General features: G+C 69.5%; 57 protein-coding genes (2 of these 57 only partly in view). 43 read left to right on the top strand and 14 right to left on the bottom strand.

All coding sequences use genetic code 11. The features are described 5' to 3' along the window. Positions 1–534 carry the 3' end of a mannose-1-phosphate guanylyltransferase gene (gene manB / locus AC5Y7V_RS07610; RefSeq protein ID WP_499879397.1) on the top strand. 543 nt of this gene lie to the left of the window's left edge, so 534 of the gene's 1077 nt are visible here — the last part of the coding sequence; its start codon lies off the left edge, out of view; it ends in the stop codon at positions 532–534. Between the two features lie 90 nt (positions 535–624). Here the strand turns inward: manB and AC5Y7V_RS07615 are convergent, their stop codons facing one another. The 5 genes from AC5Y7V_RS07615 to cofD form a co-directional block, all read right to left on the bottom strand. Then, positions 625–2598 carry a PE family protein gene (locus tag AC5Y7V_RS07615; protein WP_499879398.1) on the bottom strand — a complete coding sequence of 658 codons (1974 nt, stop codon included), beginning with the start codon at positions 2596–2598 and terminating at the stop codon, positions 625–627. 197 nt (positions 2599–2795) lie between these two features. Then, a complete protein-coding gene (locus AC5Y7V_RS07620) occupies positions 2796–3395 on the bottom strand; it encodes an NUDIX hydrolase (RefSeq protein WP_499879399.1) in 600 nt (199 codons plus the stop codon). Then, entirely contained in the window at positions 3338–4912 is a 1575-nt protein-coding gene (locus tag AC5Y7V_RS07625; protein ID WP_499879400.1) for an Eco57I restriction-modification methylase domain-containing protein, read from the bottom strand. Before AC5Y7V_RS07625 ends, AC5Y7V_RS07620 begins: the two co-directional genes overlap by 58 nt. An 11-nt stretch (positions 4913–4923) precedes the next feature. Then, complete coding sequence (locus tag AC5Y7V_RS07630; protein ID WP_499879401.1) at positions 4924–6288, bottom strand: coenzyme F420-0:L-glutamate ligase; 1365 nt, start codon at positions 6286–6288, stop codon at positions 4924–4926. After that, a complete protein-coding gene (cofD, locus tag AC5Y7V_RS07635) occupies positions 6285–7277 on the bottom strand; it encodes a 2-phospho-L-lactate transferase (protein WP_499879402.1) in 993 nt (330 codons plus the stop codon). The genes AC5Y7V_RS07630 and cofD overlap by 4 nt, the downstream gene beginning before the upstream one ends. 320 nt (positions 7278–7597) lie before the next feature. On the opposite strand from cofD, the gene AC5Y7V_RS07640 reads away from it, so the two are divergent. After that, entirely contained in the window at positions 7598–7936 is a 339-nt protein-coding gene (locus tag AC5Y7V_RS07640) for a WhiB family transcriptional regulator (RefSeq protein WP_499879403.1), read from the top strand. Positions 7937–7957: 21 nt separating this feature from the next. Here AC5Y7V_RS07640 and AC5Y7V_RS07645 read toward each other — a convergent pair whose 3' ends face one another. Further along, positions 7958–8380: a metallopeptidase family protein gene (locus AC5Y7V_RS07645; RefSeq protein WP_499879650.1), complete on the bottom strand. Its 423-nt coding sequence runs from the start codon at positions 8378–8380 to the stop codon at positions 7958–7960. Positions 8381–8566: 186 nt separating this feature from the next. On the opposite strand from AC5Y7V_RS07645, the gene AC5Y7V_RS07650 reads away from it, so the two are divergent. From AC5Y7V_RS07650 to manA, 4 genes are all read left to right on the top strand, one after another. Then, a complete protein-coding gene (locus AC5Y7V_RS07650) occupies positions 8567–9016 on the top strand; it encodes a DUF3499 domain-containing protein (RefSeq protein ID WP_499879404.1) in 450 nt (149 codons plus the stop codon). An 81-nt stretch (positions 9017–9097) separates the two neighbouring features. After that, on the top strand, positions 9098–10483 hold the full coding sequence (locus AC5Y7V_RS07655; protein WP_499879405.1) for a phosphomannomutase/phosphoglucomutase: 1386 nt from the start codon (positions 9098–9100) through the stop codon (positions 10481–10483). Beyond that, on the top strand, positions 10480–11589 hold the full coding sequence (locus tag AC5Y7V_RS07660; protein WP_499879406.1) for a TobH protein: 1110 nt from the start codon (positions 10480–10482) through the stop codon (positions 11587–11589). Before AC5Y7V_RS07655 ends, AC5Y7V_RS07660 begins: the two co-directional genes overlap by 4 nt. 8 nt (positions 11590–11597) lie before the next feature. Then, a complete protein-coding gene (manA, locus tag AC5Y7V_RS07665) occupies positions 11598–12824 on the top strand; it encodes a mannose-6-phosphate isomerase, class I (protein WP_499879407.1) in 1227 nt (408 codons plus the stop codon). On the opposite strand, the gene AC5Y7V_RS07670 is transcribed toward manA, so the two are convergent. Further along, complete coding sequence (locus tag AC5Y7V_RS07670; protein ID WP_499879651.1) at positions 12802–14172, bottom strand: FAD-dependent oxidoreductase; 1371 nt, start codon at positions 14170–14172, stop codon at positions 12802–12804. The two genes, manA and AC5Y7V_RS07670, sit on opposite strands and share 23 nt — an antisense overlap. Positions 14173–14271: 99 nt before the next feature. Between AC5Y7V_RS07670 and AC5Y7V_RS07675 the strand changes: the two genes are divergently transcribed. The 15 genes from AC5Y7V_RS07675 to secA all read left to right on the top strand — a co-directional run bounded on the left by AC5Y7V_RS07675 (position 14272) and on the right by secA (position 31795). Further along, a complete protein-coding gene (locus tag AC5Y7V_RS07675; RefSeq protein WP_499879408.1) occupies positions 14272–15780 on the top strand; it encodes an amino acid permease in 1509 nt (502 codons plus the stop codon). Positions 15781–15881: 101 nt separating this feature from the next. Next, complete coding sequence (locus AC5Y7V_RS07680; RefSeq protein WP_499879409.1) at positions 15882–17117, top strand: alkane 1-monooxygenase; 1236 nt, start codon at positions 15882–15884, stop codon at positions 17115–17117. After that, positions 17114–17287, top strand: coding sequence for a rubredoxin (locus AC5Y7V_RS07685; RefSeq protein ID WP_499879410.1), 174 nt, complete (start codon positions 17114–17116; stop codon positions 17285–17287). Before AC5Y7V_RS07680 ends, AC5Y7V_RS07685 begins: the two co-directional genes overlap by 4 nt. Then, positions 17284–17466 (top strand): rubredoxin RubB, encoded by a 183-nt coding sequence (rubB, locus tag AC5Y7V_RS07690; RefSeq protein WP_068100530.1) that lies wholly within the window; start codon positions 17284–17286, stop codon positions 17464–17466. The genes AC5Y7V_RS07685 and rubB overlap by 4 nt, the downstream gene beginning before the upstream one ends. Positions 17467–17501: 35 nt before the next feature. Further along, positions 17502–18113, top strand: a complete 612-nt coding sequence (alkX, locus tag AC5Y7V_RS07695; RefSeq protein ID WP_499879652.1) for a TetR family transcriptional regulator AlkX — start codon at positions 17502–17504, stop codon at positions 18111–18113. Positions 18114–18165: 52 nt separating this feature from the next. Next, positions 18166–19638, top strand: coding sequence for an adenosylhomocysteinase (gene ahcY / locus AC5Y7V_RS07700; RefSeq protein WP_499879411.1), 1473 nt, complete (start codon positions 18166–18168; stop codon positions 19636–19638). Positions 19639–19729: 91 nt separating this feature from the next. Continuing rightward, a complete protein-coding gene (locus AC5Y7V_RS07705) occupies positions 19730–20362 on the top strand; it encodes a dTMP kinase (RefSeq protein WP_499879412.1) in 633 nt (210 codons plus the stop codon). Positions 20363–20442: 80 nt separating this feature from the next. Continuing rightward, positions 20443–21129, top strand: a complete 687-nt coding sequence (mtrA, locus tag AC5Y7V_RS07710; RefSeq protein ID WP_055576516.1) for a two-component system response regulator MtrA — start codon at positions 20443–20445, stop codon at positions 21127–21129. Positions 21130–21142: 13 nt separating this feature from the next. Then, the gene (mtrB, locus tag AC5Y7V_RS07715; protein ID WP_499879413.1) at positions 21143–22810 is read left to right on the top strand and encodes an MtrAB system histidine kinase MtrB; all 1668 of its coding nucleotides are present in this window, start codon (positions 21143–21145) and stop codon (positions 22808–22810) included. Then, a complete protein-coding gene (gene lpqB, locus AC5Y7V_RS07720; protein WP_499879414.1) occupies positions 22810–24567 on the top strand; it encodes an MtrAB system accessory lipoprotein LpqB in 1758 nt (585 codons plus the stop codon). The genes mtrB and lpqB overlap by 1 nt, the downstream gene beginning before the upstream one ends. A 63-nt stretch (positions 24568–24630) precedes the next feature. Further along, the gene (locus AC5Y7V_RS07725) at positions 24631–25455 is read left to right on the top strand and encodes a hypothetical protein (protein WP_499879415.1); all 825 of its coding nucleotides are present in this window, start codon (positions 24631–24633) and stop codon (positions 25453–25455) included. A 450-nt stretch (positions 25456–25905) separates the two neighbouring features. After that, positions 25906–27186 (top strand): oxalate/formate MFS antiporter, encoded by a 1281-nt coding sequence (gene oxlT, locus AC5Y7V_RS07730; protein WP_499879416.1) that lies wholly within the window; start codon positions 25906–25908, stop codon positions 27184–27186. A 31-nt stretch (positions 27187–27217) separates the two neighbouring features. After that, positions 27218–27850, top strand: a complete 633-nt coding sequence (locus tag AC5Y7V_RS07735) for a ComF family protein (RefSeq protein ID WP_499879417.1) — start codon at positions 27218–27220, stop codon at positions 27848–27850. Positions 27851–28170: 320 nt separating this feature from the next. Beyond that, complete coding sequence (gene hpf, locus AC5Y7V_RS07740) at positions 28171–28869, top strand: ribosome hibernation-promoting factor, HPF/YfiA family (RefSeq protein WP_499879418.1); 699 nt, start codon at positions 28171–28173, stop codon at positions 28867–28869. Positions 28870–28954: 85 nt separating this feature from the next. Further along, positions 28955–31795 (top strand): preprotein translocase subunit SecA, encoded by a 2841-nt coding sequence (gene secA / locus AC5Y7V_RS07745; RefSeq protein ID WP_499879419.1) that lies wholly within the window; start codon positions 28955–28957, stop codon positions 31793–31795. Here the strand turns inward: secA and AC5Y7V_RS07750 are convergent, their stop codons facing one another. Next, complete coding sequence (locus tag AC5Y7V_RS07750; protein WP_499879420.1) at positions 31796–32413, bottom strand: TetR/AcrR family transcriptional regulator C-terminal domain-containing protein; 618 nt, start codon at positions 32411–32413, stop codon at positions 31796–31798. 51 nt (positions 32414–32464) lie between these two features. On the opposite strand from AC5Y7V_RS07750, the gene AC5Y7V_RS07755 reads away from it, so the two are divergent. From AC5Y7V_RS07755 to AC5Y7V_RS07780, 6 genes are all read left to right on the top strand, one after another. After that, entirely contained in the window at positions 32465–33388 is a 924-nt protein-coding gene (locus AC5Y7V_RS07755) for an alpha/beta fold hydrolase (RefSeq protein WP_499879421.1), read from the top strand. A 69-nt stretch (positions 33389–33457) separates the two neighbouring features. Continuing rightward, complete coding sequence (gene mddA / locus AC5Y7V_RS07760; protein WP_499879422.1) at positions 33458–34222, top strand: methanethiol S-methyltransferase; 765 nt, start codon at positions 33458–33460, stop codon at positions 34220–34222. A gap of 82 nt (positions 34223–34304) precedes the next feature. Next, entirely contained in the window at positions 34305–34778 is a 474-nt protein-coding gene (locus AC5Y7V_RS07765) for a GtrA family protein (RefSeq protein WP_499879423.1), read from the top strand. A gap of 48 nt (positions 34779–34826) precedes the next feature. Then, positions 34827–36767, top strand: a complete 1941-nt coding sequence (locus AC5Y7V_RS07770) for a potassium transporter Kup (RefSeq protein WP_499879424.1) — start codon at positions 34827–34829, stop codon at positions 36765–36767. Between the two features lie 42 nt (positions 36768–36809). Next, positions 36810–37292, top strand: coding sequence for a cation:proton antiporter regulatory subunit (locus AC5Y7V_RS07775; protein WP_499879425.1), 483 nt, complete (start codon positions 36810–36812; stop codon positions 37290–37292). 4 nt (positions 37293–37296) lie between these two features. Continuing rightward, a complete protein-coding gene (locus AC5Y7V_RS07780) occupies positions 37297–38436 on the top strand; it encodes a cation:proton antiporter (RefSeq protein ID WP_499879426.1) in 1140 nt (379 codons plus the stop codon). Here the strand turns inward: AC5Y7V_RS07780 and AC5Y7V_RS07785 are convergent. Continuing rightward, the gene (locus AC5Y7V_RS07785; protein ID WP_499879427.1) at positions 38433–38936 is read right to left on the bottom strand and encodes an Rv3235 family protein; all 504 of its coding nucleotides are present in this window, start codon (positions 38934–38936) and stop codon (positions 38433–38435) included. The genes AC5Y7V_RS07780 and AC5Y7V_RS07785 overlap by 4 nt on opposite strands. Before the next feature lie 164 nt (positions 38937–39100). Here AC5Y7V_RS07785 and AC5Y7V_RS07790 point away from each other — a divergent pair, with 164 nt between their 5' ends. The 10 genes from AC5Y7V_RS07790 (at position 39101) to AC5Y7V_RS07835 (ending at position 47760) form a co-directional block, all read left to right on the top strand. After that, positions 39101–40519: a WS/DGAT/MGAT family O-acyltransferase gene (locus AC5Y7V_RS07790; RefSeq protein ID WP_499879428.1), complete on the top strand. Its 1419-nt coding sequence runs from the start codon at positions 39101–39103 to the stop codon at positions 40517–40519. Positions 40520–40563: 44 nt separating this feature from the next. Next, positions 40564–41433, top strand: a complete 870-nt coding sequence (gene ppk2 / locus AC5Y7V_RS07795) for a polyphosphate kinase 2 (RefSeq protein ID WP_499879429.1) — start codon at positions 40564–40566, stop codon at positions 41431–41433. Further along, entirely contained in the window at positions 41430–41942 is a 513-nt protein-coding gene (locus tag AC5Y7V_RS07800) for a DUF6912 family protein (protein ID WP_499879430.1), read from the top strand. The genes ppk2 and AC5Y7V_RS07800 overlap by 4 nt, the downstream gene beginning before the upstream one ends. Positions 41943–42030: 88 nt before the next feature. Next, positions 42031–43218 carry a ferredoxin reductase gene (locus AC5Y7V_RS07805; RefSeq protein WP_499879653.1) on the top strand — a complete coding sequence of 396 codons (1188 nt, stop codon included), beginning with the start codon at positions 42031–42033 and terminating at the stop codon, positions 43216–43218. A gap of 87 nt (positions 43219–43305) precedes the next feature. Continuing rightward, on the top strand, positions 43306–44586 hold the full coding sequence (locus AC5Y7V_RS07810) for a fatty acid desaturase family protein (protein WP_499879431.1): 1281 nt from the start codon (positions 43306–43308) through the stop codon (positions 44584–44586). Between the two features lie 30 nt (positions 44587–44616). Continuing rightward, positions 44617–44997 carry a nuclear transport factor 2 family protein gene (locus AC5Y7V_RS07815; protein ID WP_499879432.1) on the top strand — a complete coding sequence of 127 codons (381 nt, stop codon included), beginning with the start codon at positions 44617–44619 and terminating at the stop codon, positions 44995–44997. Positions 44998–45036: 39 nt separating this feature from the next. Then, positions 45037–45573, top strand: a complete 537-nt coding sequence (locus AC5Y7V_RS07820) for a hypothetical protein (protein ID WP_499879433.1) — start codon at positions 45037–45039, stop codon at positions 45571–45573. An 83-nt stretch (positions 45574–45656) separates the two neighbouring features. Continuing rightward, positions 45657–45989 (top strand): DUF732 domain-containing protein, encoded by a 333-nt coding sequence (locus tag AC5Y7V_RS07825; protein ID WP_499879434.1) that lies wholly within the window; start codon positions 45657–45659, stop codon positions 45987–45989. 49 nt (positions 45990–46038) lie between these two features. Further along, positions 46039–46425 carry a hypothetical protein gene (locus tag AC5Y7V_RS07830; RefSeq protein ID WP_499879435.1) on the top strand — a complete coding sequence of 129 codons (387 nt, stop codon included), beginning with the start codon at positions 46039–46041 and terminating at the stop codon, positions 46423–46425. Between the two features lie 105 nt (positions 46426–46530). Next, positions 46531–47760: a carboxylesterase family protein gene (locus AC5Y7V_RS07835; protein ID WP_499879654.1), complete on the top strand. Its 1230-nt coding sequence runs from the start codon at positions 46531–46533 to the stop codon at positions 47758–47760. Positions 47761–47767: 7 nt separating this feature from the next. On the opposite strand, the gene AC5Y7V_RS07840 is transcribed toward AC5Y7V_RS07835, so the two are convergent. After that, on the bottom strand, positions 47768–47992 hold the full coding sequence (locus AC5Y7V_RS07840) for a hypothetical protein (RefSeq protein ID WP_499879436.1): 225 nt from the start codon (positions 47990–47992) through the stop codon (positions 47768–47770). A gap of 47 nt (positions 47993–48039) precedes the next feature. On the opposite strand from AC5Y7V_RS07840, the gene AC5Y7V_RS07845 reads away from it, so the two are divergent. Next, positions 48040–49014 carry a carbon-nitrogen hydrolase family protein gene (locus tag AC5Y7V_RS07845; protein WP_499879437.1) on the top strand — a complete coding sequence of 325 codons (975 nt, stop codon included), beginning with the start codon at positions 48040–48042 and terminating at the stop codon, positions 49012–49014. Between the two features lie 22 nt (positions 49015–49036). Here AC5Y7V_RS07845 and AC5Y7V_RS07850 read toward each other — a convergent pair whose 3' ends face one another. Both AC5Y7V_RS07850 and AC5Y7V_RS07855 read right to left on the bottom strand, forming a co-directional pair. Beyond that, complete coding sequence (locus AC5Y7V_RS07850; RefSeq protein WP_499879438.1) at positions 49037–49522, bottom strand: DUF302 domain-containing protein; 486 nt, start codon at positions 49520–49522, stop codon at positions 49037–49039. 4 nt (positions 49523–49526) lie between these two features. Next, positions 49527–50708, bottom strand: coding sequence for a thiolase family protein (locus AC5Y7V_RS07855; RefSeq protein ID WP_499879439.1), 1182 nt, complete (start codon positions 50706–50708; stop codon positions 49527–49529). Positions 50709–50801: 93 nt separating this feature from the next. Between AC5Y7V_RS07855 and AC5Y7V_RS07860 the strand changes: the two genes are divergently transcribed. Genes AC5Y7V_RS07860 through AC5Y7V_RS07870 form a run of 3 tightly spaced genes read left to right on the top strand, consistent with a single transcriptional unit; the run spans position 50802 to position 51895 of the window. Further along, a complete protein-coding gene (locus AC5Y7V_RS07860) occupies positions 50802–51275 on the top strand; it encodes a winged helix-turn-helix transcriptional regulator (RefSeq protein ID WP_499879440.1) in 474 nt (157 codons plus the stop codon). Between the two features lie 33 nt (positions 51276–51308). Next, the gene (locus AC5Y7V_RS07865) at positions 51309–51515 is read left to right on the top strand and encodes a CopG family transcriptional regulator (protein WP_499879441.1); all 207 of its coding nucleotides are present in this window, start codon (positions 51309–51311) and stop codon (positions 51513–51515) included. Further along, positions 51512–51895 (top strand): type II toxin-antitoxin system death-on-curing family toxin, encoded by a 384-nt coding sequence (locus AC5Y7V_RS07870; RefSeq protein WP_499879442.1) that lies wholly within the window; start codon positions 51512–51514, stop codon positions 51893–51895. The genes AC5Y7V_RS07865 and AC5Y7V_RS07870 overlap by 4 nt, the downstream gene beginning before the upstream one ends. On the opposite strand, the gene rsgA is transcribed toward AC5Y7V_RS07870, so the two are convergent. Beyond that, a complete protein-coding gene (gene rsgA, locus AC5Y7V_RS07875) occupies positions 51880–52881 on the bottom strand; it encodes a ribosome small subunit-dependent GTPase A (RefSeq protein ID WP_499879443.1) in 1002 nt (333 codons plus the stop codon). The two genes, AC5Y7V_RS07870 and rsgA, sit on opposite strands and share 16 nt — an antisense overlap. Next, positions 52878–54161, bottom strand: coding sequence for a 3-phosphoshikimate 1-carboxyvinyltransferase (aroA, locus tag AC5Y7V_RS07880; RefSeq protein ID WP_499879444.1), 1284 nt, complete (start codon positions 54159–54161; stop codon positions 52878–52880). The genes rsgA and aroA overlap by 4 nt, the downstream gene beginning before the upstream one ends. A 44-nt stretch (positions 54162–54205) precedes the next feature. Between aroA and AC5Y7V_RS07885 the strand changes: the two genes are divergently transcribed. Both AC5Y7V_RS07885 and AC5Y7V_RS07890 read left to right on the top strand, forming a co-directional pair. Next, on the top strand, positions 54206–54973 hold the full coding sequence (locus AC5Y7V_RS07885) for an SOS response-associated peptidase (protein WP_499879445.1): 768 nt from the start codon (positions 54206–54208) through the stop codon (positions 54971–54973). Between the two features lie 54 nt (positions 54974–55027). Continuing rightward, positions 55028–56357 carry the 5' portion of a PE domain-containing protein gene (locus AC5Y7V_RS07890; protein ID WP_499879446.1) on the top strand. 77 nt of this gene lie beyond the right edge of the window, so only the first 1330 of its 1407 coding nucleotides appear in the window; its start codon is at positions 55028–55030; its stop codon lies beyond the right edge, outside the window.

The raw sequence follows: 56357 nt of genomic DNA on the forward strand, positions 1-56357 counted from the left end.
ATCATCGACCGGATCCCTCGGGGCCGCGAGGTCTCGGTGGAGCGCGAGGTGTTCCCGGCCCTGCTGTCGGACCCCGGCGTCAAGGTCTGCGGCTACGTCGACGCCACCTACTGGCGGGACATGGGCACCCCGGAGGACTTCGTGCGCGGGTCGGCGGACCTGGTCCGCGGGATCGCCCCCTCGCCGGCCCTGCACGGTCACCGCGGCGAGCAGTTGGTGCACGACGGCGCGGCGGTGTCCCCGGGCGCGGTGCTGATCGGCGGCACGGTCGTCGGGCGCGGCGCCGAGATCGGCCCGGGTGTGCGGCTCGACGGGGCGGTGATCTTCGACGGCGTCAAGGTCGAGGCCGGCAGCGTGATCGAGCGCTCGATCATCGGCTTCGGTGCGCGCATCGGCCCGCGGGCGCTGATCCGCGACGGGGTGATCGGCGACGGCGCCGACATCGGTGCCCGCTGCGAGCTGCTGCGCGGCGCCCGGGTGTGGCCCGGGATCTCCATTCCCGACGGCGGGATCCGCTACTCGTCCGACGTGTAGGCGGTTGTTTGCGCCGAACGTGCGGCTGGCCGCACGCTCGGCGTCGAATGTGCGGCAGGCCGCAGGCTCGAGAAGCGGTGGTCGGTTCAGCTAGCCGCCGTTGCCGCCCTGACCGCCATTGGCGGTACCGCTACCGTTGAGAAATGGTGCGACGAAGGCGGCACCGCCGCCACCGCCGCCACCCAAGCCGGCGCCGGCGCCCGTGCCGAAGCCGCCGCCCGTGGTGCCGGGTCCGCTGGCAATGCCGCTGGAGCCGTTGCCGCCGTTCGTGCTGCCGAGGCCGCCGAGGGGGGAGCCCCCGCTGAAGCCCGAAACGATGTTGCCGCCGGCGCCCCCGGCGCCGCCGATGCCGCCGGAGATGCCGCCGCCGCCGCCACCACCACCGCCGGCCCCGCTGATAGCACCGGTGCCGGAACCGGTGCCGGCACCGCCGAGGCCGCCGAGGCCGCCGCCGGTGCCCGCACCGGCGGCTCCGTTGCCACCGGTTGCGCTAAAGACACCCTCGACGAATACAGCACCGCCACCACCAGCACCCCCGTAATTGCCGGTCACGCCAGGGCTGCCAGTGCCGCCGCCACCACCAGCGCCACCGAGGGCGCTGCTGTTGTTCACTTGACTGAAGGTCTGAGTGCTGACCACGGCCTGGCCTCCGGCGCCGCCATTGCCGCCATCTCCGCCGAAACCACCGCCGCTGCTATTGCCGCCGAGGCCGCCGCCACCACCGCCGCCGCCGGCGGCGGCTCCTGTCGCGTTGGGGTTTACGGAGTTGACGGTGGCGTTGCCGCCATGGCCGCCAGTGCCGCCGGTGCCGCCGGTGGGGCCGATGCCGCCGGTGCCGCCGTTGCCGCCGTTACCAGCGGCCAAATTTGCCCCGTTGAGACGGCTGGTGTTGACGGTGCCGCCGTTGCCGCCGGCGCCGCCGTGCCCGCCGGTGCCGGCGATGCTGATGCCGCCGTTGCCGCCGTTGCCACCGCTGCCGGAGCCGTGGGTGTCGCTGCCGTCGCCGCCATCACCGCCGGTACCGCCGGCCCCACCGGTCATGCCGTTGCCGCCGGTGCCGCCGTTGCCGCCGTGGCCGCCGACGCTGGTGGTGCCGGCGGTGCCGCCCACACCGCCGCCCCCGCCGGCGCCGGCGGTGTTGCCGTCGCCGCCGGTGCCGCCGTTGCCGCCGTTGCCCGCTGCGGTGCCGGCGGTGTTGTTGGCACCGGCACCGCCCAGGCCACCCTGGCCGCCGTCGCCGGCGACGCCGCTGCTGCCGTCGGCGTGGCCGAACAGGCCGACGCCCTGACCGCCGACCCCGCCGGCCCCGCCGCTACCACCCGTGCCACCGTTGGTGCCGTTCAGGGCGGCGGCGTTGCCGGCGACGCCGGTCCCGCCCGCCCCGCCGACTCCGCCGGTTCCGCCTGCCCCGCCTGCACCGCCGGTGCCGAAGAAGATCCCGCCGTTGCCGCCGGCGCCGCCGGCCCCGCCGTTGCCACCGATGCCGCCGGTGATCCCCCCGGTTGCGGAGCCCGTGGTGCCGGTGGTGCCAGTGCCGCCGGCGCCGCCCTGGCCGCCGTTGCCGAAGAACCACGCGTGACCGCCGCGCCCGCCGGCCTGACCGGGCCCGCCCGACCCGCCGTTACCGCCGTTGCCCCACAACAATCCGCCCGGTCCGCCTGGCTGCCCGGTCCCCGGCGCACCGTTGGTGCCGTTGCCGATCAACGGGGTCCCCAACAGCAAGTTGGTGGGCGTATTGATCACCGTCTTGACGTCGCTCCACGCGGTCTGCAGCGGCGAAGCGTTCGCCGCCTCGGCGGCCGCATACGCACCCCCGGCGGCATTCAACGCCTGCACGAACTGCTCGTGGAACGCTGCCGCCTGCGCGCTGAGCCCCTGAAAGGCCTGCGCGTGGCCTGAAAACAGCGACGCGATCGCCGCCGACACCTCGTCCTCGGCGGCGGCCAGCACCTGGGTGGTCGGGGCCGCCGCCGATGCGGTGGCCGCATTCAGCGATGAGCCGATGCCCGCCGCGTCCGACGCCGCCGACGTCAAAAATTCTGGGGCCGCGACCAGGTACGACATTCCATGCCTCCATCAGAGCGTTGAATGCTGATTGTCAGGCATCGGAGCGCCCGTTCGATCCGGGACGGCACTACTGCAATTTACGGGTGGGCCCGCGGGTGACTACTGCAAATACTGCAAGTCTCGCTTGTGCCGATGTGCGGCTGGCCGCACGCTCGAGCGTCACGCCAGCGCGACGCTCGACGCCGACAGCCGCGCTAGCGTGACGCTCGGCCAGTCGCGCGCGCGACCAAGTACGCCAGCGCGTGATCGGTGCCCTCGGGCAGGGCGTCGGCGGCCCACCACCGCAAATCGTCGGACTCGTCGCTGATGGCGATCCGCGCGCCGGCCGGGGCGTGCGCGACGAATTGCAGGTCCAGGTGGCGGGTGGGCACGCCCAGCGAGCAGGTGACCGGGTGCACGTGCACGGCGGCCAGCTCGGGCTCGATGCGCAGGCCGTCGATGCCGGATTCCTCCGTGGCCTCGCGCAGCGCGGCGGCGACGACGTCGGGGTCGTCCTCGTCGCAGTGTCCGCCCAGTTGCACCCAGCGGCCCAGGCGGGGGTGCAGCGTCAGCAGCACCCGGGCGCCGGCGTGGTCGAGGACCAGCGCCGACGCGGTGACGTGCCCGGGTACGCACTCGCGGCGGCAGGCGTCGGGACGGCCGTGCACGAAGGCCAGCACCGCGTGCCGCAACGAGTCCTGCGCCGGGTCGGGGGCGCGCCAGTCGCCGAGGATCGAGATCGCCGACTCCCGAAGGGTCAACGGGATCCCCGCCTCGTTCGGCGATCCCGCAGCGAGGCCCAGGCCGCGCGGCATCGCGTCACGGCGTCGGGGGACAGGCCGAGCCCGTCGATCAGCACGCGCCGGTCGACGAGGTCGAGCGCCTTGTCGACCTCGCCGGCCTTCAGCAACAGGTCGACGTCGCAGGCGAGTCCGTCGCCGGCATAGGCGGGCGGGGGAATGGGCAGCTGCTCGGCCTCTCTGGGTTCCAGCTCCAAGATGCCCCCACCGTAGCTGCGACCCACGATCTCGGCGAAGGCGAACGTCACGCTGTTGTGAAACACCGCGGCCAGCGCGGTCGCGTCGGCGCCGGGCGCGAGCCGGACCCGGTGCACGGTGTCGGTGCTCGTCGCGGCGGCGGCGTTGACGGTCAGCCGCGGAGACCGGTGGATCTGGCGCAGCAGGAAGAGATCGGGGACCCACAGCGACGGGGTCGTCCACCACGGCTTGCGGATCGAGCACTTGTAGCCGCGGTGCACGCCGGCCGACTCACCGGCTTCGATGTGGCCAAGCAGGGCGGCGTCGGTGGGTTCGGGCGGCGCGTTGAGCAGCCAGGTCCGGTGCGATGACGCGACATCGCTTGCGCGGCAATCGGTGTCGTAGATCAGGCCGCTCAGCTGCGCGCTGCGCGAGACGAGCGGGACGCAGTGCGGCCGCAGCGCCAATGCCCGGGCCTGCTCGTCGGTGAAGGTGAAGAAGCTGTTGCGGCCCGTCACGATGCCGACGTCCACATCGGCGACCGACCCGAGTCGGGTCATGGCCGGCGACGCCTTGAGCGCGCGCAGCAGCCGGATCGCATCGGGGTCCAGGAAGTACTTGGTCCACTTCTCCTTTTCGTGCAGCAGCGCGGGAGCCCACGCGGCATCGAGTTCCGCGCCCGCCAACGCGTCGGCGTCGGTGAGATGAACCGTGCGCATCCGCGCCGGGCCGGGCCCGGCCACGCCGCAGAACAACACGACCTCCTGCAGGACGCCGTCGAACACCAACCGCTCGAACGTCACCAGCGTGATCTCGCGGAACCGGCCCAGCAGGAACTCGCGCAGCGGCGCGGCGTAGCCGACCTGGAGCAGCTCGGCCGGAAGGACCAGGCCCACCCGTCCGTCGTCGCGCGCCAGGACCGCGCTCGCGACGACGAACGGGACCCAGGCGTTGGTCAGCCGGCTGGGCCGCAGCCCCTCGCGGCGCATCAGCTCCAGCGCCGGGTCGCGCTGCTCGGGCGCCCAGTTGCCGAAGCGGATGTAGGGCGGGTTGCCGGCGACGCCGTCCCAGCCGCCGGGCTCGGCGTGGGCCAGCCAGGTGAACAGGCTCTCGGCGTCGACGGGCGCGAACCGCCGGGCCCGGGCCGCTTCCCCGGGGATCAGCTCGACGCCGCGCACGGACTCGCTGAGCCCGGCCAGCTCCCGCAGGATGCGGCCGTCGCCGCAGGACGGATCGACGATGCGCGGCCCGGCCTCGCGAACCCAGCAGGCCAGGAACCGCGCCACCGGTTGCGGGGTGTAGTAGCCGCCGCGGACCTTGTCGGCCGACGCCGCCGCCTTGCCCGCGAAACGCATGGGCTCAAGTATCACTTGCGGAGCAGTAAATCCCCCGCATCGACGGGCTCGCGCGGCCCGGGCGGCACCCCGGCGGCGTCAGAGGCGTAGCCGATCGCGATGGCGCCCAAGGGCTCCCACTCGGCGGGCAGCTCGAGCTCGGCGCGGACGAGTTCGGCGGCGAAGATCGTCGAGCCGATCCAGCAGCTGCTCACACCGCGCACCGCGAGCGCCACCAGCAGCGCCTGCACGGCCGCCCCGACCGCGACCGTGAACATGGTGCGTTCGGCGGCGGTGCGGGCGGCGTCGGGATAGGCGTGGGCGCCCTCGGGCACCAGGAACGGGATGATGACCTCGGGCGCGTCGTAGAGGATCTGGCCGCGCGCCACCCGCCGCTCCACCGAGTCGGCGGGCCGGCCGTCCCCGGCGAGGTCGCTGCGCCACTTGTCCTTCATGCGGTCCAGCAGCCGGGTCCGGGTGGCCGGGGTTCGCAGCCACACGAACCGGACCGGCCGGGTGTGGTGGGGGGCCGGCGCGGTGAGCGCCTCCGCGACGGCGGCCTCGATCAGCTCGGGTGGCACCGGCTCGGCGCTGAACTGGCGCACCGACCGGCGCAACAGTTGGGCCTGGCGGCGGCCCAGGTCGATCGCCTCGGCGGTGCCGAGCCAGAACAGGTCTTCCTCGCCGGGCCGCAGCAGCTGCCGCGCGGTCGACCCGTCGTCGGAAACGGCGAGCCCGCGCACCACGGCCACCGGCATCGCCGTCAGCTTGCCCTTGACCAGATCGGCGGCGGCCGCGACCTCGTCGGCGATCGCGATCTCGGTGACCAGCAGCTCGTTCCCGTGCCGGTCGACGGCGCCCGAATAGCCGTGCAGCACACGAAGACCCGCCGCGCCGACGGCCGCGTCGGTCTGGCCGTTGCGCCAGGCGCGGCCCATCGTGTCGGTGATGACCACGGCCACGTCGACGCCGAGGCGCTCGCGCAGCCCGGCGCGCAGCGCGGCGGCGCTGGCGTCGGGGTCGACCGGCAGCAGCGCCAGCTCGTCGGTGCCGACGTTGGACCCGTCCACCCCGGCGGCGGCCTGCACCAGGCCGAGCCGGTTCTCGGTGATCAGCGTCTGGCCCTTGCGCGCCAGCACGCGCACGGCCTCGTCGTCGACCAGCTTGCGGCGCAGCCGGTCGCGTTCCTCGGCGTCCCGCGGCGCCGGCACCAGGCGGCCCTCGCATTTGGACACCACCTTGCTGGTCACCACCACGACGTCGCCGTCGCGCAGCCACGGCGCCGCGGCGGCGACGGCGGCGCCCAGGTCGTCGCCGGGCCGGAACTCGGGGAGCCCGGCGCCGGGGGGGGTCTCGATCGCTGCGCCGGTGCCGTGCTCGGTCGAACGGTCGGTCACGCCGTCACTCCCGCCAGCTCCAGCCCCGCGGCGACCATCTCGGCCGTCGCCTTGGGGTCGCGCATGATCAGCGGCACCGCGCGCACCGCCACCCCCTCGATGTCGGCCCCATCGCCCTCGTGGACCAGCCAGCAATCCAGTATCCCGGTGGACCGCCGCGCCCCGTAGTGCCGGCCGACCGCCTCCGCGGTGGACTCGACCCCGATCACCGAAAGGCACGCATCGGCCATGCCGCGCAACGGTTTTCCGCCGATGATCGGCGAGTAGCCGACGACCGGGGCCTTGGCCGCGCGCAGGGCCCCGCGGATGCCGGGGACCGCCAGGATGGCGCCGACGCTGACCACCGGGTTGGACGGCGCGAGCAGGATCACGTCGGCCTCGCCGATCGCCGCCACCGCTTCGGCTGTGGCGGTGGCCTTTTCGGCGCCGACGAACGCGAAGCTGTGCGTGGGCACCTGGGCCCGGTGGCGCACCCACCACTCCTGGAAGTGGATCGCCCGACGGCCGTCGTCGGCGGGATCGGTGATCACCACGTGCGTCTCGCAGCGGTCGTCGGTGGCCGGCAGCAGGCGCGCGCCCGGTTGCCAGCGGTCGCACAGCGCCGTGGTGATCTGCGACAGCGGGTAGCCCGCGTTGAGCATCTGGGTGCGCACCAGGTGGGTGCCCAGGTCGCGGTCGCCGAGTCCGAACCAGTCCGGCTGCACGCCGTAGCGCGCCAATTCCTCTTTGGCGTGCCAGGTTTCGTCGCGATGACCCCACCCTCGCTCCGGGTCGACACCTCCACCTAAGGTGTACATGCAGGTGTCCAAATCCGGACAGACGCGCACCCCGTGGATCCACGCATCGTCGCCGACGTTGACGACCGCGGCCAGTTCGTGTTCGCCGGCATCGGGGCCCTGTTGCGAAAACTGACCGAGCCCGAGCAGCTGTTGAACCCCCAGCAGGAACCGGGCGCCGCCCACGCCGCCGACCAAAACCGTGACCTTCACTTGACCTTCACAGGGCTCGACAGTACTGCCCGCGTGGGGACTGTGATCGACACGCCGAAGGCCGCAAAACAACGGAAACGCCGGAATTTGGTCACGAGATGATATGGAAATTCGCCATTACGCTTGACCAGGCAGGTCAACAAGTGTCTAATCACATCAGTGTCATTTCCCGGTTGGCCGGCCGATTCCGGTGTCGCAGACCGAGATTCGATCACATGTTCGAATTGTCTGTACATCAGAACAGTGGGAACTCACTCACTCTCTCAAATCAAACCTGAGGAGGCGGACGAAGCATGTCTTATGAGCACCTTCGGGGCGTTATGACAAGCACACCGCACAGCACCATCGGCGCGATGCCGGCGGCACCCGTCCGCCCGCACCTGACTGTGGTTCCCGACGCCCCAGTCGCTTTCGAGCCCGAGCCCGAGCCGCTGCCGACCCCGGATCAGTGGCAGGACCGCGCGCTCTGCGCGCAAACCGACCCCGAGGCCTTCTTCCCGGAGAAGGGCGGCTCCACCCGCGAGGCCAAGAAGATCTGCCTCGGTTGCGAGGTGCGCCACGAGTGCCTCGAGTACGCCCTGGCCCATGACGAGCGCTTCGGCATCTGGGGCGGCCTCTCCGAGCGCGAGCGCCGCCGCCTCAAGCGCGGCATCATCTGACCTTCTAGCGCGCCCGCAACGTCATTCGTCGTCGATCGAGGGATCGATGACCGAGGGCTCGACGTCCAGGTAGATGGCCACCTGGGCCACCAGGATTTCGTGCAGCAACTCGCCAAGTTCTTCCGTGTCCTTGGCCCGTCTCTCAATCGGCTTGCGGAACAAGACAATTCGTGCCCGCGTGGAGTTGCCGCGGACGTCGACGCCGGCCGGGATCAAGCGGGCGAGCGCGATCGGCCCGTCGGCGATCACCTCGGGCGGCCACTGCACGGCATCGGGGTCCTTGGCGGCGATGCGGGGGATCTCGTCGACCGCCACGTCGAGCTCGGACACCCGGTCTTGCCAGCGCCGCTCGATCGGTTCGTAGGCCTCCAGCACCGCCATGTCGAACCGCTCGGCCCGGCTGCGCCACCCCGGCACCGTCGGCGGCAGCAGCGGGCCCCGCATGTCGCGGCCCCGGCGCGACGCGCGGTAGGAAGCCGAACGGCGCCGCGACCGATCGCTTTGCGGGGAGCCGCGGGAATCACGGCCCGAATCACTCATCGCGCCGATGGTAACGGTTGGGAATCGCGGGTCGCGCGGATGCGCGTGTCCGGCGCTTCCACGGCGTTTGCGCACGATAGCCTTTCGATCGTGAACGTTCCCCGTCGCTGTTGCCGGCCCGGGTGTCCGCACTATGCCGTGGCGACCTTGACGTTCGTCTACTCGGACTCGACGGCAGTGGTTGGCCCCCTGGCCACCGCGCGGGAACCCCACTCGTGGGACCTGTGCGTCGGCCACGCCGGCCGGATCACCGCGCCCCGCGGGTGGGAGCTGGTGCGGCACGCCGGACCCCTCCTTTCCGAGCCCGCCCACCCCGACGAGGACGACCTGGTCGCCCTGGCCGACGCGGTGCGCGAGGGTCGCCCGGGCGACGCGGCCATGCCCTACGGGGCCACGCCGGTCAACGGCTTTGCCGATCCCCACATTCAGCACGCGGGGGCCCATGCCACCGCGCCGAGCAGCGGGCTGCTCGCGCCTCCCGAACACCGTTCCGGTCGGCGCCGGGGCCATCTGCGGGTGTTGCCCGACCCGGCTGACTAGCCGCGGCTAACGCACCCGGGGTTTTTCCCGGGCGGATAGGCTGGCGCCAAGGGTCCCATTCAGAAGCGTCAGGAGTTTCGCATGTCTCGGTCCGCCGCGACCGTTCGTCGTGTCGTCAAGGCGTACGACGTGCGCGGGCTGGTCGGCGAGGAGCTCGACGAGCCGCTGGTCACCGACCTGGGCGCCGCGTTCGCCAGGCTGATGCGCGCAGAGGGGGCCAGCCGGGTGGCCATCGGTCACGACATGCGGGACAGTTCGCCGGGGCTGGCCGCCGCGTTCGCGGGCGGGGTGACCGGCCAGGGCCTCGACGTGGTGCGCATCGGCCTGGCGTCCACCGACCAGCTCTATTTCGCCTCGGGGTTGCTGGACTGCCCCGGCGCGATGTTCACCGCGAGCCACAACCCGGCCGCCTACAACGGCATCAAGCTGTGCCGGGCCGGCGCCAAACCGGTGGGCGCCGACACCGGGCTGGGCGTCATCACCGAGGACGTGATCGCCGGGGTCGCGGCGTACGACGGGCAACCCGGGACGGTCACCGATCAGGACGTGCTCGCGGACTACGGGACGTTCCTGCGGTCGCTGGTGAACACCTCCGGGCTGCGCCCGCTGCGGGTGGCCGTGGACGCCGGCAACGGCATGGCCGGCCATACCGCCCCGGCGGTGCTCGGCGCGATCGACTCGATCACGCTGTTGCCGTTGTACTTCGAGCTCGACGGCTCCTTCCCCAACCACGAGGCCAACCCGCTCGACCCGGCCAACCTGGTGGACCTGCAGAAGTTCGTCCGCGACAGCGGCGCCGATATCGGGCTGGCCTTCGACGGCGACGCCGACCGGTGCTTCGTGGTCGACGAGGGCGGCCACCTGGTTTCGCCGTCGACGGTGACCAGCCTGGTGGCCGCGCGCGAACTGGGCCGCGAGATCGGCGCCACGATCATCCACAACGTGATCACCTCCCGCGCGGTGCCCGAGCTGGTCACCGAACGCGGCGGCACACCGCTGCGCTCGCGGGTCGGCCACTCCTATATCAAGGGCCTGATGGCCGACACCGGCGCGATCTTCGGCGGCGAGCATTCCGCGCACTACTACTTCCGCGACTTCTGGGGCGCCGACTCGGGGATGCTGGCGGCGCTGTACGTGCTGGCCGCGCTCGGCGAGCAGGACCGGCCGCTGTCGGAACTGACCGCCGACTACCAGCGCTACGAGTCCTCCGGCGAGATCAACTTCAAGGTGGCCGACGCGTCGTATTGTGTGGACGCGGTCCTGAAGTCGTTCGGCACCCGGATTCAGTCCATCGATCATCTGGACGGGGTGACGGTCGATTTGGGCGACGGCAGCTGGTTCAACCTGCGCAGCTCCAACACCGAGCCGCTGCTGCGGCTCAACGTGGAGGGCCGCACGACCGAGGACGTCGACGAGCTGGTCGCCGCGATCAGCACCCAGATCGCGGCCCAGGAGGCCGCCCCGTGAGCACCACCCGGTTGATCGACCTGGAGGACACCGGCGGCCTGCTGGAAGCCGACCGGGAGGGCCTGCTGCGGGCGGCGTCGTCGGCGGGCGCGCAGGTGCGCGCGATCGGCGCCGCGGCCGACGAAGGCGCGCTCGAGGGGCTGCGGGCCGACGACCGCGCGCGCAGCGTGATCTGGGTGGCCGGCCGCGGGACCGCCGAGACCGCCGGTGCCCTGCTGGCCGCGACGCTGGGCGGGTCGGCCTCCCAGCCGATCACCGTCGTCGGCGAGGTGCCGCCGTGGGTCGGCCCGCTGGACGTGCTGATCGTCGCCGGCGACGACCCCGGCGATCCCGCGCTGGTCAGCTCCGCCGCGACCGGGGTGCGCCGGGGCGCGCGGGTCGTCGTGGCGGCGCCGTACGAGGGTCCGCTGCGCGACTCGACGGCGGGGCGGGTCGCGGTGCTCGAGCCGCGGGTCTTGGTTCCCGCCGAGTTCGGGTTGTGCCGGTACCTGGCCGCCGGCCTGGCCGTGCTGCGAACCGTCGACCCGCGACCCGGTGTCGACCTCGGGTCGCTGGCCGACGAACTGGACGCCGAGGCGCTGCGCAACAGCGCCGGCCGTGAGCTGTTCACCAACCCGGCCAAGACGATCGCCGAGCGGCTGGTCAATCGCCGCGCCGCGCTGGCAGGCGACTGCGCCGCGACGCTCGCGCTGGCCCGGCACGGCAGTTCGGTGCTGCTGCGGGTCGCCCACGAGGTGGTCGCCGCCACCGGGCTAGCCGACGCGGTGGCGGCGCTGCGGGCGGCGGCCCAGTGGGGCTCCGGGGGCGCCGCGTCCTCGGTCGAGGACCTCTTCCACGACGAGGAGATCGACGGGCCGCGGCCCGACCTGCTCCGCGTGCTGGCGCTGACGCTGCGCGACGAGCAGACGGTGGTGGCCGCCCGCACCGCCGGGCTCGACAACGTCTACCTGCTCGCCGCCGAGGATGTGCCCGACGGGCCCGGCGGCGCGGCCGGCTCCACGGTCGCGCCGGCGTTGGGGGGCGCCATCAGCGCCGAGCAGCAACTGGCAGTATTGGCCGTTCGGCTGGAGATGGCCGCGGTTTATATGCGACTGGTACGGGGATAAAGAGACAAGTGGAACTGCTTCGCGGGGCCTTACGGACGTACGCGTGGGGATCGCGCACCGCCCTGGCGGAATTCACCGGGCGGGCGGTCCCGGCGGCCCACCCGGAGGCCGAGCTGTGGTTCGGCGCGCACCCGGGCGACCCGGCCTGGCTGGAGACGGGTAAGGGCGAGGTCTCGTTGCTGGAGGCGCTGGTCGCCGACCCGGAGGGGCAGCTCGGCCCGGGGTCGCGCGCCCGCTTCGGGGACGTGTTGCCGTTCCTGGTCAAGGTGCTGGCCGCCGATGAGCCGCTGTCCCTGCAGGCCCACCCGAGCGCCGAGCAGGCGGTCGAGGGTTACCTGCGCGAGGAGCGGCTGGGCATCCCGGTGACCTCGCCGGTCCGCAACTACCGCGACACCTCCCACAAGCCGGAGTTGTTGGTGGCGCTGCAGTCGTTCGAGGCGCTGGCCGGCTTTCGTCAGGCGTCGCGGACCGTCGAGCTGCTGCGCGCGCTGGCCGTCTCCGACCTCGACCCCTACATCGACCTGCTGAACGACCAGTCCGACGCCGACGGCCTGCGCGCGCTGTTCACCACCTGGATCACCGCACCCCAGCCCGACATCGACGTGCTGGTGCCCGCCGTGCTGGACGGCGCGATCCACTACGTCAGTTCCGGGGCAACGGAATTCGCGGCCGAGGCCAAGACGGTGCTGGAACTGGGCGAACGCTATCCCGGTGACGCCGGCGTGCTGGCGGCGTTGTTGCTCAACCGCATCATCCTGGCCCCGGGGGAGGCCATCTTCGTGGCGGCCGGCAACCTGCACACCTATCTGCGCGGTTTCGCCGTCGAGGTCATGGCCAACTCGGACAACGTCTTACGCGGCGGGCTCACCCCCAAGCACGTCGACGTGCCCGAGCTGCTGCGGGTGCTGGACTTCACGCCCACCACGGAGGCGCAGCTGCGCCCGCCCGTCCGCCGCGAGGGGTTCGGCCAGATCTACCAGACCCCGACCGACGAGTTCGCGGTCGCGCTGCTGGCGCTCGACGGCGAGTACCTCGGGCACGAGGTCGACGCGGGGTGCGCCCACGAGGGCCCGCAGATCCTGTTGGCCACCCAGGGCTGCACGACGGTGCACGCCAAGTCCGGATCGCTCACGCTCGAGCGGGGAATGGCGGCGTGGGTGGCGGCCGACGACGGGCCGATCCGCCTCGTCGCGCGCGAGCCCTCCAAGCTGTTCAGGGCGACCGTAGGGCTGTGAGCGGCCGGCGGTCTTTGGCCGCCGCCCGGCGCTCGCGCAGCCACAGCCGCATGTTGTGCGCCATCGTGCGGCCGACGATGCGCGGCGGCGGGACCATGTACAGGCTGTCCAGCAGCGAGAAGCGGCGCAAAAACCATTCGGCCAGAACGGGTTCCGTCTCGGCGGCCCCGAGGAACTGGTCGAACAGCGCGCCGGACGGTCGCCACCACCACGGCGCCGGCCCCTTGGGCCGGGCGTGGTGGAAGGTGACGTCGCCGATGGCGTTCATGATCCACACCGGGTAGGTCGTCTTAGCCGTCGCCCGATTCAGTTCGCGGGCAAGGTCATTCGATGCCAGCGCCCGCCGCAGGTGACCGGCCTGTAGCACCGTCATCGTCATGCCCTGCCCGAAGGTGGGGTTGAAGCTCGCGACGGCGTCACCGAGCGGGACGATGCCGGCCGGGAAGCGGTCCAGCTTGTGGTAGCGGCGCCACCGGCTGGCCGGAAACGCGTGATAGGCCGGCTCGCCGACCGGTTCGGCCTGCGCCAGTGCGGCATTGAAGTGCGCGGGCAGCAGCTTGCCGGCCAGCGCCAGCATCTCGGGGAACGTCGCGGGCGGCTTGACGCCGCCCACGCCGAACGTCGTCAGCACCCACACGCGGTCCTCGTAGTGCAGCATGCCCAGCCCGAGCGGCTCGTCGTGGGAGGCCCCGGCGACCACCACCTTCTCCGCGATCAGGCCCTCGGGCATGCGGAACTGCTGGGTGGCGTAGTTGATGCCGATGTCGATGGTGGCCTCGACCGGGCGCCGATATCCCCACTGCTCCAACCAAACCGGCAACCGGGTGCCCCGGCCGGCGGCGTCGACGACGAGATCGGCCGGCACGAACTCCGGCTCGCCGTCCCCCTGCGGGTCCAGCAGCACGCCGGTCACCCGCTGGCGGGCGCGGTCGAACCGCGGCTCGGCGACCGAGCGGCGGATGATCTCGACGTTCTCGATGTCGCGGACGCGCCGGCGCAGCTGCCACTCCAGGTGCGGGCGGCTGGGCACGTAGGCGGTGAACTCGTCGCGCAGCGTGTGCCCCGTCCCCAGGACGTGGCCCGCGGCGCCGAGGTGGATGCAGTCGGGCCGGTTCTCCAGCATGGGCACGCCCGCGTCGACCATGTCGTCCAGCAGGCCGGGGAACAGGCCCTCGAACTCCGCCGCGCCGCGGGCCATCAGCATGTGCAGGTGCCGGTCCTGGGGGACCGCCGCGCGGTGCGCCGGCGCGCTCGGCAGCTCGTCGCGCTCGTAGACGCTGACCCGCGAATAGCAGTCCGACAGCACCCTCGCGGCGCACAGGCCGGCGATGCTTCCCCCGATCACCACGGCGTGGTCCCTCATGTTTTCCCCCGCTTTCCGCTCTGTCCGCAGACTACCCAGTACTGTGCGGTCCAACGGGTCCCTAGGGGTCGGGAAGGCGGACGAATGGCAAATCGATGGCGCACGAAATCGGTCGAGCAATCGATCGCCGACACCGACGAGCCGGAGACCCGGCTGCGCAAGGAGTTGACCTGGTGGGACCTGGTCGTGTTCGGCGTCGCGGTGGTGATCGGCGCCGGCATCTTCACGGTCACGGCGTCGACCACCGGCGACATCACCGGGCCGGCCATCTGGATCTCGTTCGTGATCGCCGCGGCCACCTGCGCGCTGGCGGCCCTGTGCTACGCCGAATTCGCCTCCACGCTGCCGGTCGCGGGCAGCGCCTACACCTTTTCCTATGCCACCTTCGGTGAGTTCCTGGCCTGGATCATCGGCTGGAACCTGGTGCTGGAGTTGGCAATCGGGGCCGCCGTCGTGTCCAAGGGCTGGTCGAGCTACCTGGGCAACGTGTTCGGATTCGCCGGGGGCACAGTGCAACTCGGATCGGTCAACCTCGACTGGGGCGCGCTGCTGATCGTCGCGGTGGTCGCCACCCTGGTCGCCCTGGGCACCAAACTGTCGTCACGCTTCTCCGCCGTGATCACCGGCATCAAGGTGTCGGTGGTGATCTTCGTCGTGCTGGTGGGCGTCTTCTACATCAAGGGCTCGAACTACTCGCCGTTCATCCCGAAGCCGGAGGCCGGGCACGAGTCGTCGGGCATCAACCAGTCCGTGCTGTCGCTGCTGACCGGGGCGCACAGCAGCCACTACGGCTGGTACGGCGTGCTGGCGGGCGCGTCGATCGTGTTCTTCGCGTTCATCGGGTTCGACATCGTGGCCACCATGGCCGAGGAAACCAAGAAGCCGCAGCGCGACGTGCCCCGGGGCATCCTGGCGTCGCTGGCGATCGTGACCGTCCTCTACGTCGCGGTGTCGGTGGTGCTGTCCGGCATGGTCTCCTACACCCAGCTCAAGACCGTGCCCGGCGGCAAGCCGGCCAACCTCGCCACCGCCTTCGCGGCCAACGGGATCGACTGGGCCAGCAAGATCATCGCGATCGGCGCGCTGGCGGGCCTGACCACCGTGGTGATGGTGCTGGTGCTCGGGCAGTGCCGCGTGCTGTTCGCGATGGCCCGCGACGGGCTGCTGCCGCGGTCGCTGGCGAAGACCAGCGCGCGGGGGACCCCGGTTCGGATCACCGTGCTGGTCGCGATCGTGATCGCCTTGACGGCCTCGGTGTTTCCGATCGCCAAGCTCGAGGAGATGGTCAACGTCGGCACGCTGTTCGCGTTCGTGCTGGTGTCGGCGGGGGTATTGGTGCTGCGGCGCACCCGGCCCGACCTGGAGCGCGGGTTCCGGGCGCCGTGGGTGCCGCTGCTGCCCATCGCGTCCATCGCCGCCTGCGCGTGGCTGATGCTGAACCTCAGCGCGCTGACCTGGGTGCGCTTCGGCGTCTGGCTGGTGGTGGGGACCGCGATCTACGCCGGTTACGGGTACCGGCACTCCGTTCAGGGGCGCCGGCAATCCGGGGAGCTGTCCTCGGTGGCGCCGGCGGAAGTCGGTCCCACGGGCTGAGCCCGATGGTTTACAAAACGGCGCTGTGTGTCTAGACATGAGACGCAGACTGCCGTATTGTCCAACCTCAACGTGGCATGACACACAAGGAGGTTTGGCAGATGACCACACACAGCCCAGCGGAGGCGCCGGTCTGGCGGGACAAGAAGCGCCATCTGTGGCTGATGGGGCTGATCGCGCCCACTGCACTGTTCGTGATGCTGCCGATCGTCTGGGCGTTGAACCGGCTCGGCTGGCACGCCGCCGCGCAGGTGCCGCTGTGGATCGGGCCGATCCTGCTCTACGTCCTGCTGCCGATCCTCGACCTGCGGTTCGGGCCCGACGGGCAGAACCCGCCCGACGAGGTGATGGAACGGCTGGAGAACGACAAGTACTACCGCTACTGCACCTACGTCTACATCCCGTTCCAGTACCTCAGCGTGGTCCTGGGCGCCTACCTGTTCACCGCGTCGAACCTGAGCTGGCTCGGCTTCGGCGGGGGCCTGGGCTGGGCGGGCAAGCTGGGCGTGGCGCTGTCGGTCGGGGTCCTCGGCGGGGTGGGGATCAACACGGCCCACGAGATGGGGCACAAGAAGGACTCGCTCGAGCGGTGGCTGTCCAAGATCACGCTGGCCCAGTCCTGCTACGGCCACTTCTACATCGAGCACAACCGCGGCCACCACGTGCGCGTGTCCACTCCGGAGGACCCGGCGTCGGCCCGCTTCGGTGAGACGTTCTGGGAGTTCTTGCCGCGCAGCGTGTTCGGCAGCGTGCGCTCGGCGCTGGGCCTGGAGGCGCAGCGGCTGCGCCGGCTGGGCAAGAGCCCGTGGGACCCCCGGACCTATCCGTCCAACGACGTGCTCAACGCGTGGGCGATGTCGGTGGTGCTGTGGGGCGCGCTGATCGCGCTCTTCGGCCCGGCGCTGATCCCGTTTGTCGTCGTCCAGGCGGTCTTCGGATTCAGCCTGCTGGAGGCGGTCAACTACCTCGAGCACTACGGGCTGTTGCGGCAGCGGCTCGAGGCGCCGGCCGGGAAAGCGCGCTACGAGCGGTGCGCGCCGGTGCACAGCTGGAACTCCGACCACATCGTGACGAACCTGTTCCTGTATCACCTGCAGCGGCACAGCGATCACCACGCCAACCCGACCCGTCGCTACCAGACGCTGCGCAGCATCGAGGGCTCGCCCAACCTGCCGAGCGGGTACGCGTCGATGATCTCGCTCACCTACTTCCCGCCGCTGTGGCGCCGGGTGATGGACCACCGCGTGCTGGCGCACTACGACGGCGACATCACCCGGGTCAACGTACAGCCGCGGCTGCGCGAGAAGCTGCTCGCGAAGCACGGGGTGCCGGCGTGATCGCCTATCGATGCCCCGGTTGCGACTACGTTTATGACGAGGCGAAAGGCGCTCCGCGGGAAGGCTTTCCCGCGGGCACGCGGTGGGAGGATATCCCCGACGACTGGTGCTGCCCCGATTGCGCGGTGCGCGAGAAGGTGGACTTCGAGATACAAGGAGCTACGGCATGAGCGACTACAAGCTGTTCCGCTGCATCCAGTGCGGCTTCGAGTACGACGAGGCGCTGGGCTGGCCGGAGGACGGGATCGCGCCCGGCACCCGCTGGGACGACATCCCCGACGACTGGAGCTGCCCGGACTGCGGCGCCGCGAAATCGGACTTCGAAATGGTGGAAGTGGCCAGACCGTGAACGCCTCACCCACTACTGTCGCGCCTGTGAAGCGGATGCCCTACGCCGAGGCGTCACGCGTCCTGTTGCGCGACTCGGTGCTCGACGCGATGCGCGACCTGCTGCTGGCGCGGGACTGGTCGTCGATCACGCTGGCCGACGTGGCCCGCGCCGCGGGCATCAGCCGCCAGACCATCTACAACGAGTTCGGCTCGCGCCAGGGCCTGGCCCAGGGGTACGCGCTGCGCCTGGCCGATCGCCTTGTCGACGCCGTCGGGTCCGCGATCGACGTCAACGTCGGGCACATCCACGAGGCGTTCCTGCAGGGTTTCCGTTCCTTCTTCGCGGAGTCGGCCGCCGACCCGCTGGTGATCTCGCTGCTGACCGGCGTCGCCAAGCCCGACCTGCTGCAGATCATCACCACCGACAGCGGGCCCATCATCGCCCGGGCGTCGGCGCGCCTGACCACGGCGCTTACCCAGAGCTGGGTGGCGACCAGCGACGAGGACGCCGGGGTGCTGGCCCGCGCCATCGTGCGGCTGGCGCTGAGTTATGTGTCCATGCCGCCGGAGGCCGATCACGACGTGGCGGCGGACCTGGCCCGGCTGATGACGCCGTTCGCGGAGCGTCATGGGGTCGCGGCTACAGTGGCGGAAGAACATACCTAAGCTAAGTACCGCTTGGAACCCTTAAGCCACTGATAAAGGAAGCGCAAACGCTATGACGACGACCGAAAGTTCGTTAACCGCCGACGTCCGCAACGGCATCGATTTCAAGGTCGCCGACCTGTCGCTGGCGGACTACGGAAGGCGGGACATCGAGCTGTCCGAGCAGGAGATGCCGGGTCTGATGTCGCTGCGCCGCGAGTACGCCGACGTGCAACCGCTCAAGGGCGCACGGATCTCGGGCTCGCTGCACATGACCGTGCAGACCGCGGTGCTCATCGAGACCCTGGTCTCGCTCGGCGCGCAGGTCCGCTGGGCGTCGTGCAATATCTTCTCCACCCAGGACCACGCCGCCGCCGCGGTGGTCGTCGGCCCGTACGGCACCCCGGAGGAGCCCAAGGGCGTCCCGGTGTTCGCCTGGAAGGGTGAGACGCTGGAGGAGTACTGGTGGGCCGCCGAGCAGATGCTCACCTGGCCAGACGAGCCCGCGAACATGATCCTCGACGACGGCGGCGACGCCACCATGCTGGTGCTGCGCGGCGCGCAGTACGAGAAGGCCGGTGTGGTGCCCCCCGCCGAGGAGGACGACCCCACCGAGTGGAAGGTCTTCCTGGAGCTGCTGCGCAACCGCTTCGAGACCGACAAGGACAAGTGGAGCAAGATCTCCGAGTCGGTCAAGGGCGTCACCGAGGAGACCACGACCGGCGTGCTGCGGCTCTACCAGTTCGCCGCGGCCGGTGACCTGGCCTTCCCGGCCATCAACGTCAACGACTCGGTCACCAAGTCCAAGTTCGACAACAAGTACGGTTGCCGGCACTCCCTGATCGACGGCATCAACCGCGGCACCGACGTGCTGATCGGCGGCAAGAAGGTGCTGATCTGCGGCTACGGCGACGTCGGCAAGGGCTGCGCCGACTCGGTCAAGGGCCAGGGCGCGCGCGTCGTCGTCACCGAGATCGACCCGATCAACGCGCTGCAGGCGCTGATGGAGGGCTACGACGTCGAGACGGTCGAGGACGCGATCGGCACGGCCGACATCGTCATCACCGCCACGGGCAACAAGGACATCATCACGCTCGAGCACATGAAGGCGATGAAGGATTACGCCGTCCTGGGCAACATCGGGCACTTCGATAACGAGATCCAGGTCGCCCAGCTCGAGAAGTCCGGCGCCACCAAGGTGAACATCCGCCCGCAGGTCGACGTGTGGACGTTCGGCGACAGCGGCAAGTCGATCATCCTGCTGTCCGAGGGCCGGCTGCTGAACCTTGGCAACGCCACCGGGCACCCGTCGTTCGTGATGAGCAACAGCTTCTCCAACCAGGTGATCGCGCAGATCGAGCTGTGGACCAAGAACGACGAGTACGACAACGAGGTGTACCGGCTGCCCAAGCACCTCGACGAGAAGGTGGCGCGCATCCACGTCGAGGCGCTCGGCGGCCAGCTGACCAAGCTGACCAAGGAGCAGGCCGAGTACATCGGCGTCGACGTCGACGGTCCCTACAAGGCCGACCACTACCGCTACTGATTTCCTGCGCGAGCAGACGCAGAATCGCACCACCGAAGCCACTCGCGTGCGATTCTGCGTCTGCTCGGCATACCGGCGATAGGCTCGCGCCGTGCTGATCGCGATCGAAGGGGTCGACGGCTCCGGCAAGCGGACGCTGTCCGACGGCCTGCGCAAGGCGTTCGAAGGCGCCGGGAAGTCGGTCGCCACACTGGCTTTCCCGCGGTACGGGCAGTCGGTGACCGCCGACCTCGCGGCCGAGGCGCTGCACGGCGCGCACGGCGACCTGGCGTCGTCGGTCTACGCGATGGCCACGCTGTTCGCGCTCGACCGTGCCGGGGCGATCGGCGAGATCGCGGCGCTGGACCGTGACCACGACGTCGTGATCCTCGATCGTTACGTCGCCTCCAACGCGGCCTACAGCGCGGCGCGGCTGCACCAGGACGCGGCGGGCGAGGCGGCGGCCTGGGTGCACCGGCTGGAATACGAGCGGTTGCGGGTGCCCGCGCCCGACTGTCAGGTGCTGCTCGCGGTGCCCGCCGAGCTCGCCGCGCGGCGGGCCCGGCACCGCGCCGAGCACGAGCCGGGACGCGAGCGCGACAGCTACGAACGCGACGACGGGCTGCAGCAGCGCACCGGCGCGGTCTACGCCGAGCTGGCCGAAGCGGGCTGGGGCGGGCGCTGGCTGGTCGTCGACGCCGACGTCGATCCGGGGCGGCTGGCGGCGTCTTTGGCGGCCGAATAGCACAAAATTGTCACGATTTGCCCGTATCGAATACGAAACGCCCGTGTGGTGCGCCGAATTTGTCCCGATCTGGTGACACCATGGACTCCATGAGGCAAAGGATTTTGGTCGTCGACGACGACGCTTCGCTGGCCGAGATGCTCACCATCGTGCTGCGTGGGGAGGGCTTCGACACCGCGGTCATCGGCGACGGGACTCAGGCCCTGACGGCGGTGCGCGAGTTGCGGCCCGATTTGGTGCTGCTGGACCTGATGCTGCCGGGCATGAACGGCATCGACGTGTGCCGGGTGTTGCGCGCCGACTCCGGCGTGCCCATCGTGATGCTGACCGCCAAGACCGACACCGTGGACGTGGTGCTCGGCCTGGAGTCGGGCGCCGACGACTACATCATGAAGCCGTTCAAGCCCAAGGAGCTGGTCGCCCGGGTGCGCGCGCGGCTGCGGCGCAACGACGACGAGCCCGCCGAGATGCTTTCCATCGCCGACGTCGACATCGACGTGCCGGCGCACAAGGTCACCCGCAACGGCGAGCAGATCTCCCTCACACCGCTGGAGTTCGACCTTTTGGTCGCGCTGGCACGCAAACCGCGCCAGGTGTTTACTCGTGATGTGCTGCTCGAACAGGTGTGGGGATACCGGCACCCGGCGGACACCCGCCTGGTGAACGTGCACGTCCAGCGTCTGCGGGCCAAGGTCGAGAAGGACCCGGAGAACCCGACCGTGGTGTTGACCGTTCGAGGAGTGGGATACAAGGCCGGACCTCCGTGATCCGGGAGGTTCTTTGATCTGGGGGTCTCGGCAACGCACTAGGAGTCGCTGGGGTCGCTCCGGCCCCATGACGCGTGGCATGGGTGCGGTGAGTCGGGTCGTGGGCGCTGCCTGGCGCCGATCGCTGCAATTGCGGGTCGTCGCGCTGACCCTCGGCCTGTCGCTCGCCGTCATCCTGGCGCTGGGTTTCGTGCTGACCAGCCAGGTCACCAACCGCGTGCTGGACGTGAAGGTCCGGGCCGCGATGGAGCAGATCGAGCGGGCGCGCACGACCGTCGCGGGCATCGTCAACGGCGAGGAGACCCGCTCGCTGGACAGCAGCCTGCAGCTGGCCCGCAACACGTTGACCTCCAAGACCGACCCCGCCTCGGGCGCCGGCCTGGCCGGCGCGTTCGACGCGGTGCTGATGGTGCCGGGCGACGGCCCGCGCGCCGCCAGTGCGGCCGGGCCCGTCGACCAGGTGCCCAACGCGCTGCGCGGCTTCGTCAAGGCGGGACAGGCGGCCTATCAGTACGCCACCGTGCACACCGACGGCTTCTCCGGGCCGGCGCTGGTCATCGGCACGCCGACGTCGTCGCAGGTCGCCAACCTCGAGCTGTATCTGATCTTTCCGCTGAAGAATGAGCAGGCCACCATCCAGCTGGTGCGCGGCACGATGATCACCGGCGGCGCGGTGCTGCTGGTGCTGCTCGCCGGGATCGCGCTGCTGGTCTCGCGCCAGGTGGTGGTGCCGGTCCGGTCGGCGTCGCGGATCGCCGAGCGGTTCGCCGAGGGGCACCTGTCCGAGCGGATGCCGGTGCGCGGCGAGGACGACATGGCGCGGCTGGCCGTGTCGTTCAACGACATGGCCGAGAGCCTGTCGCGCCAGATCACCCAGCTCGAGGAGTTCGGCAACCTGCAGCGCCGGTTCACCTCCGACGTCAGCCACGAACTGCGCACCCCGCTGACCACGGTGCGCATGGCCGCCGACCTGATCTACGACCACAGCGCCGACCTCGATCCCACCCTGGCCCGGTCCACCGAGCTGATGGTCAACGAGCTGGACCGGTTCGAGACGCTGCTCAACGACCTGCTCGAGATCTCGCGGCACGACGCCGGTGTGGCCGAGCTGTCCGTCGAGGCGGTGGACCTGCGTGCCACCGTGCAAAGCGCCCTGGGCAACGTGGGCCACCTGGCCGAGGAGGCCGGGATCGAGCTGCTCGTCGAGCTGCCCGACGAAGAGGTGATCGCCGAGGTCGACGCGCGCCGGGTGGAGCGGATCCTGCGCAACCTGATCGCCAACGCCATCGACCACGCCGAGCACAAGCCGGTGCAGATCCGGATGGGCGTCGACGAGGACACCGTCGCGGTCACCGTCCGCGACTACGGGGTGGGGCTGCGGCCCGGCGAGGAGAAGCTGGTGTTCAGCCGGTTCTGGCGCTCGGACCCGTCGCGGGTGCGCCGCTCCGGCGGCACCGGGCTGGGCCTGGCGATCAGCATCGAGGACGCGCGGTTGCACCAGGGCCGGCTGGAGGCGTGGGGCGAGCCCGGCCAGGGCGCCTGCTTCCGGCTGACGCTGCCCCTGGTGCGCGGCCACAAGGTCACCACCAGCCCGCTGCCGTTGAAGCCGATCCCGGAGCCGCCCCCGCCGCCGCGCCCGGACGCGCCGCGCCCACGCGAGCACGCCGAGCGGAGCGTCTGATGCGGCGGTTGCTCGTGCTTCTCTCGCTCGCGTTCGTCCTCGCCGGCTGCGCGGGGGTGCCCAGCTCGTCGGCCCCGCAGGCCATCGGCACCGTCGAGCGGCCGGCCCCGTCGAACCTGCCCAAGCCGACCCCCGGCATGGACCCCGACGTGTTGCTGCGCGAATTCCTCAAGGCCACCGCCGATCCGGCGAACCGGCACCTGGCGGCCCGGCAATTTCTCACGCAGTCGGCGTCCAACTCGTGGGACGACGCCGGCAGCGCGCTGCTGATCGACCACGTGGTGTTCGTGGAAACCCGTGGCGCCGAACGGGTTTCGGCGACCATGCGGGCCGACATCCTGGGCTCGCTGTCCGACGTCGGGGTGTTCGAAACGGCCGAGGGCGTGCTGCCCGACCCCGGGCCGATCGAGTTGGTCAAGACGTCGGGCGGCTGGCGAATCGACCGCCTGCCCAACGGGGTCTTCCTGGACTGGCAGCAGTTCCAGTCCACCTACAAACGCAACACCCTGTACTTCGCCGACCCGACCGGCAAGACGGTGGTGCCCGACCCCCGCTACGTCGCGGTGTCCGATCACGACCAGCTGGCCACCGAGCTGGTGTCCAAGATGCTGGCCGGGCCGCGGCCCGAGATGGCCCACACCGTGCGCAACCTGCTCGCCCCGCCGCTGCGGCTGCGCGGGCCGGTGACGCGGGCCGACGGCGGCAAGAACGGCATCGGCAAGGGCTACGGCGGCGCCCGCATCGACCTGGAGAAGCTGTCCACCACCGACCCGCACAGCAGGGCATTGCTTGCGGCACAGATCATTTGGACGCTGGCCCGGGCCGACATCAGGGGCCCGTACGTGATCAACGCCGACGGCGCACCGCTGGACGACAGGTTCGCCGAGGGGTGGACCACCTCCGACGTCGCCGCCACCGACCCGGGCGTGGCCGACGGCGCCGGCGCGGGGCTGCACGCCCTGGTCAACGGGTCGCTGGTCGGGCTGGACGGACAGCACGCCAACACCGTGCCGGGGGCGTTCGGGCGGGTCGGCGACCAGACCGGCGCCGCGCTGTCCCGCAGCGGGCGGCAGGTGGCGTCCGTGGTGACGCTGCGCCGCGGCGCCCCGGACCAGGCGGCGTCGCTGTGGATCGGCGACCTGGGCGGCGAGGCGGTCCAGGCCGCCGACGGGCGCAACCTGACGCGGCCCAGCTGGTCGCTGGACGACGCCGTGTGGGTGGTGGTCGACAACAACAACGTGCTGCGCGCCATTCAGGAACCGGCGTCGGGTCAGCCCGCCCGCATCCCGGTGGATTCCGCCGTGGTGGCCTCCAGCTTCCCCGGGCCCATCACCGACCTGCAGCTGTCGCGCGACAGCACGCGCGCCGCGATGGTGATCAACGGCCAGGTCATCCTCGCCGGTGTGGAGCAGACGCAGGCCGGGCAGTACGCGCTGACCTACCCGCGGCGGCTGGGATTCGGCCTGGGCAACTCGGTGGTGTCGCTGTCGTGGCGCACCGGCGACGACATCGTCGTGACCCGCACCGACGCCAACCATCCGGTGTCCTACGTCAACCTCGACGGGGTGAACTCCGACGCGCCATCCCGCGGCCTGCAGATGCCCGTCACGACGGTCGCGGCCAACCCGTCGGCCGTCTACGTCGCGGCCCCGGACGGGGTGCTGCAGTATTCGGCGTCGGCCCCCGAAACCCAGCAGAGCTGGTCGGAGGTGTCCGGGTTGTCGACGCCCGGCGCGTTGCCGGTGCTGCCGGGCTAAGTGCTCGGCCTTCTTTCTGCGGGCTCGCCTCTCCGGCTACCCTCGCTGTGAGGAGGCGCGCCGATGTCCCCCAAAGTTCCCCGCCTGCGTTGGGATGATCCGTTGCGCGCCTTGGACATGCTGTCCTCGCTGTGGTCGTCGAGCGGGTTGCCGTCCGTCGGTGCGGGAGCCGCCCAGGCAGTCGCCGCGCCCTACCGGACCTTGTTCGCGAGCCTGCAACAACTGCTCGTCGACAAGGAGGTCACGGTGCGCCTGGGCGACCAGGATGTGGTGCTGACGGTGACCGAGTTGGACTCGGCGCTCGAGCCACAAGGGCTGGCCGTCGGTCAGCTCGGCGAGGTACGGGTGGCCGCACGCGACATCAGCTGGGGCGATCAGCGCCTGCAGCACGCCGTTGCCGTTCTGCACAACGTGCACATCCGTCCGGGCGTGCCGCCGGTGGTGGTGGCGGCGCCGGTGAAGTTGTCGTCGGCGCTGTCGGCCGGGATTTTCGATGAGGTGGTGCGCCACGCGACGCCGCGGCTGCGGGGCGAGTTGTGCGAGGACGGGGCGGCCCGCCTGCGCTGGCGACGCCAGCCGGGCTGGGGAGGTCTCGAGGTTGACCTCGACGTGGTGGGGAAGACGCTGTGGTTGCGGCCGCGCGCCCTGGTGGCAGGGCAACGACGATGGGTGCTGCCGTCGCGGACCCCCGCTTATCGGGTACCGCTGCCCGAGCTCCCACACGAGCTGCTGGTCACCGACGTCAGCCTCGGGCTGGATTCCTTCGAGGTTTCGGCGTTGCTGCCGGAATGGCGGATGGATCTGCCGTTGCGGAACCTGGAAGACCTCATCACCCGGTTGAGCCAGGGCGCACTCAGCTTCACCTGGCCCGCGCTGCTGAGGGGCTAGGACTGAACGCTCCGGTGAACGTGTCACCACCGGCCGAATTACGCAGGGCCGCCGGAGCTTCGCGGTCTTCGACCGATTCACCTTGGCGGACTTGACCGTTCCGGTCCTCGGCAGTCGGTTTTATCGATATCCGTTGAAAGGCCGAAGAATAACACTGGATGCTTAACGCCGGTAGTGCGCAAACAAGTGACATCATCCGTTGTATCCGGCTAATCCACACGGGTTCATCATCGGCCGGATCGTCGGCGGATATGAGTGAATTCGCTTGTAACAGAACGCAATTCCTGACCAAGTCCGACTTCTGTGAGTGGATGTTGATGCGTTTGCTACCGCGGGAAATCTCCGGGTAACACACGAAACTTACTGTTGGCGGCGCACATTGACGCCGCATCGATCGCATTCAAACCATCGCGGCCGTCGCCTAGGGCGAAGTCGAAACGGAGGACCATGGTGACTGCTCGCACGGACATACTGGACGGCGCGGCCCCGGCGATCGCGCCGACCATCGCGCGCAGCCGCTGGCTTCAGCTCGGCCTCGGTCTGGTGTGCATGATGACGATATCGAGTCCCCAGTACGTGTGGACGCTGATGACCAAGCCGCTCGCCGCCAAACTCGGGATCGGCCTGCCGGAATTGCAGGTGACCTTCTCGATTCTCGTCATGTTGCAGGCCTTTTTCTCACCCTTCCAGGGGGCGCTGGTCGATCGTTTCGGGCCCCGCCGGTTGATCTCGATCGGCACGTTGCTGGCGGGCGCGAGCTGGGTGCTCGCCTCCTACGCGCATACCGTCTCGGTGCTGTACCTCACCTATGGCGGTGTCGGCGGCATCGGCACCGGGATCGTCTACGTCGGCGTCGTCGGGCTGATGGTCCAGTGGTTTCCGGATCGACGCGGATTCGCCGCCGGCGTGGTGGCGGCCGGCTACGGAATGGGCGCGATCCTAACCACTTTCCCGATCGCCTCATCGCTGGTCGCGCGCGGCGTCGACTCCACGTTGTGGTTGTTCGGCATCGCGTTCGCCGCCGTGGGTTTCGTTGCGGCGCAGGGGTTGCACGCGCCGCCGCTGGACCCGGCGTGGAACGCGCCGAGCGACCGCGCGTCCACCGCCGTGCGCGATTATCGGCCGTCCGAAATGCTCAAGCGGCCGCTCTTCTGGTTGATGTTCGTGATGATGACGATGATGGCCACCTCGGGCCTGATGGTCACGTCGCAAATGGCGACGTTCGCCACGGAGTTCGGTGTGAGCAAGGTCTTGGTGTTCGGGCTCGCCGCCGTGCCGCTGGCCTTGACCATCGATCGCTTCACGAACGGGCTGACCCGCCCGTTGTTCGGTTGGGTATCGGATCGGCTGGGCCGCGAGAACACCATGGCGTTCGCGTTCGCGTTGGAGGGTGTCGCCATGACGCTGTGGTTGCTGACGCGACACGACGCCACGATGTTCGTCCTCCTTTCGGGTTTGGTGTTCTTCGGATGGGGCGAGATCTTCTCGCTGTTCCCCTCCACGTTGACCGACACCTTCGGGACCCGTCACGCCACGGCGAACTATGGCTGGCTCTACATCTCCTTCGGGATCGGCTCGGTGTTCGGCGGTCCGCTCGCGGCGCTGTTGCATCAGCAAGCCGGCAGCTGGATCCCCGTGTTCGAGTGCGCGATCGCGCTCGACCTGGGAACCGCGGCGCTGGCCGTGCTCGTGTTGAAGCCGGCGCGCAGGCGTTTCGTCGGCGCCGGGTGAGTTGTCGGACGAGCCCGCCACACTGGCGGGCGTGCTCGACCTGATCCTGCCGCTGGAGTGCGGCGGCTGCGGGGCGCCGTCGACGCGCTGGTGCGCCGCCTGCGCGGCCGAGCTCGGCGTCCGGCCCGACGAGCCGCACGTGGTCAACCCCCGCATCGACCCCGAGGCGCCGGTATTCGCGCTCGGTCGCTACGCCGGCGCCCGGCGCGCAGCGATCCTGGCGCTGAAGGAGAACGGTCGCGGCGACCTGGTGACACCGCTGGCCCGCAGCCTCGCCCTCGGGATCCACCGGCTGCTGACGTGGGGGATGGTCGAGACGCCGCTGACGATCGTGCCCGCGCCGACGAGGCGTTCGGCCGCGCGGGCGCGCGGGGGCGACCCCGTCACGCGGCTGGCGCGGGCCGCCGTGGCCGGGCACCCGGACATCGCCGTCGCGCCGGTGTTGCGGATGAAGGCGCTGGCCCGCGACTCGGTCGGCCTCGGCACGTCGGCCCGCGAGCGCAACATCGCGGGCCGGGTGGTGCTGCGCGGCCGGCGCCCGGGCGGCGAGGTCGTCATCGTCGACGACGTCGTCACCACCGGGGCGACGGCCCGCGAATCGGTGCGGACGCTGAGCGGCGCCGGGGTCCGCGTCGCCGCCGTGCTGGCGATCGCCGCCGCCTGAACCTGTGCGGCGGCCAAGCGGTTGTGAAGAACTCGCAACAGCTGTGCGAAATCAGTGGCATCCCAAGGCGAACACGAGCTAACGTCGAGAACAACCTTCAGGAACATCCTTGGCCCGGGCCACAACGCCGTCGTCGTTTTCCCGGGTAGCACGCCACACGCGAAGGGGGTGAGAATTCGGCACCTTGCATCGGCGGGCTGCCTGCGGCGGTGACCTGTGGAAACCGCTCCCAACCCCCGTCGGCGCATCTTGTAGAAGCCGGCACGCCCCGCGTGCGACGTGGAAAAGGAAACGAGTTGACACGTATGTCAAGGCTTACCGTGGATTCCGATCTGACTCTCGACCAACCGCCGGCAGAAAGCGGCGAGCCGGCCGAACTGACCCTCAACGCCGAAGTCGTGTTCAAGGGTCGCAACGTCGAGATCCCCGATCATTACCGCTTCTACGTCTCGCAAAAACTCGCCCGCCTCGAACGATTCGATCGCTCCATCTATCTCTTCGACGTCGAGCTCAAACACGCGCCCAACCGCCGCCAGCGCAAGTCCTGTCAGCGCGTCGAAATCACCGCCCGCGGTCGCGGGCCGGTCAGCCGCGCGGAGGCCTGTGCCGACAGCTTCTACGCCGCCTTCGAGTCGGCCGTGGACAAGCTGGAGAGCCGGCTGCGCCGCGTCAAGGACCGCCGCAAGGTGCACTACGGCGACAAGACGCCGGTGTCGCTGGCCGCCGCCACCGCGATGGCGCCCCTTCCCGCGAAGGCCTTCAACGCCGATCCGCTCGAGCCGCACCAACACGACGGCGCGGGCCTGAACCATGCCGACCACGGGGAACAAGACCACGAGCCGGGGCGGGTGGTGCGAACCAAGGAGCACCAGGCCACGCCGATGTCGGTCGACGAGGCGCTCTACGAGATGGAGCTGGTCGGGCACAACTTCTTCTTGTTCTACGACAAGGAGACCGAACGGCCGTCCGTCGTGTACCGCCGGCACGCCTACGACTACGGCCTGATCAGGCTCGCCTGACGATTCAAGGCCATCCGCGGCCCGTCACCTACGATGGGGGTCGGTTTAACGAAGAAGAAGACTCCTATCAACAGGGGACAACACCGTGCTGGATAAGTTGCTGCGCCTTGGCGAAGGTCGCATGGTCAAGCGCCTCAAGAAGGTGGCCGACTACGTCAACACGCTGTCCGACGACGTCGAGAAGCTGACCGACGCCGAACTGCGGGCAAAGACGGACGAGTTCAAGAAGCGCCTCGAAGAGGGCGAAGCCCTCGACGACCTGCTGCCCGAGGCGTTCGCCGTGGCGCGCGAGGCCGCCTGGCGGGTCCTGGACCAGCGCCCCTTCGACGTGCAGGTGATGGGCGCGGCCGCGCTGCACCTGGGCAACGTCGCCGAGATGAAGACCGGTGAGGGCAAGACCCTGACCTGTGTGTTGCCGGCCTACCTCAACGCGCTGGCCGGCAAGGGCGTGCACATCGTCACCGTCAACGACTACCTGGCCAAACGCGACAGCGAGTGGATGGGCCGGGTGCACCGCTTCCTGGGCCTGCAGGTCGGGGTGATCCTCGCGCAGATGACGCCCGACGAGCGGCGCGTCGCCTACAACGCCGACATCACCTACGGCACCAACAACGAGTTCGGCTTCGATTACCTGCGCGACAACATGGCGCACTCGCTCGACGACCTGGTGCAGCGCGGGCACTGCTACGCCATCGTCGACGAGGTCGACTCCATCCTGATCGACGAGGCCCGCACCCCGCTGATCATCTCCGGCCCGGCCGACGGCGCCTCCAACTGGTACCTCGAGTTCGCCCGTATCGCCCCGCTGATGCAAAAGGACGTCCACTACGAGGTCGACCTGCGCAAACGCACCGTCGGCGTGCACGAGAAGGGCGTGGAGTTCGTCGAGGACCAGCTGGGCATCGACAACCTCTACGAGGCGGCCAACTCGCCGCTGGTCAGCTACCTCAACAACGCGCTGAAGGCCAAGGAGCTGTTCAACCGCGACAAGGACTACATCGTCCGCGACGGCGAGGTGCTCATCGTCGACGAGTTCACCGGGCGCGTGCTGATCGGCCGGCGCTACAACGAGGGCATGCACCAGGCCATCGAGGCCAAGGAGCACGTCGAGATCAAGGCCGAGAACCAGACGCTGGCCACCATCACGCTGCAGAACTACTTCCGCCTCTACGACAAGCTGGCCGGCATGACCGGTACCGCCCAGACCGAGGCGGCGGAGCTGCACGAGATCTACAAGCTTGGCGTGGTCTCCATCCCGACCAACAAGCCGATGGTCCGCACCGACCAGTCCGACCTCATCTACAAGACCGAGGAAGCCAAGTACATCGCGGTGGTCGACGACGTCGAGGAGCGCTACGAGAAGGGCCAGCCGGTCCTGATCGGCACCACCAGCGTCGAGCGCTCGGAGTACCTGTCGCGCCAGTTCACCAAGCGCCGCATCCCGCACAACGTGCTCAACGCCAAGTACCACGAGCAGGAGGCGGGCATCATCGCCGTGGCGGGCCGGCGCGGCGGCATCACCGTCGCCACCAACATGGCCGGCCGCGGCACCGACATCGTGCTGGGCGGCAACGTCGACTTCCTCACCGACCAGCGGCTGCGCGAGCGCGGCCTGGATCCGGTGGAAACGCCCGAGGAGTACGAGACGGCGTGGCACGAGGAGCTGGCCCTGGTCAAACAGGAGGCCGGCAAGGAGGCCGAAGAGGTGATCGAGGCCGGCGGCCTGTACGTGCTGGGCACCGAGCGCCACGAGTCGCGGCGCATCGACAACCAGCTGCGCGGGCGGTCCGGCCGGCAGGGCGACCCGGGGGAGTCGCGCTTCTACCTGTCGCTGAGCGACGAGCTCATGCGCCGCTTCAACGGCGCCGCGCTCGAGGCGATGCTGAACCGGCTGAACCTGCCCGACGACGTGCCGATCGAGAACAAGATGGTGACCCGCGCCATCAAGAGCGCCCAGACCCAGGTCGAGCAGCAGAACTTCGAGGTCAGAAAGAACGTCCTCAAGTACGACGAGGTGATGAACCAGCAGCGCAAGGTGGTCTACGCCGAGCGCCGCCGCATCCTCGAGGGCGAGAACCTCAAGGAGCAGGCGCTGGACATGGTCCGCGACGTGATCACCGCCTACGTCGACGGCGCGACCGCCGAGGGCTACGCCGAGGACTGGGACCTGGACGCGCTGTGGACGGCGCTCAAGACGCTGTACCCGGTCGGCATCTCGCACGAGACGCTGACGCACCGCGACGCCGACTCCGACCGCGACGACCTGACCCGCGACGAGCTGCTCGAGGCGCTGGTAAACGACGCCGAAAAGGCTTACGCGGCAAGGGAAGCCGAGCTGGAGGAGATCGCCGGCGAGGGCGCGATGCGTCAGCTGGAGCGCAACGTGCTGCTCAACGTCATCGACCGCAAGTGGCGCGAGCACCTCTACGAGATGGACTACCTCAAGGAGGGCATCGGGCTGCGGGCGATGGCGCAGCGCGATCCGCTGGTGGAGTACCAGCGCGAAGGCTACGACATGTTCATGGCCATGCTCGACGGCATGAAGGAGGAGTCGGTCGGCTTCCTGTTCAACGTCACCGTGGAAGCGGTGCCCGCGCCCCAGGTCGCCCCGCAGGCGACGCCCGAGGGGCTGGCGGAATTGGGCAGCGGCTCGGCCGGGCAGCCCGACGGTGAAGGCGAAGCCCCCGCCGCGGCCCGCGAAGAGAGCCCAAGCGTGTTGCGCGCCAAGGGCATTGATGACGAGGCGCCCGCGCTGACGTATTCCGGGCCGTCCGAGGACGGCTCCGCGCAGGTGCAGCGCAACGGCGGTGGCGCGCAGAAGGCGCCGGCCGGTGTGGCGGGCGGCGGCAGCCGACGCGAGCGTCGCGCGGCCGCGCGACAGCAGGGGCGCGGCGCCAAGCCGCCGAAGTCGGTCAAGCGGCGCTAGTCATTGCGCTCGGGCCGGTGCCAGCCCGCGCAGGAGCACGTCGATGCCGGCCTCGAACTCGCGCTTGTAGTTGGTCCGCGCCATGACCTCCAGGAAGTGTGCCGCCAACGGCGCATCGCTGAACTCCGCTTGGGGGTCGTCGGAGCGGGCCAGCGGACCGCCGAGCCGATTCGCGGCGAGCTCGTTGTTGATCGCCCCGGTCGCATAGGTGAGGCAGAGGCACAGCGCCCGCGCCGCCTCGTCCTCGGACAAGCCGCCCTCGGTGAGCGCCTCCATGCCGGCCTGCAGCGCGGCGGCGCTGACCGCGGTCACGGCGCCCTGACTGACAAGGCCGAAGGCGGCGGGGTACTTGAGTGCTACCCGTCGCAGGTCACGGAGTAGGGCACGCAGCGCGGCGTCCCACCCGGTCGCGGCCCGGGGCACGCGGATCTCGGCGATGACCGCCTCGCCGACCAACCGCAACAGGTCGGCCTTGTTCGCGACGTGACGATAGAGCGACATCGCCTCGCAGCCGAGCCGCGCTCCGACCGCGCGCATCGTGACGGCGTCGACTCCGTCCTCCTCGATCAATTCCAGCGTCGCGCTGACGATGGCGTCGCGACCAAGGCGGGCTTGCATGCTTACAGTGTAAGCGATACTGTGCGCTTACAACGTAAGCAAAGGATGCCGATGCACGCACTTGCCGCTATGGCCACGGGAACGGTTCTTGCAAACGCGATTTGGGGTCGCCGCCGGCCAAAGCCGCGACCCGCCGGCCGGTTCGCCGATATCGCCGGCCGTCGCATCCACTACGTCGAACGCCCGGGCGCCGGCGTTCCCATGGTCTTGGTGCACGGCATGCCCGGCACTCATCTGGACTTCGAGCGGGTGGTCGACGAGCTCCCCGGTGCCCACACCATCGCCGTCGATCGGCCGGGCTATGGCTGGTCGGAAGGCGGCCCGCTGGACTTTCAAAGCCAGATCTACATGATCCCAGCGCTCTTCGACCACCTTGGCATCGAACGGGGCGTGCTGGTCGGCCACTCGTTCGGCGGGTTGTTGGCGCTCGGCGTCGCGGCGCGCTTTCCCGAAGTCGTCGCCGGCCTCGCCCTCATCGCGCCGTCGGGTGGTGGGCTGCGCTCCGGGCCGTTCCGGATGGGAGCGGCGTGGCTGGTTCGCGCCACCGCGCTGCCCGGTGTCCGGCAACTCAATGACCTGACGGTCGGCGGTCTGATTCGGCGTGTGGGCGCAATCATCGACGGGCGCTTCGCTTTTGCGCCCGATCCCGTTGACCCGGGGTATCGCAGTCGGCTCGGCGCGGTCACGTTGCACGACGACAACCTGCGGGCGATGGCCGAGGATCGCTTGGCCTACCACCGCAACATCGACTGGGTCGACCAGCGCCTCCCCGCGCTGAACGTGCCCGCCGTCGTCGTGTTGGCGCAGGGTGATCATCCGATTCCGATCAGGCACGGCAGGCGGCTGGCCGCGGCGCTTCGCGGCAGTGAACTCATCGAGGTGCCCGGCGGTCACATGCTGCCCATCGTCCAGCCGAGCGTTGTCGCGGGCGCCGTCAAAACCGCGGCGGCGGCGCGACTAGTCAAAAATAACTAGGGCGCCGCCGCGCAAAGATGAGGCAGATGAGCTATATACCCAGGTGCCGCCGCGGCCGACACTGGGGTCATGAAGCGTTACATGACTGTTGCTTACGGCGCGGCGGCCTACCTGCTGTTCCTCGTCGCCTTCCTGTATCTCGTTGCCTTCGTGGCGAACCTGTGGGTGCCGCGCACCGTCGACCACGGGCTCCCGGCGCCCCTCGGCGAGGCGATTGTCGTCAACGTGTTGCTGGTCGGGGCGTTCGGGCTGCAGCACAGCGTCATGGCGCGGCCGGCGTTCAAGGCGTGGTGGACCCGATTCGTGCCGGCCTCGATCGAGCGCAGCACCTACGTGGTGCTGTCGAGCGCCGTGCTGCTGCTGCTTTATTGGCAGTGGCGCACGATGCCCGACGTCGTCTGGGACGTGCGGCAGCCGGCGGCGCGGCTCGCAGTTTGGGCATTGTTCTGGCTGGGCTGGGTGATCGCGCTGGGCGCGACGTTCATGATCAACCACTTCGACCTGTTCGGGCTGCGGCAGGTGTATCTGGCCTGGCGCCAAAAGCCTTATACCGAGCTGCATTTCCGCACCCATTTGTTCTACCGGTTGGTGCGCCACCCGCTCATGCTGGGATTCCTCATCTCGTTCTGGGCGGCCCCCACCATGACGGCCGGGCATCTGCTCTTCTCGATCGCCATGACGGGTTACATCCTGACCGCGGTGCACATCGAAGAGCGCGGCCTCGTCGCGGCGCTGGGCAACGAATACCGCCAATACCGTCGCGAGGTGCCCATGCTGGTCCCGCTCAAGCACCGGCCGCGCCGGCGCTCGGCGGAAGCGGTTGGCCAGCACTAGCTCTCGACGCGGCGCCGAATGCTCTGCCCGGCGTTGGCCGATTGATCACGTGGCGGATACCTGGACATGGCACGGTACCCGTGTGCAAACCGGGTCGCGGGTCGGTCAAGCGCGCCGGGTGGACCGGTTCCACCAGTGGTGCGAGGCGGTCGTCGATCGGCTGCCGTTCGGGCTCGGGTCGGTCGTCGCACCCACGTTTGTCGGCTTCTGCCTGATCAACGGGCTCACCTTCGGCATCGACTTGGCGATCCTCACGGGCCTGCGCGGCGGGCTGGGCCTTCCGGTGCCGATCGCCGTCACGGTCGCCTACGGGTGCGCCTTCGCGCTCAGCTATGTGCTCAACCGCACCTTCAACTTTCAATCCCATGCGCCGGTCGGACGACAGGTCGCCGTCTACGTCGTGGTGGTCGTCGTCAACTACCTGGCGCTGATCCTCGGCGTCTCCAGCGCGCTGACGGCGATCGGGGTGCAATACCAGCTGTCGCGGGTGCTGGCGGGGGTCTGCGAAGCGGTGTACATGTACTGCGCGATGCGCTGGGTGGTCTTCCGCCGTTGACGGCCTTAGGATCGACCTCCCGCTAGCCGCCGGTGGAGGAACGCCCCCATGCCCACGCCCGTCAAGCCCGCGTCGCCCCTGCGCGCCGTCTTCGGCACCGAGAAAGCCCGCTCGTCGCTCGTGATCGGCGCGCTCGGCGTCGTGTTCGGAGACCTGGGGACCAGCCCGATCTACACGATCCAGACGATCTTCGACCCCCACGACCCGCATCCGATACCGATCACCACGGCCAACCTGTATGGCGTTGTCTCCCTGGTCTTTTGGTCGGTGATGATCATCGTCACCCTCACCTACGTCACCCTGGTGATGCGCGCCGACAACGACGGCGAGGGCGGCATCATGGCGCTCATCACGCTCGTGCGCCGGCTGGGCGGCCACGGGGGCCGGCGCACGGCGGCGATGCTGGCCGTGCTCGGCATCTTCGGCGCGTCGCTGTTCTTCGGTGACAGCATGATCACCCCGGCGATTTCGGTGGTGTCGTCGGTGGAGGGCCTCAAGGTGATACAGCCGCACCTGGGTGACTTCGTCGTGCCGATCACCGCGGTGATCATCGTGGCGCTGTTCGCCTTTCAGAACCGCGGCACCGCCGCCATCGGACGCTTCTTCGGGCCCGTGATGGTCGTGTGGTTCGTCGCGATCGGCGCGTGCGGTGTCGCCGGGATCACCGCCCACCCGGAAATCCTCGAGGCGCTGTCACCGACGTACGCGGTGACGTTCCTGGTCGGGCACTTCGACGTCGCGTTCTTTTCGCTGGCCGCGGTCGTGCTGGCGGTGACCGGCGCCGAGGCGCTGTACGCCGACATGGGCCACTTCGGCCGGCCGGCGATCACCCGGGCCTGGCTGTTCGTGGTCATGCCGGCATGCGTGCTCAGCTATTTCGGTCAGGCCGCGCTGCTGCTGGGCAACAAGAGCGTCGTCGCCGCGCCCTTCTTCCTGCTACCGCCGGCCTGGGCGCGCCTGCCGATGGTGTTGCTGGCGACCGCCGCGACGGTCATCGCCTCCCAGGCGGTGATCACCGGCGCCTTCTCGGTCGCGTCGCAGGCCGCGCAGCTCGGCTACCTGCCGCGGGTGCGGGTCGTGCACACGTCCGAGTCGACCATCGGCCAGATCTACGTGCCCTGGATCAACGGCATGCTGATGGTCGCGGTGCTGATCCTGGTCTTCGCGTTCCGCAGCTCGGCGGCGCTCGCGTTCGCGTTCGGCATGGCGGTGACCGGGACGATCACCATCACCACGTTGCTCTTCTTCTACATCGCCCGCATCCGCTGGGGCACGCCCGTGTGGCTGGTCGTGATCGGCGCCGGCGCCCTGTTGTCGGTGGACCTGCTGTTCGTGGCGGCGAACCTGACCAAGCTGGTGCACGGCGCGTGGGTGCCGCTGCTGATCGGCGCCGCGGCGTTCACCGTCATGACCACGTGGCAGCGGGGCCGCGAGCTGGTCACGCAGGCCCGGGCGCGGGCCGAGGGACCGCTGCGCGAGTTCGTCGATGAGCTGGCCGCCTGCCGGCCGCCGCTGCTGCGAACGCCCGGGACGGCCGTGTTCCTCAACCGCGGCAAAGAGACCGCGCCGCTGGCGATGCGGGCGAACGTCGAGCACAACCGCGTGCTGCACGAGCAGGCGGTGATCATGTCGATCGAGACGCTGCCCACGCCGCGCGTCGCCGACGCGGATCGGATGGAGGTCGACTCCCTGGGCTACGCCCAAGACGGGGTCGTCCACGTCACCGCGAAGTTCGGATACATGGAACGGCCCAACATTCCGGCCGCGCTGCGCCTGCTCGATCCCAAGCAAACCGAGGGCCAGATCGCCATCGACGAGGCCTCGTACTTCCTCTCGAAGCTGGAGCTGAGGGCCGGCTCCGCGCCGACCATGGCGCCGTGGCGCAAGCGCCTCTTCATCGCCACCGCCTACATCGCCGCCGACGCCGCCGAATACTTCGGCCTGCCCATCGACCGGACGGTGGTCATGGGCGCGCGCATTCAGGTGTAGTTCAGATGTAGCTCGGCCCGTCCGGCTGGGAGGATGGACGGCATGGACGTCAAGGAGGTGCTGCTGCCCGGGGTCGGCCTCCGGTACGAATTCACCAGCCACACCGGTGACCGGATCGGGATCATCGCGCGCCGCGGCGGCGATTTCGACGTCGTCCTCTACGGCCCCGACGATCCCGACCAGGCCAAGCCGGTGCTGCACCTGACCGACGCCGAGGCCGAGGCGGTGGCCCAGATCCTGGGCGCGCCGCGCATCGCCGAGCGGTTCACCGAGCTCTCCAAAGGGCTGCCGGGCATCGAAACCGGGCAGGTCCACATCGTGGCCGGCAGCCCGTTCGTGGACCACCCGCTGGGTGACACCCGCGCCCGGACCCGCACCGGGGCCTCGATCGTCGCCATCGTGCGCAACGAGGAAGTGCTCGCCTCGCCCGGCCCGGCCGAAATATTGCGCGCGCGAGACGTTCTGATCGTGATCGGCACCGAAGACGGCATCGCCGGTGTCGAGCGGATCATCGACAAGGGTTGAGCCGATGCAGGTTTCGGGGGCGCTACTGTTTCAACTCGGCGCCCTCCTGGCCACACTCGCCGTATTGGGCGCTGTCGCAAGGCGTTTCGCGCTGTCGCCCATCCCGGTCTACCTGTTGGCGGGGCTCTCGCTGGGCAAGGGCGGCCTGCTGCCCGTCGCCGCGGCCGGCGAGTTCATCGAGACGGCCGCGCCCATCGGCGTCGTGCTGTTGCTGCTGACCCTGGGCCTGGAATTCTCGGCGACCGAATTCGCCAGCAGCCTGCGGCACCACCTGCCGTCGGCCGCGGTCGACATCGTCCTCAACGCCACGCCCGGCGCGGTGGCCGGCTGGCTACTCGGGCTGGACGGCGTCGCCATCCTGGCCCTGGCCGGGGTCACCTACATCTCGTCGTCGGGCGTCATCGCGCGGGTGCTGGTCGACCTGGGCCGGCTCGGCAACCGGGAAACGCCGGCGGTGCTCTCGGTGCTGGTGCTCGAGGATTTCGCGATGGCGGCCTACCTGCCGCTGTTCGCGGTGCTGGCGTCCGGCGGGGGCTGGGTGCACGCCGTCGTCGGCATGGCCGCCGCGGTCGGCGCGCTGCTGGCCGCGTTCGCCGCCTCCTACCGCTGGGGGCACCATGTCGGCCGGCTGGTCGAACACCCCGATTCCGAGCAGCTGTTGCTGCGGGTCCTGGGCATCACCCTGATGGTGGCGGCGGTGGCGGAGGTCCTGCACGCGTCGGCCGCCGTCGGCGCCTTCCTGGTGGGCCTGACCCTGACGGGTGCGACGGCCGACCGGGCCCGCCAGGTGCTCGGCCCGCTGCGCGACCTGTTCGCCGCCATCTTCTTCCTGGCGATCGGCCTCTCGGTCGACCCGCACGAGCTCCTTCCGATGCTCCCGGTGGCGCTGGTGCTGGCCGCCGTCACCGCGGCGACCAAGGTGGCCACCGGGATGCTCGCCGCCCGCCGCGACGGCGTGGCGCGGCGCGGGCAGCTGCGCGCGGGCGCCGCGCTCATCGCCCGGGGCGAGTTCTCGCTGATCATCATCGGCCTGGTCGGCACCTCGATCCCGGTGGTCGCGGCGCTGGCGACGTCGTACGTGTTCGTCATGGCGATCATGGGCCCCGTGCTGGCCCGGTACACGGGCGGCCGCGCGGCCAACTAACCGATGTGCAGCGCCACCATCTGCCAGCGGCCGCTGGAGGGCGCCCGTTCCACGCGGCACGCGATGGCGTGGATCCGCTCGCCGCGGCTGTAGGACCCGAAGACCTCGGCCGCGGCCTCCGGGTCGCGGCGCCCGGCGGGTTGCAGCCGCAACCGGCGCAGCACCGCCGCCCCGTCCCGTCCGCGCGCGCGGGCGGCCGCCGAACCGCCGATCGCCACCACGGAGTCCACCAGGCCCGCCGCCAGCATCGGGCGCAGCTGCGCCGCGGGACGGCGGCGGTCGACGACCTCGAGCACCCGGCGCAGCGCGGCGTCGGCGAAGGCGGCCGCCTGGCGCATCGGCGCGGACGGTTTCGGCGGTCCGACCGGCTGCCCGGCGAGGGGCCGGCGGGGCGCACGCGCGCGGCGGCGCGGCGTCGCGTGGGGAGGCTGCCGGCACTGGGGGATGTCCCGCCTGGGCGGCTCGTAGTCGACGACGGGCGTCACGGCGAAAACGGTCAACGCGCACTCTCCATGGATCGGCCTGCTGGAGAGTGGCAGACGGGGGCTGGTAAGTGGTCATCATGGCACAGGTCGGGCCGGCGCGTATCCGCTCGATTACCGTGGCGGGTACATCCGTTCACCAAAGGAACCGAGGACGAATTGACCAGGAGGGACGCGCCGTAATGGTCACCCGGTTGTCCCCGACGGACGCGTCCTTCTATCGGCTGGAGAACACCACCACCCCCATGTACGTGGGGTCGCTGTCGATCCTGCAGCGTCCGCGCGCCGGGCTGAGCTACGAGACGCTGCTGGCCACCATCGAACAACGGCTGCCCCAGATACCGCGCTACCGGCAGAAGGTCCGGCAGGTGCGGATCGGCACGGCCCGGCCGGTGTGGCTCGACGACAGCGACTTCGACATCACCTATCACGTGCGGCGCTCGGCGCTGCCGTCCCCGGGCAGCGACGAGCAGCTGCACGAGCTGGTCGCGCGGCTGGCCGCGCGGCCGTTGGACAAGTCGCGGCCGCTGTGGGAGATGTACCTGGTCGAGGGCCTGGCCAAGAACCGGATCGCGCTGTACACGAAGTCCCATCAGGCGCTGATCAACGGCATGACGGCGGTGGAGATCGGCCACGTCATCGCCGACCGGACGCGCCGGCCGCCGCCGTTCCCCGAAGACATCTGGATACCGGAACGCGACCCCGGCAACACCCGGTTGGTGTTGGGCGCGATCGGCGAATGGGTGGCGGGCCCGGGCACGCAGCTGCAGGCCGTCGGGTCGGCGGTGGCCGGGTTGGTGACGAACTACGGTGAGCTGCTCGAAGCCGGCCGCCGCGCGGTCGACATCGCGCGCGCGGTGGCGCGGGGCACCGCGCCCAGCAGCCCGCTGAACGCGACGGTCTCGCGGCACCGCAGGTTCACGGTCGCGCGCGGCAACCTCGAGGACTACCGCACGGTGCGCGCGCGCTACGACTGCGACATCAACGACGTGGTGCTCGCCGTGGTGGCCGGCGCGCTGGGCAATTGGCTGCTGTCCCGCGGGGTGGCGGTGTCACCGACCGCGACGGTCCGCGCGATGGCGCCGCTGTCGGTCTACGCCGACGACGGCCTCGACTCGACCGGCCCGGGCCAGACGATCAGTCAGGTCACGCCGTTCCTGGTGGATCTGCCGGTGGGCGAGGCGAACCCGGTGGTGCGGCTGTCGCAGATCGCCCACGCCACCGAGTCCAACCCGACCGCCGGAAGCCTGGTCGACGCGCGGACCATCGTCACCCTGTCCGGCTTCGCGCCACCGACCCTGCACGCCATGGGCATCCGCGTCGCCACCGGCTTCCCGAGCTTTTCCAAGCGGACGTTCAACCTGCTGATCACCAATGCCCCGGGCGCCCAGTCGCAGATGTACATCGCCGGCACCAAGCTGCTGGAGACCTACGCCGTCCCACCGCTGCTGCACAATCAGGCGCTGGCGATCAGCGTGACGTCCTATAACGGAATGCTTTATTTCGGCATCAACGCCGACCGTGAGGCGATGAGCGACGTCGATCTGCTGCCCGGGCTGTTGAGCCAGTCCCTCGAGGAACTTCTCGAAGCTTCCCGCTGATTAGTCGGGGTGAAAATCGGTGCCGGGATCTATGATTCGTAATTGTGAGCACCGCGACAAATGACGGGGCGTCGGCGAAGGCGAGCGGGAAGAAATCGAGCACCGCGACCGCACGCAAAATTCCCGACGATGTCTACCGAACCGAAATATTCCGGCTGCAAACGGAATTCGTGAAATTGCAGGAGTGGGTGCGGCACGTCGGCGCGCGCGTCGTGATCATTTTCGAGGGCCGGGACGGGGCCGGCAAGGGCGGAACGATCAAGCGGATCACCGAATACCTGAACCCGCGCGTCGCCCGGATCGCGGCGTTGCCCGCGCCGAGCGACCGGGAAAAGGGCCAGTGGTACTACCAGCGCTACATCGCGCACCTGCCCGCGCGGGGCGAAATCGTGCTTTTCGACCGGTCCTGGTACAACCGCGCCGGCGTGGAAAGGGTGATGGGATTCTGCACGCCGCAGGAGTATGTGCTCTTTTTGCGGCAGACGCCCATCTTCGAGCAGATGCTGATCGACGACGGGGTCCTGTTGCGCAAGTACTGGTTCTCGGTCTCCGAGGCAGAGCAGTTGCACCGGTTCAAGGCGCGCCTGAATGACCCTGTCCGCCAATGGAAACTCAGCCCCATGGACATGGAATCGCTGTATCGGTGGGAGGACTATTCGCGCGCCAAGGACGAGATGATGGTCCACACCGACACCCCGGTAAGCCCTTGGTACATAGTGGAATCCGACATCAAGAAGCACGCGCGGCTGAACATGATGGCGCATCTGCTGTCGACGATCGAGTACTACGATGTGGGCCGGCCGAAGGTCAAGCTGCCCAAGGAGCCGGTGGCGGCCGAGAACTACCAGCGCCCGCCGCGTGAGCTGTCGAACTACGTCGACGACTACGCGGCCACGTTGGTCGGGAGCCAATGATCCAGGTCTACATCCCGGCCACGCTCGAGATGCTGCAGCGGCTTGTCGCCGACGGCTCCCTGTGGCCGGTCAACGGCACCGCGTTCGCGGTCACGCCCGCGCTGCGCGAGGCCTACGCGGAGGGCGACGACGACGAGCTCGCCGACGTGGCGCTGCGCGAGGCGGCGCTGGCGTCGCTGCGGCTGCTGGCGGCCCAGGACGCCGGCGGCGAGGGCACCGGTCTGCCGCCCCGGCGCGCGGTGCTGGCCGCCGAGGTCGAGGAGGCCAAGTACCGCCCCGATCTCGACGACGCCGTCGTCCGGCTCGGCGCGCCCGTCACCATGGATGAGGTGGTGGCCGCCTACGTCGACAACGCCGCCGCCGAGCCCGACGTCACCCGGGCCATCGAGATCATCGACGCGGCAGACCTGGGCGACGAGGATGCGGAGCTGATCGTGGGGGACGCGCTGGATCACGACCTGGCCTGGTACGCGAACCAGGAATTGCCGTTCGTGCTTGACCTGCTCTGACGTTCGAATGTGACGGATTCGCGCTAGCTACGACACCGTAGGTTACGGTACCGTAGGTTTCGTGGAGCACACCGAATCGGCGACAATGTTGGGCGTAAGCCAGACGCCGGCTAGTGAGCAGGAGCTTCCGCTGGGCAGACGTAACCCATCGATTCGGGGCAACGTCGTCGACACCAAGCGACCCGTTGTGGCCGGCGCCGAGCGGCACCCCGGCTGGCACGCGCTGCGCAAGCTCGCCGCGCGCATCACCACTCCGCTGCTGCCCGACGACTACCTGCATCTGGCCAACCCGCTGTGGTCCGCGCGGGAATTGCGGGGCCGCGTCCTCGAGGTCCGCCGCGAGACCGAAGACTCCGCGACGCTGGTGATCAAACCGGGCTGGGGGTTCAGCTTCGACTACCAGCCGGGCCAGTACATGGGGATCGGGCTGCTGGTCGACGGGCGCTGGCGGTGGCGGTCCTACTCGCTGACCTCGAGCCCGGCCGAGACCTCCGGCTCGCCGCGCACGGTGACCATCACGGTCAAGGCGATGCCCGAGGGGTTCCTGTCCACCCACCTGGTCGCCGGCGTCGAGCCCGGGACCATCGTGCGGCTGGCCGCGCCGCAGGGCAACTTCGTCCTGCCCGACCCGGCGCCGCCGTCGATCCTGTTTCTGACCGCCGGGTCCGGGATCACGCCGGTGATGTCGATGCTGCGGACGTTGGTGCGCCGCAACCAGATTGGTGACGTCACGCACCTGCATTCGGCGCCCACCGAATCCGACGTGATGTTTCGCGCCGAGCTGGCCGCCCTGGCCGCCAACCAGCCGGGCTACCGCTTGCAGGTCCGCGAAACGCGCACGCAGGGCCGGCTCGACCTCTCCTCGCTGGACCAACAGGTACCGGACTGGCGCGAGCGTCAGACCTGGGCATGCGGGCCGGAGGGCATGCTCACCCAGGCGCAGAAGGTGTGGTCGTCGGCGGGCATCGATGAGCGGCTGCACCTGGAGCGGTTCGCGGTGACCAAGGCCGCACCCGCCGGGGCAGGGGGAACCGTCACGTTCGCGCGCAGCGGGCGCGAGGTCGCGGCCGACGCCGCGACGTCGTTGATGGACGCCGGCGAGGGCGCCGGTGTGCAGATGCCCTTCGGCTGCAGGATGGGCATCTGCCAGTCCTGCGTGGTGAGCCTGGTGGAAGGCCACGTTCGCGATCTGCGAACCGGCGCCGAACACGATCCCGGAACCCGGATTCAGACCTGTGTGTCGGCCGCGTCCGGCGATTGTGTGCTCGACATCTAAAGGCTACTCACAGGTAACCTACGAATTCGTAGGTTACGATAGCGTAGGTACTGCACCGGAAAGACGACCGTAGGGAGATGACGACGAGTGGCAATCACAGACGTCGACGTATTCGCCCATCTGACGGACGCTGACATCGAAAACCTGGCCGTTGAGCTGGACGCTATCCGCCAGGACATCGAAGACTCTCGGGGGGCGCACGACGCCCGCTACATCCGCCGCACCATCGCCGCGCAGCGCGCGCTCGAGGTGACCGGCCGGCTGCTGTTGGCCGCCAGCTCGCGCCGCTCGGCGTGGTGGGCCGGCACCGTCACGCTGGGCGTGGCCAAGATCGTCGAGAACATGGAGATCGGCCACAACGTCATGCACGGCCAGTGGGACTGGATGAACGACCCGGAGATCCACTCCTCGACGTGGGAGTGGGACATGAGCGGGTCGTCCAAGCACTGGCGCTACACCCACAACTTCGTGCACCACAAGTACACCAACATCCTCGGGATGGACGACGACGTCGGCTACGGCCTGCTGCGCGTCACCCGCGATCAGCGCTGGAAGCGCTTTAACATCTTGAACCTGGTCTACAACACCCTGCTCGCGCTCCTCTTCGAGTGGGGCGTCGGCCTGCAGCACGTGGAACTCGGCAAGATCGCCAAGAAGCGGATGGATTCCGACGACGCCCGGCAGCGGGTCGACGAGTTCCTGGCCAAGGCGGGCCGGCAGGTGCTCAAGGACTACGTCGCGTTCCCGGCGCTGACCTCGCTGTCGCCCGGCGCGACGTACACGTCGACGTTGAAGGCCAACGTGGTGGCCAACGTGATCCGCAACGTGTGGGCCAACGCCGTCATCTTCTGCGGCCATTTCCCCGACGGTGCAGAGAAATTCACCAAGACCGACATGATCGGTGAGACCAAGGGGCAGTGGTACCTGCGGCAGATGCTGGGCAGCGCCAACTTCGAGGCCGGGCCGGCACTGCGGTTCATGAGCGGGAACCTGTGCCACCAGATCGAGCATCACCTGTTCCCGGACCTGCCGAGCAATCGATACGCTGAGATCTCGGTGCGGGTGCGCGAAGTGTGCGACAAGTACGACCTGCCCTACACCACCGGCTCGTTCCTGGTGCAGTACGGCAAGACGTGGCGCACGCTGGCCAAGCTGTCGCTGCCGAACAAGTACCTGCGCGACGACGCCGACAACGCGCCGGAAACTCGCAGCGAGCGCATGTTCGCCGAATTGGAGCCCGGTTTCGCGGGCACCGATCCGGCCACCGGGCGCCGGCGCGGCCTGAAGACCGCCATCGCCACCGTGCGGGATTGGCGGCGCGCGAAGAAGCAAGCGAAGCAGGGGCGCACGGACGGCCTGGCCGCGTAGAGTTTGGTTTCTCTCCGAGGAGGGATGGCCATGGCTGACGAGGACGTGCGGGTCGCCCTGCGGCGTCACTGGGCGGCCTCCGACGCCAACGACTTCGCGGCCGAGCACGAAATATACCGCGCCGACGCGGTTCTCGAGTATCCGCAATCGGGCGAACGGATCCGGGGGCGCTCCGGCATCCAGGCGTCGCGCGAGGCCCAGCCGAATGCGAAACGCTTCACTGTGCGACGCGTGCTTGGCGGCGGTGATCTGTGGATCAGCGAACTCGTCCTGACGTATGACGGGCAACCGAATTACGTTGTGAGCATCATGGAATTCGAGGGCGGCGAGGTGGTCCGCGAGACGCAGTACTTCGGCGAACCGTTCGAGCCGGGGCCGTCCCGGGCTCAGTGGGTCGAACGCATCGAATGACTGCGTCTACGCTCGAAGGGGCATAGGGAAAGGCACGCGATGCTCGCAGCGTTCGGATTCGAAAACCTGGGTGTCGTCGTCGGCGACATGTATTTCGTCGACCCGAAGCCGCTGGCCGGGCAGGAAACCCCGGAGCGGGGAGTCAGGCTGGAACTTCGCCTGATCGACAAGGACGAGCCGCAGGGGTCGATCTACGCCGGCGTCCCGATCGCCTTTGCCCGCCCGGTGTGGCGGGTGGACCTCTTCGGGTCCACCGAGAGCCCGCCCGGGACGCTGGACCGGGCCCATCACCATCCGCGTTTCGACGGCTGGGAGCCGGGCCGCCGGCACTTCGTCCCCGAGCTGTCGGCCGACCCGGTGGCCTGGCTGGCCGGCCAGCTGGCCGACCCGGCCACGGTGCTACAGCGGGCGGGTGTCGCCCCGGACGAGGTCAGCGAGGCCGATCTGGCCGGGCTCGTCGCGGCGGCCCCGGAGATCGTCGCCGCCGTGAAACGGATGCTCGACGGCGTGCGGGACGGGACGCTGGCCCCCGCCCCCGCCGAGCCGGTTGCCGCCGCCCGCACCGGCTGGCTCTGACTTCGATTTGCTAGCCCAGGGGATTCAGTTACTCTATTTGCTGCCGCGCAGGCATCAGGGGGGCTACACCAAGGAGTCGACAAATGAAGAAGGCCGCACGATTGACCGCCCCGCTCGCTGCCGTCCTGGGCGGTTTCGCAGTCTTCACCGCCGCGATCGCGAGCGCCGACTCAATGGATGACGCGTACCTGCAAACGCTGAAGGACAAGGGAATCACCTGGCCGAGCAGCGCGGACCAGACGATGGTCCAGATCGGGCACGCCGTTTGCACGGACTGGTCTCACGGGTTCACGTTCGAGCAGACCTTCGCCGATGCGAAACAGGGGCTCCCGCAGTTACAGGACACCTCGCTGGCCAAGATCATGGGCGCGGCGACCGGCGTTTACTGCCCGCAGTACTCCAGCAAGTTTGACTGAGCGAGCGCAGCGTCCGGCTGGCTGACCGGGTTTCGAGGGAGACGCACCCGTGACCTATATGGGCAAGCCCTATTACCCGGTATGGCTGGACAACCTCGCCGAGGACGTCACCTTGGAAGCCGCGGCAATGGATGGCAGCGCCCACGGCGCGGAAGACGTTCGCTCAATCGTGGTGACCGCCCGCGAAGTGTACGACGACCAGGAGTTCAATTTCGCCGGACCCGCTGGCGACTACGGCTTCGTCGAGGACTACACGACCGAGATCCGCGGCGTGCGAACCAACGTAATCGTCTGGGTCACCTTCAACGCCGCGGGGCAGACGCAGCAAGTCGTGGTGAACCACCGGCCTCGCAGTGCGTTGCTGTCCTTCTCCCGTCTGATGCTCGAAAAGTTTTCCGGCACCCCGCTTGCCAAACATTGGCAGGGCACTCCGTAAGGGGCGCAAGCGGTTTACGGTGACCTGGTGGCACAAAGACGCCTCGAAGCGGGTTGCGGTCCGCTACTCGTTGACGACGACGGGGTTCTCGTCAAGGCGCATGGCATTCCCTACGCGACGGCCGAACGATTCGCCGCGCCCGTTCCTGCTCCGAGGCATAGCGATGTACGCGATGCGACAACGCGCGGTCCGGTGTGTCCGCAGCTACCGTCTCGGTTGGATTTCGTGAATGGTCCTGTGGTCGATGGCCTCGCCAGCAGCGAGAAATGCCAGATACTAAGCGTCACAGCGCCTTGCGACGCTCAGGGGCTCCCGGTGATGGTGTGGTTCCATGGCGGGGCGTACCTGTCGGGCAGCGGAGAGGCACCTAAGTACGACCCCGACGCGCTGGTCAGGGAAGGCGGGGTCGTCGTCGTCACCGTCAGCTACCGACTCGGCATCTTCGGTTACCTCAACCCGCACGCGGGCGGGGAGGAGAACTTGGGGCTGCGGGACCAGATCATGGCGTTGCGGTGGGCCCAGCGGCACATCGCGGCGTTCGGCGGCGACCCATCGCAAGTGACGATCTTCGGTCAGTCGGCGGGCGGGGATTCGGTGATGTCGCTGATCCTCAGCGAGGAGGCAAGGGGCCTGTTCCACCGCGCCATCCTGCAAAGCGCCCCGCTCGGTCTGCGAAGCGGCCGAGAGGCGATGACCGCGGCGATGCGGGACGCCGTGACCGGCGCGCTCCTCGGCGTGGACCCCGGCGAGGCCAGCGTCGACCAACTGCTCAACGCTCAAACCGCTGCTGTGACAACGGCACAGCGATTCGGCCTGCGCGGCGGGTTCCCATTCGCACCGATCGCAGGCACGGACCCGTTACCTCCCATCGGCGACGAAAGTCACCAACTCGCCGACGTGGCATCCCGAGTCGAAATACTCGTCGGCTACACAAGCAACGATGCCGACGCGTTCGTCGCCATGGACCCGCGCGGAAAACGACTCCAACGTCTTGGCCCACCGGGTCGGGCCGCCGCCCGGCTGCTCGGCGACGTGGTGACCCGACGGGTATTTGGCCGGCCCGCGCTTGAACTCGCCAAATCCTGGACTTCAAATGGCGGTGGCGCCGCGACTTACCGGGTGGACTGGTCACCGCCGGGGGCGCCGTTTCGCGCGTGCCACTGCATCGACCTGCCGCTGCTGTTCGGCTCGCCAGAGTGCTGGGCCGACGCGCCCATGCTCGGCCCCGAGGCCAACCCCATCGACACCGAGGTGGCGCGCAGGGCGCGGGCCTACTGGGCTGCCTTCGCACGCGGCGGCACCGCCGCGCTAGGCGGCTCGCCGCTGAGAATCTGACAATCCTTTACGGGCGAGGGCTATTCGCCGGCGGCACTGTCGGCGGGCGGTACCGCATCGTCCGCACCGGGACCCGGTTGGGGGTGTACTCGTTCCCCGCCCAGGGCGTACCGCAGATGTGCAAATAGGCGTAGGGACTGGTCTTGTCGAAGGGTTCGGTGTTGCTGTGCTGCGTTGCGCCGCAGAACATGTAGATGATCGGCAGTTCCCGCGATGCGGGCCAGTCCGGCACGTCTTTTTCCTGTTCGGGGACGTGCAGGGCAGGTAATATCCGGGCGCATGGCGAACGATGTGGCCGCCACGCTTCCCAAGCCGACGATTCGTGTTTCGGCGATTCAGATGCTCGCAGAATTGGGGGATGTCGACGCCAACCTGGCGATGGCGCAACGCCTCGTCCGGGTCGCTTTCGACCGCGGCGCAAACTTGGTGATCCTGCCGGAGCTGTTTGCCTCCGGTAATGCGTTCTTCCCTCAAATGGCGTCGACGACTCGGGCGATCGACGGATCGCCGGCCCAGTTGCTCGTGGACTTGGCACGCGAAGGCAACGCCATTGTCGGCGGCTCGTTCCTGGCGTGGCGCGACGGCCACGTCTATAACACCTTTGTTCTGGCGCTACCCGACGGAAGCAGCCACCGGCACGACAAGGATGACCCGACGTTCTGGGAGAACTGCTATTACGTCGGAGGGGACGACGACGGCGTCCTGAACACGTCTCAAGGCGATATAGGCGCGGCGCTTTGTTGGGAGTTCATTCGATCCAGGACGGCCGCGCGGCTCAAAGGGAAAGTCGACATAGTGGTGGGCGGTTCGGGATGGTGGGGCGGAAAGGACAGCGGGCGGTCGGATGGCCCCGCAGCCGAGTTCGGCCTTGAAATTATGAAAGCCGCTCCGAGCCGATTCGCCAGAATGCTTGGGGTGCCGGTGGTTCACGCCGCGCACGCGGGACGGTTCGTGGGGGAGTCCTGGCCCGATGCGGGCGAGAGCTACCCGTCTCGCTACCTGGGCGAGGCTCAAATCGTCGACGGTAATGGCCGCATTCTCGCGCGGATGTCTCGCGAAGAAGGCGAAGGCGTCATCACCGCTGACGTCACGCTCGGTCCCGTAGCGGACGAGCCGGACGCGATACCGGACACCTTCTGGATCGCCGAGTTTCCCGACGCGGTCTATCGCCAATGGGAACGTGACCTGGAGATCGGCCACCAGTACTACTTGTCGACGACGCTGCCCTACGTTCGCGAGATGTTCACAGGTTGAACTGCGAGCCGCAGATTCATCGTCAGGCCGTTACCTTTTCGGCGAGCGCCGCCAGCTTGGCGTCGAGTGCTTCTGCGGCGCTGAGCAATTCGGGATTTTCCTCGACGACCATCAGCGACGACGGCTTGACGTAGGTCAGGCTGCTGCCGTCGCCCTCGTCGGTGAGCAGCAGTTCGACCGGGGCGAACAACCCCGCGCTCACGTCGTGGCGCAGCATCGTGATCGCGATCAGCGGGTTGCCGAGGATGACGCGTAACACCTTTCGGTCGATGCCGGCCTTTGCGATCCATGCGCCGTGGTCGAACAACCCGAACAGCATGAATCCGCTTGGTCCGACGTATTTTTCGACCCCTTGCCGATACGACTCCCAGTCGTCGCGCGTCTTGGCGATCTCGGCGATCGGCACCGGTTGCTCGCCGATGTCGGCGAGCAACGCGGCCACCAACTCCTCGTAGCTCTTGGCGCTGTCGTAGCGGACCCGCACACCGTCGAACTTGATTTCGGTCATCGCTCTACCCCAACCGCTCGATGATGGTGGCGTTGGCCATACCGCCGCCCTCGCACATCGTCTGCAGCCCGTACCGTCCGCCGCGCTGCTCGAGCGCGTTGACCAGGGTGGTCATCAGGCGAGCACCACTCGCACCGAGCGGGTGACCGATCGCGATGGCGCCGCCGTTGACGTTGGTCCTGGCCAGGTCCGCCCCGGTGTCGTGCGCCCAGGCCAGGACGACGGGCGCGAACGCCTCGTTCACCTCGAACAGGTCGATGTCGGCCAGCGTCAGGCCGGCGCGGGCCAGCACCTTCTCGGTGGCCGGGATGACCCCGGTCAGCATGTACAGCGGGTCGGAGCCGACCACCGTGGTGGTGTGGATCCGCGCCAGCGGGCGCAGGCCCAGCTTCCTGGCGACCTCGCTGCTGGTGATCAGCACCGCGGCGCTGCCGTCGGACAGCGGCGACGAGTTGCCGGGCGTGATCTCCCAATTGATCTGCGGGAAGCGCTCTTTCATGGCGTCGCTGTAGAACGCCGGCTGCAGGGCGGCCAGCGTCTCGACCGTGGTGCCGGGCCGGATGATCTCGTCGGTCGTCAGCCCGGCGATCGGGATGAGCTCGTTGTCGAAGAGCCCGTCCTTGGTGGCGCGGGCGGCCTTGTCGTGGCTGCCGGCGGAGAACTCGTCGAGCTGGGTGCGCGAGAAGCCCCACCTCGCGGCGATCAGTTCGGCGCTGATGCCCTGCGGGACGAGGCCGTCGGGGTAGCGCGCTTCCATGCCCGCGCCGAACGGGTTGCTGCCCGGCAGCACCTGGGTGCCCATCGGGACGCGGCCCATCGATTCCACCCCACCGGCGACGACGAGGTCATACGCGCCGGCGATCACGCCCTGGGCGGCGAAGCTGATGGCCTGCTGACTGCTGCCGCACTGGCGGTCGATGGTGACGCCCGGAACCGACTCCGGGAATCCGGCGCCCAGCAGCGCGTTGCGCGCGATGTTGACGGCCTGGTCGCCGACCTGGGTGACGGCGCCGGCGATGACGTCGTCGATGCGCTCCGGGTCGACGCCCGTGCGGGCCACCAGTTCGCGCAGGCTGTGCGCCAGCAGGTCGGCGGGCAGCACGTCGTGCAGCGCGCCGCTGGCCTTGCCCTTGCCGATCGGGGTGCGTACGGCACCGACGATGACGGCGTCGCGACCTTGAACCATGGCTCCTCCTCGAGTCCAAGCTGAGTATCACCAGCTGTACCCAGGTAAACATCTGGGTACACTAAAATCAACCCAGACCGGGAGGTGATCTGCGTGACATTCCTTCAAGGCGCGCTGGCGGACCGCGAGAAGTGGTCGCCCGTCGGTCAGTGCGCGATCGAGAAGACCATGGCGGTGGTCGGCACCAAGTCCGCGATGCTGATCATGCGCGAGGCCTACTACGGCACCACCCGGTTCGACGACTTCGCCCGCCGGGTCGGCATCACCAAGGCGGCCACGTCGGCGCGGCTGGCCGAACTCGTCGAACTCGGGCTGCTGGAGCGGCGGCCCTACCGCGAACCCGGGCAGCGCGGCCGCGAGGAGTACGTGCTGACCGACGCCGGCGTCGACTTCATGCCGGTGGTGTGGGCGATGTTCGAGTGGGGCCGGCGCCATCTGCCCGGCCGCAACCGGCTGCGGCTCACCCACGTCGGCTGCGGCGCCGAGGCGAGCGTCGAAATTCGCTGCACCGAGGGGCATCTGGTGCCGCCGGGCGAGCTGGGCATGCGGCTGGCCAAGTCCGGTTGACCCGGCCTGGTATCACTTTGGTATCATGCGGTCATGGGTATGACTCTGCGCACCAGCGACGAGCAGACGGAAGCATTGCGCAAGCAGGCCGCCGCCGAGGGACGGTCGATGCAGGCCGTCGCGTTGTCGGCCATCGACGAATACATCGCGCGGCGAACCCATAAGGCCGACGTTGCCGCGGCCTTGGAGCGAGTGGTCCGGGAGGAAGCCGGGGTGCTGGAGCGCCTTAAGGACGCGTGACCGAGTACCTGGACCTCGATGACCTGCTCGTCATCGCGCGCGCGGCTGTCGGTCAGGACGCCGCGGTCGGTGATTACGGGTTGCTCGAGTCGGCACTGGCGCGACCGCGCGCATCCGTGTTCGGCGAGGACGCCTATCCAGATCTGCACCACAAGGCGGCCGCGCTCCTGCACTCGCTGTCGCGGAATCACGCGCTGGTGGATGGAAACAAACGACTGGCGTGGACGGCCTGCCGGACGTTCCTCGCGATCAATGGCGAGTGGATTCGCGCGCCCGAGGATGACCGCTTTGATTTCGTCATCCAGGTCGCCACGGGTGCGCTTGCCAGTCTGGACAAGATCGCCGATCAACTACGCGCGTGGAGCTACACCGAGGGCTGAGACGGCCGAATATCGCGCAGCAGCGCCAGCAGCCGCCGGGCCGCGGCCACGCGGCGCAGCGCCGGTCCGGACAGGGTGTCCAGCGCGCATTCGGGGTCGGCCGGCGGGCCCATGTGTCCGCAGCCGCGGGGGCAGTCGTCGATCGCCTCGGCCAGGTCCGAGAACGCGTCCAGTACGTCGTCGGGCCGGATGTGGGCCAGGCCGAACGAGCGGATTCCCGGGGTGTCGATCACCCAGCCGGAGCCCTCCAGCGCAAGGGCGACCGACTGGGTCGAGGTGTGCCGGCCCCGGCCGATCTCGGTGACCTCGCCGACGGCCCGATCCGCTTCCGGCACAAGGCGATTCACCAGCGTCGACTTGCCGACGCCGGAATGCCCGAGCAGCACGGTGATCTTCCCGGCGATCAGCCCGGCCACCGCCAGCAGGGGATCGTCGACGCCGGCGGCGACCACCGTCAGGTCCAGGTCCATGAACTGCTCGGCGAACGGACCCGGCGGCGCGAGGTCGGTCTTGGTCAGGCACAGGATCGGCGTCAGGCCGCCGGCGTAGGCGGCGATCAGCGCCCGGTCGACCAGCCCGGTGCGCGGCGGGGGATCGGCCAGCGCGACGACGATCAGCAGCTGGTCGGCGTTGGCGACCACGACGCGTTCGGTGGGGTCGGTGTCATCGGCGGTGCGCCGCAACACCGTTCGCCGCTCGCCGCGGCGCACGATGCGGGCCAGGGTGTCGGTGCGCCCGGACAGGTCGCCGACCAGGTCGACGTCGTCGCCGACGACGATCGGGGTGCGGCCCAGCTCGCGCGCCCGCATGGCCGTGACCCGACGATCGGGCCGGCCGCCCAGCACGCAGCCCCAGCGCCCGCGGTCGACGCTGACCACCATGGCGGCCTCGGCGTCGGCGTGCTCCGGACGGGTCTTCGTTCGCGGTCGCGAGCCCCTGCCGGAGCGGACCTTGACGTCGGACTCGTCGTAGTCGCCGGGCTTCAAACGCCGGGCTCCAACATGTCGGCCCACAATTGCGGAAACTCCGGCAGCGTCTTGCCGGTGGAGCCGATGTCGTCCACCTCGACCCCGGGGACGCGCAGCCCGACGATCGCGCCGGCCATCGCCATCCGGTGGTCGGCGTAGGCGCGCCAGGTGCCGGCGTGCAGCGGTTTCGCGGTGATCACCAGGCCGTCGGGAGTCTCGGCGCAGTCGCCGCCCAGGCGGTTGATCTCGGCGCTCAGCGCGGCCAGCCGGTCGGTCTCGTGGCCGCGCAGGTGCGCGATCCCCGACAGCCGGGACACCGAGCCGGGGGTGGCCAGCGCGGCCAGCGCCGCCGCCGACGGCGTCAGCTCCCCGACCGCGCGCAGGTCGACGTCAAAGCCGGCGTACTCGGCCGGCCCGCTCACCTCGAGGTACGAATCGGTTTGTCTGACAACGGCATTGAGCTCGCCGAGGACGCTCAGGATGTTGTCGGCGGGTTGCACGCTGGTGGCAGGCCAGCCGGTGATGCGCACCGTTCCGCCGCTGACCACGGCCGCCGCCAGGAACGGGACGGCGTTGGTGAGGTCGGGTTCGACCTCCCAGTGCCGGGCCGCGACCGCGCCGGCGCGCACCCGCCAGCGGTTGGGGACGGAGTCGTCGACGTCGACCCCGGCCTGGCGCAGCATCACGATCGTCATCGCGATGTGCGGCGCGGACGGCACGGCGGACCCGGTGTGCTGGACGGTCAGGCCCTGCGTGAACGACGCCGCGGACAGCAGCAGGCCCGAAACGAACTGCGAGGACGCCGAGGCGTCGATGGCCACGGTGCCGCCCGGCACCGACCCGCCGCCGTGGACCCGGAACGGCAGACCGCTGCCGTCGATCTTCACGCCGAGGCCGCGCAGCGCGTCCAGCAGCGGCGCGATGGGCCGCGCCCGGGCCTGCTCGTCGCCGTCGAACTCGACAACCGAATCGGCCAGCGCCGCCAGCGGCGGCACGAACCGCAGGACCGTGCCCGCCAGGCCACAATCCACCGTGGCGCCGGGCGCCGGGGCGATGCCGCCGCCGACCGTCAGCTCGGAGCCGGGCCCGTCGACGCGCAGGCCCAGGGTGCGCAGCGCCCCGATCATCAGGTCGGTGTCGCGGCTGCGCAGCGCCCCGCTGAGGGTCGAGGCGCCTTGCCCTTGGGCGGCCGCCAGCCCCGCCAGCACCAGCGCCCGGTTGGTCTGCGACTTCGAGCCGGGGACCGTCACCGTCGCGTGCACCGGTGCGGTCGCCTGGGGGGCCGTCCACGTCGTCACCGGTACATCATCGCCTGTCGTCCGGCTCTGCCACCATGGAAGGCATGTGTGGGCGGTTTGCAGTCACTACTGATCCGGCCAAGCTGGCCGAGAAGATCAAGGCGATCGACGAGGCGACCGGTACGTCTGAACGCGCGAGCGAGCCCAACTACAACGTGGCCCCGACCGCGACCATCGCGGCGGTTGTCACCCGGCACACCGAGCCCGACGACGACCCCATTCGGCGGGTCCGGCTGATGCGGTGGGGCCTGATCCCGCCGTGGGTCAAGGCCGGTCCCGACGGGGCGCCGGAGGGCAAGGGCCCGCTGCTGATCAACGCGCGCGCCGACAAGGTCACCAATTCGCCCGCCTTCCGCTCGAGCGCGAAGTCGAAGCGTTGCCTGATCCCGATGGACGGCTACTACGAGTGGCGCGTGAATCCCGACCGCGACGGCAAGAAGTCGCGCAAGACGCCGTTCTTCATGTACCGCGAGGACGGCGAGCCGCTGTTCATGGCGGGCCTGTGGTCGGTGTGGAAGCCCAAGGACCAGCAGGACGCCTCACCGCTGCTGAGTTGCACGATCATCACCACCGACGCGCCCGGCGAGCTGGCCGAGATCCACGACCGGATGCCGCTGGCGCTGCCGGAACGCGACTGGGACCGCTGGCTCGACCCGGACGCCCCGGTGGACGAGGAGCTGCTCACCCGCGCACCCGACGTGCGCGACATCCGCATGCGCGAGGTGTCGACGCTGGTCAACAGCGTGCGCAACAACGGCCCGCAGCTGCTCGAGCCGATCGAAGAGCGATCGGAGCAAATGAAGCTCCTGTAGGCCGCGACCTGGCTAGCATCTTGAGCCTGGCGGTGCAGCAGATGGGAGCCACCGATGTCGTCGTACGTGATCGCCGCGCCCGTGGCGCTTGTCGAAGCGTCGCAGGACCTGACCGGGATCGCGGACGCGATCAAGGCGGCCGCCGCCGGGGCGGCACCGTCGACGACGGGAGTTGTCGCGGCGGCCGGCGATGAGGTTTCGGCCGCCGTCGCGAACGTTTTCGGCAGCTGCGCCACGGAATTTCAGACGCTGACCGCGCGGACCCTGGCGTTGCAAACCCAGTTCGTGCGGGCGCTGAGCGCGGCGGGCGCCGCGTATGCGGCGGCGGAGGCGGCGAACGTGCCGCCGCTGCAGGCGCTGGAGCAACAGGTCGAAAGCCTGGGGGTGTTGGCGCCCATCGAACGGCTGCTCGGGCACCCGCTGTTCGGTGGCACCACAGCCACCGGCACCAGTCAGCCCGGCACACTGCTTGCCGCGACCCCCACCGGCGGGGCGGTGACCACCGCGCCGATCACCAACGGGGTGACCGGGGTCAAGACGGGGTTCTCGTTCCTGCAGATTCCGCTCGGTGAAGCCTCGATCTTCGGGATTCCGCTTGGTCAGCTCAGCCTGCCCGCCCCCGCGCACTGGTACTTCCCGACCCAGGCCGACGGCTCGGTGCACGCCAACGGCGTCATCTATCTGCAGCACGGCTTCGGGGCGATCGGGTGGTTCTACGACCCGCTGGCCATGCAGCTGGCCCAGCAGACCGACAGCATCGTGGTGGTGCCCACCGTGCCGTCGCTTCCCTTGCCGTTCGGCGCCTGGCTGGGCGGCCCACAGCTGCAGCAGGGCGTGGCCTCGCTGTTCCTCGGCAGCGAGACGGCGCTGAACATCAGCGCGAACCACGCCGGCTACCAGGGCACGCTGCCGCAGAATTTCATCCTGGCCGGACACTCCGCCGGCGGCGGCCTGGCCACGATCGCCGCCGGCGATTACATCGCGGACCTCGGGACGAACACCGCCAACAACCACCTCCTCGGCGTGGTGATGTTCGACGGGGTCGCGATGGATTCCTCGGCGTTCGCGACGGCGGTGGCCAACCTGCAGGCGTTGCACATTCCCGACTACGTGGTGGCCGCGCCGCCCCAGCCGTGGAACGCATTCGGCGCCACCACGAATCAATTGGTCGCGCTGTACCCGGGGCAGTTCGTCGGGGTCGAGCTCGTCAACGGCTCGCATGTCGACTCGATGGTGGGCGGACACCCCCTCGTCGACTTCGTCGCCCAGCTGGTCACCAGGTTCTCCCCACCCGGCAACACCGCGGCCGTGTACACCCTTGCCGACGGCTGGATCAACGACATCTACGCCGGGGCGGGCCCGACCGACCCGATATACGGCGTCT

It is taken from the genome of Mycobacterium sp. NGS34, from assembly GCF_059812845.1.

What these genes read in the sequence shown, in the direction of transcription:
- AC5Y7V_RS07750 (WP_499879420.1), bottom strand. Translation starts at nt 32,413, where the DNA reads ATGCAAGCCCGCCTTGGTCGCGACGCCATCGTCAGCGCGACGCTGGAA.
- AC5Y7V_RS07825 (WP_499879434.1), top strand. Translation starts at nt 45,657, where the DNA reads ATGAAGAAGGCCGCACGATTGACCGCCCCGCTCGCTGCCGTCCTGGGC.
- rubB (WP_068100530.1), top strand. Translation starts at nt 17,284, where the DNA reads ATGAGCGACTACAAGCTGTTCCGCTGCATCCAGTGCGGCTTCGAGTAC.
- AC5Y7V_RS07790 (WP_499879428.1), top strand. Translation starts at nt 39,101, where the DNA reads ATGGTCACCCGGTTGTCCCCGACGGACGCGTCCTTCTATCGGCTGGAG.
- AC5Y7V_RS07820 (WP_499879433.1), top strand. Translation starts at nt 45,037, where the DNA reads ATGCTCGCAGCGTTCGGATTCGAAAACCTGGGTGTCGTCGTCGGCGAC.
- AC5Y7V_RS07845 (WP_499879437.1), top strand. Translation starts at nt 48,040, where the DNA reads ATGGCGAACGATGTGGCCGCCACGCTTCCCAAGCCGACGATTCGTGTT.
- AC5Y7V_RS07675 (WP_499879408.1), top strand. Translation starts at nt 14,272, where the DNA reads ATGGCAAATCGATGGCGCACGAAATCGGTCGAGCAATCGATCGCCGAC.
- ahcY (WP_499879411.1), top strand. Translation starts at nt 18,166, where the DNA reads ATGACGACGACCGAAAGTTCGTTAACCGCCGACGTCCGCAACGGCATC.
- AC5Y7V_RS07885 (WP_499879445.1), top strand. Translation starts at nt 54,206, where the DNA reads ATGTGTGGGCGGTTTGCAGTCACTACTGATCCGGCCAAGCTGGCCGAG.
- lpqB (WP_499879414.1), top strand. Translation starts at nt 22,810, where the DNA reads ATGCGGCGGTTGCTCGTGCTTCTCTCGCTCGCGTTCGTCCTCGCCGGC.
- AC5Y7V_RS07615 (WP_499879398.1), bottom strand. Translation starts at nt 2,598, where the DNA reads ATGTCGTACCTGGTCGCGGCCCCAGAATTTTTGACGTCGGCGGCGTCG.
- AC5Y7V_RS07645 (WP_499879650.1), bottom strand. Translation starts at nt 8,380, where the DNA reads ATGCGGGGCCCGCTGCTGCCGCCGACGGTGCCGGGGTGGCGCAGCCGG.
- AC5Y7V_RS07850 (WP_499879438.1), bottom strand. Translation starts at nt 49,522, where the DNA reads ATGACCGAAATCAAGTTCGACGGTGTGCGGGTCCGCTACGACAGCGCC.
- AC5Y7V_RS07865 (WP_499879441.1), top strand. Translation starts at nt 51,309, where the DNA reads ATGGGTATGACTCTGCGCACCAGCGACGAGCAGACGGAAGCATTGCGC.
- mtrA (WP_055576516.1), top strand. Translation starts at nt 20,443, where the DNA reads ATGGACTCCATGAGGCAAAGGATTTTGGTCGTCGACGACGACGCTTCG.
- mddA (WP_499879422.1), top strand. Translation starts at nt 33,458, where the DNA reads ATGAAGCGTTACATGACTGTTGCTTACGGCGCGGCGGCCTACCTGCTG.
- AC5Y7V_RS07625 (WP_499879400.1), bottom strand. Translation starts at nt 4,912, where the DNA reads ATGCGTTTCGCGGGCAAGGCGGCGGCGTCGGCCGACAAGGTCCGCGGC.
- AC5Y7V_RS07755 (WP_499879421.1), top strand. Translation starts at nt 32,465, where the DNA reads ATGCACGCACTTGCCGCTATGGCCACGGGAACGGTTCTTGCAAACGCG.
- AC5Y7V_RS07815 (WP_499879432.1), top strand. Translation starts at nt 44,617, where the DNA reads ATGGCTGACGAGGACGTGCGGGTCGCCCTGCGGCGTCACTGGGCGGCC.
- AC5Y7V_RS07655 (WP_499879405.1), top strand. Translation starts at nt 9,098, where the DNA reads ATGTCTCGGTCCGCCGCGACCGTTCGTCGTGTCGTCAAGGCGTACGAC.
- AC5Y7V_RS07680 (WP_499879409.1), top strand. Translation starts at nt 15,882, where the DNA reads ATGACCACACACAGCCCAGCGGAGGCGCCGGTCTGGCGGGACAAGAAG.
- AC5Y7V_RS07770 (WP_499879424.1), top strand. Translation starts at nt 34,827, where the DNA reads ATGCCCACGCCCGTCAAGCCCGCGTCGCCCCTGCGCGCCGTCTTCGGC.
- alkX (WP_499879652.1), top strand. Translation starts at nt 17,502, where the DNA reads ATGCCCTACGCCGAGGCGTCACGCGTCCTGTTGCGCGACTCGGTGCTC.
- AC5Y7V_RS07725 (WP_499879415.1), top strand. Translation starts at nt 24,631, where the DNA reads ATGTCCCCCAAAGTTCCCCGCCTGCGTTGGGATGATCCGTTGCGCGCC.
- AC5Y7V_RS07620 (WP_499879399.1), bottom strand. Translation starts at nt 3,395, where the DNA reads ATGCCGCGCGGCCTGGGCCTCGCTGCGGGATCGCCGAACGAGGCGGGG.
- AC5Y7V_RS07855 (WP_499879439.1), bottom strand. Translation starts at nt 50,708, where the DNA reads ATGGTTCAAGGTCGCGACGCCGTCATCGTCGGTGCCGTACGCACCCCG.
- AC5Y7V_RS07640 (WP_499879403.1), top strand. Translation starts at nt 7,598, where the DNA reads ATGACAAGCACACCGCACAGCACCATCGGCGCGATGCCGGCGGCACCC.
- AC5Y7V_RS07775 (WP_499879425.1), top strand. Translation starts at nt 36,810, where the DNA reads ATGGACGTCAAGGAGGTGCTGCTGCCCGGGGTCGGCCTCCGGTACGAA.
- AC5Y7V_RS07800 (WP_499879430.1), top strand. Translation starts at nt 41,430, where the DNA reads ATGATCCAGGTCTACATCCCGGCCACGCTCGAGATGCTGCAGCGGCTT.
- AC5Y7V_RS07780 (WP_499879426.1), top strand. Translation starts at nt 37,297, where the DNA reads ATGCAGGTTTCGGGGGCGCTACTGTTTCAACTCGGCGCCCTCCTGGCC.